Below are 56,777 nucleotides of genomic sequence, written 5' to 3'. Positions count from 1 at the left end.
AGCGGATCGGAAGAACCGCGATCGCAGAACGGCGATCGAACGGATCGCACAGCGCGCAACCGGGCAGCGGAAAGGGTCACCGCGAACCGGTCCCGTGGGCGGCACCGAGCATCGGTGCCGCCCACGGGCGTGTCCGGGCGTGTCCGGGCGCGTCCGGGCGTGTCGGGGCGTGTCCCGGCGTGTCGGGCTGTACCGCGGCTGTCCCGGCGTCCCCGGGGGCGTCCACGAGCGGGCCGGTGCAGGGCCCGCGCCCTGAGTCGTCACCGTGCGGCGGTACGGTTGCGCTCCGACAGTGCACCCCCGAGCCCGGCGCCCCCCGGCGGCCCTTCCGGCGAGGGGTTGCGGCGGCGGCAACCGGAAGGAAGGGCGCGATGGCAGCCGAGGACGAGGACCTGAGCGGCCCGGGCGGGACCACGCCCGCACCCGGTCCCGGGTCGGGCCCGGAGCCGCGCCCGGAATCGCGGTCCGAGCCCCGCTCCGTGCCGGAGCTGATGCTGGGCCGTCCGCCGATGGCCCGCCCGCTGCCGGGTTTCGACACCGGGGCGGCCCCGGCCGAGCCCGGCCCGCTCTTCGTCGACTGGCTCGCCACCGCCCTCGACGCCGGGGTGCTGGACCCGCAGGTGTTCACCCTCTCCACGGTCGACTCCGACGGCCTGCCGGACGCCCGCGTCCTGGTGCTGCGCGACGTGGACGCGGCCGGCACCGGCTGGGTCTTCTCCGCCGCCGCCGACAGCCCCAAGGGCCGCCAGCTCGCCGACCACCCGGCCGCCGCGCTCACGGTCTACTGGCCCCGGCTCGGCCGCCAGGTGCGGGTCCGCGGCACCGTCGAACGGGCCGCCGACCTGGTCGCGGCGGCCGAGTTCGCCACCCGCTCCCCGGACGCCCGGATCGGCGCGCTGGTCGGGCGGCAGAGCGAACCGCTGGCCTCGCCGGCCGAGTACGAGGAGGCGGTGGCGGTGGCCCGTCGCCGGCTGGAGGCCACCCCGGACGCGGTCGCCGCCGGGCATGCCGTCTACACGCTCTGGGCGCACGAGGTCGAGTTCTGGCAGGGCGAGGCCGAGCGCCACCATGTCCGCCTCCGCTACACCAGAACCGGACCGGTGCTCACCCCGGAGTGGTCGCGCACCCTGCTCTGGCCGTGACGCGCCCGAAGCACTTGAAGTACCCGAAGCCCCCGGAGTACCCGGAGTACCCGAAGCCCCCGGAGTACCTGACGGCCCGGCGCACCTGAAGCACCACGGCGGACGGCCCAGGGCGCGCATCCGTCGATGCGCGCCCTGGGCCGTCCGTCCGCCCGTCCGTCTCAGCGCCGCCCGGTCAGGGTGGCCCCGACGCTCGCCGCCACCACACAGCCGATCCCCGCCAGCTGGGCGGCGCCCAGCAGCTGCCCGAGCACCACCAGCCCGACCAGCGCGCTGACTGCGGGCTCCAGGCTCACCAGCACGCTGAACACCCGCTGGGGCATCCGCCGCAGCGCGGTCATCTCCAGCGCATAGGGGATCACCGGCAGCAGCAGGGACACCCCGGCGACCGCGAGCAGCAGCATCAGCGGCGAGGCGTCCGGCGCGGAGAGCCCGTCCCACACCTCGCCGAACCCGAACGGTGCCACCGCCAGCGCGCCGACCGTCATCGACACGGCCAGCCCCTGGAAGCCCTGGAACGCCGCCCCGACCTTGTCCGTGAACAGGATGTACGCGGCGTAGCAGGCCGCCGCCCCGAAGGCGTAGAGCAGGCCGACCGGGTCGAGTCCGGCGCCGCCCTCCCCGCCCTCGCCGAGCAGCGTCAGCAGTGTCACCCCGCCGGCCGCGAGCAGCGCCCACAGCAGGTGGCTGGCACGGCGGGCGAAGTACAGCGCCACCGCGAGCGGGCCGAGGAACTCGATGGTGGCCGCGGTGCCCATCGGCAGCCGGTCGATCGCCCCGGCGAACAGCAGGGTCATCCCGGCCGAGGCCATGCCGAGCAGGCCCGCGGCGGCCAGGTCGCGCGGCCGGCGCCCGCTCAGCCGGGGCCGGGTGACGGCGAGCAGGATGACCGCCGCGAAGCCCAGCCGGAGGAAGGTGGTGCCGCTGACCCCGAGCGGACCGAACAGCGGCTTGGAGAACGCGATCCCGGTCTGCACCAGGAACATCGCCGTCAGACAGAGCAGCGGCGCCGGGATCCTCTCCGGGCGCCGCAGGAGCTTCGGGAACCGTCGGCCGGACGGCCGGCCGGGTCGCGGCTCCGGTGGCAGCCCCTCGGTGGGTGCCCCGCCTCGTCGCCGGCCGACCCGCTCGCCGACCCGCTCGCCGGCGGGCTCGCCCTTGGGGGCGGGCGGCATGACGAGCGCCTCGGCGACGGCGGCGGCCGTCGTCGGGGCGGAGGTTTCGCTGAGGTGGGGCGTGGGCATAGAGGCGAGTTTGCCGTAAGGAGCCACTGGGCAGCAAGCTCGTTACCAAAATCCGGACGGATGCGGACGGGTGCGTCCGAAAGGGTGGGCTTTCCCGGCCTGCACGGCGTGGTTGCCACGGTTGTCCGACGTCCCGTCAGTATCAAGGCGACGTGCGCTATCTCCGCCCCACGGCACTCGCCGCCGCCTCCTTCGTCCTGCTGCTGGCCGCCGGCGGTCCGGGCGCGAGCGCCGACGAGACCGCACCGGTGGTCGCCGCCGTCCCCCGGATCCGGGCCACCGTCCTCCCCGACCGGGTCGGCCCGCCCGCCGCCCGGGTCCGGGACCTCTTCACCGGCGCGGCCTTCGACGCCTGCACCGCGCCACCGCTGGAGACCATGCGGGCCTGGCGCGACTCCTCGCCGTACGGGGCGGTCGGCATCTACACCAGCGGGAGCCAGCGCGGCTGCGCCCAGCCGAGGCTCGGTGCCGACTGGGTGCGGGAGGCCAGGGCGATGGGGTGGCGCTTCCTCCCCGTCCACGTCGGCCTCCAGGCCCCGTGCAGCGAGCTGAGCCGCAAGCCGAAGCGGATCGACCCCGCGCGGGCCGTCCAGCAGGGCCGCGAGGAGGCGGCCGAGGCGGTCCGCGGCCTCAAGGCGCTGGGGCTCGGCAAGGGCAGCCCGGTCTTCCTGGACATCGAGGCCTACCCGTCGCGCGACCCGGGCTGCGGGCAGGCCGTGGTCGACTTCACCCTCGCCTGGACCCAGGCCCTGCACCTGGCGGGCTACGGTTCCGGCTTCTACTCCAGCCTCGATTCCGGCATCGCCGACCTCGCCGCGGCAGCCCGGGCCGGCAGCGCGCCGCTGCCCGACACCCTCTGGTACGCCCGCTGGGACGACCGGGCCGACACGGCGGGCGGCGGGGCGCTCGGCCCGGACCTCTGGGCCCGGCGCCAGCGCGTCCACCAGTACCGCGGCAACGTCGAGGAGACCTACGGCGGGGCGACGCTCACCGTCGACCGGAACCAGGTCGATGCCCCGCTGGCCGGCTGAGGCGGCGTCACTCCCGCAGGGCGAGCCCCAGGAAGCCCAGGCCCCCGCAGTGGTGGCAGGTCTGCGGGATGAGCCCGGTGCCGGTCCGGCCCGCGTGCAGGCCCATCCGCGCTTCCGTCCGCACGCCCTCCTCGCAGCACGGGCACGGCATCCGGAGCCCGGTCGGCGGTGGACCCGCCCGTCGTTCGTTACGCCCGTCACCCATGCCCCCAGTATCCCGCCCGTCCCGGCGGCCGTGACCGGGGCAACTGCGCCGGAATGCTGACAGCGGGGGTGCGGCGCGGCACAATCGGGCTCTACTGCCCCGTATTACCGCCCAGTAGCCGGTCTCCGGTCGGGCCGGGGGCAGCACCGCCGCAGTGCAGCCCAGGTCGAGGAGGACCCGTGTTCAGCACGATGCAGGACGTACCGCTCACCGTCGCCCGAATCCTCGAGCACGGGTCGACCGTCCACGCCCGCTCGACCGTCACCACCTGGGACGGCACCGGACCCGTGGTCCGGACGTACGCGGAGGTCGGGGCGCGGGCCGCGCGGCTGGCCTGGGCCCTGCGGGACGAGCTCGGCGTCACGGCGGACGACCGGGTCGCCACACTGATGTGGAACAACGCCGAACACCTCGAGGCCTACCTCGCCGTTCCGGCGATGGGCGCGGTGCTGCACACGCTCAACCTGCGGCTCCCCGCGAACCAGCTGTCCTTCATCGTCGACCACGCCGCCGATCGCGTGATCATCGTCAACGGCACCGTGCTCCCCCTGCTGGCCGCCGTCCTGCCGCGGCTCGCCCCGACGCTCAGGCACATCGTGGTCAGCGGCCCCGGCGACCGCTCGCTGCTGGCCGGCTTCGCGGGCGGCGTGCACGACTACGAGGAGCTGATCGCCGACCGGCCGGCCGAGTACCCCTGGCTCACCGACATCGACGAGCGCCGGGCCGCCGTGCTCTGCTACACCTCCGGCACCACCGGCGACCCGAAGGGCGTCCTCTACAGCCACCGCTCGGTCTACCTGCACTGCCTTCAGGTCAACACCGGCGACAACTTCGCCTTCACCCCGCGCGACACCGCGCTGCCGGTGGTGCCGATGTTCCACGTCAACGCCTGGGGCATCCCGCACGCCGCGTTCATGTCCGGCGCCAACCTGCTGATGCCGGACCGCTTCCTCCAGCCCCGGCCGATGGCCGAGATGATCGCCGCCGTGAAGCCCACCGTCAGCGCGGCCGTGCCGACGATCTGGAGCGGGCTGCTGGACGAGCTGGACGCCGGTGACTACGACACCTCCAGCCTGCGGATGGTCGTCATCGGCGGCTCGGCCTGTCCGCCCTCGCTGATGAAGGGGTACGAGGAGCGCCACGGCATCCGGGTCATCCACGCCTGGGGCATGACCGAGACCTCGCCGCTCGGCTCCTTCGCCCAGCCGCCCGGCGGCCTCACCCCGGAGGAGGAGTGGCCCTACCGGGTCAGCCAGGGCATCTTCCCGGCCTCCGTCGAGGCCAGGCTGATCGGCCCGGGCGGAGAGCGGATGCCCCACGACGGGGTGTCGGCGGGCGAGCTGGAGGTGCGCGGCCCGTGGATCGCGGGGGCGTACTACGGCGGCGCCGGACAGGACCCGGAGCGCCCGGACGACAAGTTCTCCGAGGACGGCTGGCTGCGCACCGGCGATGTCGGCACCATCACCGCCGACGGCTATCTGACCCTCACCGACCGGGCCAAGGACGTGATCAAGTCCGGCGGCGAGTGGATCTCCTCGGTGGACCTGGAGAACCACCTGATGGCGCACCCGGAGGTGGCCGAGGCCGCCGTGGTGGCGGTGCCGGACGAGAAGTGGGGCGAGCGTCCGCTGGCGACCGTCGTACTGCGGCCCGGCGCCACCGTCGGGCTGCCGGAACTGCGGGCCTTCCTGGCCGGGCGGATCGCGTCCTGGCAGCTGCCCGAGCGCTGGGCGATCGTCGAGGCGGTGCCGAAGACCTCGGTCGGGAAGTTCGACAAGAAGGTGATCCGCGCCGACTACGCGGACCGGAAGCTGGACGTCACCCTGCTCGGCAAGGAGTGACGACGGGCGGGGCGCTCCCGCCGGAACCACCAGGGCCGGCCGCCCCCGCGGAGGGGGTGGCCGGCCCTGGACGTTCCGTGCCGCGAGCTCAGCCGGCGGCGGCGACGCCCGCCTCGCCCATGGCGCCGATCCGTCCGAGCAGGTCGACGATCCGGGACTGGACGTCCTCGCTGGTCGAGCGCTCGGCGAGGAAGAGGACCGTCTCGCCGGTGCGCAGCCGGGGCAGCTCGCGCGGGTCGAGGTCCACCGAGGTGTAGACGACGAGCGGGGTGCGGTGCAGCCGGTCGTTGGCGCGCAGCCAGTCCAGCAGGCCGACCCGGCGGCGGCGGATCTGGAGCAGGTCCATCACCACCAGGTTGGGCTGCACGCTGCTGGCCCGGGCGACGGCGTCGTTCTCGTCCACCGCGTGCTCGACGTGCATGCCGCGCCGCTCCAGGCTGCCGATCATCGCGACGGCGATGTCCGGATCGCTCTCGACCAGCAGGACGCGCGGGGCGTGGTTCTCGCCGTCGCGCGGGGCGAGGGCGCGCAGCAGCACGGCCGGGTCGGCGCCGTACGCGGCGTCCCGGGTGGCCTGGCCGAGACCGGCGGTGACCACCACCGGGACCCGGCTGTTCAGTGCGGCGGTGCGCAGCGACTGCAGGGCGGTGCGGGTGATCGGGCCGGTCAGCGGGTCGACGAAGAGCGCGGCGGGGAATCCGGAGACCTGCGCGTCCACCTCCTCGCGGGAGCGGACGATCACCGGGTGGTAGCCGCGGTCCTGGAGGGCCCGGCTGGTGGCCGGGTCGGGCTCGGGCCAGACCAGCAGCCGACGCGGTCCGCCGTCGGGGGCGGGCGCGGGCACCGGGCGCTCGCCGGGCTCCGCTCCGCCGCCGTTCGGGGAGATCTGCAGGGCCGCCGGGAGCGCCGGCGTGGGCGCGGCGGGCAGCTCGGCCATCGGTCTCGGCGCGGGCCGGACCTCGGCGGGTGCCGGCGCGGGCACGGTCAGGGCGCCGGCGGCCGGGCCCACCTGGGCCCCCGGCCCGGAACCGCCGGGCACACCGGGCAGGCCGGTGCCGCCGAGCGGCCGCGGCGGGGCCAGCTCGCCCAGGCCGGTGCCGACCGGCTGCGGTCCGCCCTCGCGGCGGTCGCCGCCGGGGTGGTTGCCGGGGCCGGCGCCGTCCGGCACCGCCGGGGCCGCCGACGGCAGCGCGGGCAGTGCGGCGGGGGCACCCGCTCCGGCGCCGTCGGGCGCGGCCGGGCCGCCGCTCTCGCCACCGGGGCCGGGCGGGACGGCCAGCCGGCGGCGGCGGCCGGTCGGCGTGGGACCGGCGGGCTCGGCCGGGGCCGGAACCGGGGCCGGACCGGTCGGCAGGGCGTGTTCCAGCCCGGGGTAGACCGGGGTCTCGGGAACGCCGGGCAGGGCGAAGCCGCCGGAGGAGTCCTCGTTGCCGGGCAGCGCGCGGCGGCGCCGGGACGGCCGGGGTTCGGTGCCGGACTCGTCCGGACCGCCCGCCGCGTCCTGCCCGCCAGGACCGGCCGCCGGGTCCTCCGGGGAGGGGCCGGGGCCGAGCGCGATCGGCGTGCGCGGACCGGCCGCGCCATCGGCGGCCGGGCGCTCGCCGTCCGCGCCGGCGGTCCCGTCGCCGGGGCCCGGAGCGGGACGCCCGGCGTCGACCGGGACGGCGTAGGCGGTGCCGGAGCGGCCGTCGTCCTTGCCCCAGGGGTCGCTCTGCGGGTCGTTCGGGCCGCCGAAGCCCTGCCGCCCGTACGCGGGGTCGTTGCCGGTGCCGTTCCACTGCTCGGGGACGGCCCGTTCGATCCGGGCCGGGGCGTTCGGCCACTGGTCGGCCGGGATGTCCGGGTGGCCGCCGGGGCCGGGGGCGTCCTGGGCGGCGCCGCCGTCGGCGGTCGGGGGTTGTTCGACGGCGGGGCGCCCGCGCCGGCCCCGACGCTGCTCGACGACCGGCGCCGGGGCCGGATCGGTGCCGGGATCGGCGGCCTGGTCGGCCGGCGGAGTGTCGGGGGTGTCGTTCGCGGAGTCACCGCGCCCACGCTCCCGGGCGGTGCCCTCCGCCGGGGTGCCGGAGGAGCCGTGGTCGGCGGCGGTCGCCGTACCGGGACCGGTGGGCGAGGAGCCCTCGGCCGCCGGCTCCTCGGCGCGCGCGGTGGGCAGCTGCGGGATGCCCGGCAGGTCGGGCAGGACGGCGCTGTCGCTCTCCTTGGGCCGGTCCGAGCGGCCCTCGGCGCCCGCGCGCTCGGCGGCGGCCTTCGCGGCGACCGGGTCCAGCGGCAGTTCGACGACATAGGTGGTGCCGGCGCGACCCGGCAGCTCGTGCGGCTGGAGCACCCCGCCGTGGCGCTCGACCACCGCGCGGGCTATCGGCAGGTGGACGGGGCTGCCGCCGCGCCCGGGGCCACGGATCTCCACCCTGGCGACCTCGCCGCGCTGGGCGGCGGCGAGCACCACGGCCGGGGTGTCGCCACCGCCCGGCGGCAGGGCCGGGGTGCCGGGGGCGGCGAGCCCGGGGGAGGGCAGTTCGGGCTCGGCGTCCAGCGACAGGCCGACGCCGCTGACGTCCGCGACCAGGTGGGCCAGCGCCTGGGCGAGCCGCTGCTCGTCGGCGATCACCTCGACGGCGGCCGCGTGCACGGAGAACCGCACCCGCCCGGCGCCGACCAGCTCGCCCGCGTGCTCGACGGCCCGGCGGACCACCTTGTCCAGGGCGACGGGGACCCGCTCGGCGGGCTTCGGTCCGCCCTTGCCGTCCGCGTCCGCGGCGGCGCTCTCGCCGGCCTCGGAGCGCTGGTGGGCCAGCACACCGTCGATCAGCTTGCCGAACCGGCGGCACTCGTCGGCGAGCCGGCGCAGCGTCCAGTTGGCCTCCGGCCAGAGCTGTCCGGCGGGGTCGGCGGCGAGCGTGTCGATCCGCCGGTGCAGCGCGGTCAGCGCGCCGCCGAGCTCGCTCTCCAGGACGGCGGTGAGGTGCTCGTTGCGGGCGACCAGCGCGAGTTCGCGGCTGCGGTCGGTGAAGGTCATGACCGCGCCGACCAGCTGGTCGCCGTCCCGGACCGGGGCGGTGGTGAGGTCGACGGTGACCGGCCGGCCGTCCTTGCGCCACAGCACGGTGCCGCGCACCCGGTGCTTGCGGCCGGAGGTCAGGGTGTCCAGCAGCGCGGACTCCTCCAGCGACAGCGGGGTGCCGTCGGCCCGGGAGTGCTGGATCAGCGGGTGCAGCTCACGGCCGCCCAGCTCGCTGGCCCGGTACTCCAGGATGTGCGCGGCGGCCGGGTTGACCAGCACGCAGCGGCCTTCGAGGTCGACGCCGAGCACGCCCTCGGCGGCGGCCCGCAGGATCATCTCGGTCTGCTTGTGCTGGCGGCGCAGCTCGGCCTCGACGCCGAGCCGGCCGGTCAGGTCGCGGACCAGCAGCAGGAGCAGGTCGGAGGAGCGGGAGCCCTCGCGGTACGGGTCGTAGGGGACCAGCGAGGAGACCGCGTAGCCCCGGCCCTCGCCCGCGCCGGAGCCGTCGTCGTCGAAGTCGTTGCCGGAGACCTCGACCGGGAAGGTGCTGCCGTCGGTGCGCCGGGCCGTCATCCGGACCGGGCGGTCGAGCGCCTCGTCCTCGCGGGTGGCCGGCCGCATCGAACCGGGGATCCGGCTGGGGTCGAACTCCGGTAGGAGGTCGAGCACCCCCATGCCGACCAGCGAGGTGCCGGGCGCCTGGAGCGCCTGTACGGCCGCGGTGTTGGCATCGACGACCGTGCCGTTGCTGTTGACCAGCAACAACGCATCGGGCAGGGCGTCGAGTATGGCGGCGAGGCGAGCAGCGCCTCGGATCGGCCTGCTGCTCACGTCGACAGGTCTCCTCGGCTTCAGGGCAGCTCTCTCCGGAGAGGGCAGTATCTCATTCTTCTTTGCGGCGGGGACGACCCGCCTAGTAACGTTGTCGGCGGTTGGTGCCGGGCCCCCGGGTTGTGGCATCATCACAGGCACAGGGAACGGGTCCGCGCACGCGGGCTTGGGCCATGTGGAGGAGGCTTCGCCTAGTCCGGTCTATGGCGCCGCACTGCTAATGCGGTTTCGGGGTTATTCCTGATCGAGGGTTCAAATCCCTCAGCCTCCGCAGCCGGGAGCCCCGTCGACGATCTTGTCGGCGGGGCTCTTCGTATGTCCGGGACCCGCCCGCCGGCGCGGGGCCGCCCGAGGTGCCCGGATCAATCGATTTCGTCCCGCGCCGCAGGTCATGTAATGTTGTCCCCGCACCGCCCCGCTGGCAACGTTCACCAGGGCGAGCGCTCATAGCTCAACGGATAGAGCACTTGACTACGGATCAAGAGGTTGCAGGTTCGAATCCTGCTGAGCGCACCAAACCCCGCAAGGCCGGATCCGTCCGGCACTTGCGCTCATAGCTCAACGGATAGAGCACTTGACTACGGATCAAGAGGTTGCAGGTTCGAATCCTGCTGAGCGCACCAGAAGAGAACCCCCGGCCCTGGCGGCCGGGGGTTCTTTCGTTTCCGGGGCCCCCCTGCCGCAGGCCGTCGGGCGCGGGCCGTCCGTCCCGCGCGGGGCCCGATGGGTGGAGTGCGTACCTTTCGGGTACATCCCGTCCTGCCGGGGGCCTGAGGCTGCCAATCGGGTGTCACACGGCCAATAGTGCAAGTGTCGCGGTATGACCGGACCAGAATCGTGATTCCGTTTTGTCACATCTTGTGTCCAGACTGCCCGGTCACCCAGGCCGCCCGGCAGCCGATGTGAAGGAGAGCCGGATGAACCGACAGTTCCCGGCTGCGGCCGGTGCCGCCGCGGTCCTGGCGGCCGGGCTGCTGATCGGCTGGAACCCGCCGCCCTCGGCCGCCCAGCAGTCCCCCGGGAGCTGGACCGCCGAACGCGGTGCGGTGCTGCCCTCCGGGCTCTCCGTCCAACTGGAGTTCTCCGCCGACCCCGGGATGACGGTCACCGCCGGTCCAGGGAAATTGGCGGACCGCGCCGGCGGCGGCCGTTCCCGCACGCTCTACGCCGACGGGCTCCGGCCCGGAGATCCCGCGCAGTCCTTCCGGATCTCCGACGACCGTCCGCAGACGGACGGTTCCTGGCGCACCGTCGGAACGCTTCGGCTGACATTCTCCCGGGCCGTCCGCAATCCCCGGCTGCACCTCAGCGGACTCGCCGGAATCACCACCGGGAAATCCGGTTCCACCGGCACCGCGACCAGGCTCACCCTGACCGGCGGCTCACCGGCCGCCCCCACCCTGGTCAACCGCACCGACTGGCCCGGCTGGACGGTCGACGGCAACACGCTCGCCCCCGCCCGGGCCGACGGCGGCGCCGACGGCGACCCCGGGTCCGCCGCCGAGGGCAGCCTGGAGCTGGCCGGCACCTTCCGCACGGCGGTCTTCCGGGTCGAGCGGCGCTCGACCGCCCGGGCCGGCTCCACGACCGCCCCGGCCCCGCTCACCCAGGCCTACACGGTCACCCTCGACGAGGGGGTCGGCACCGCGCCGCAGGGCTACGGCAACGCCTCCCACCTGCTCTCCGACCTCTACCTGGGCGGTGACGCCGCCACCCAGGGCGCCAAGGCCGACGGGCGGCCCGGCTGGCTGTTCCGGCGGCCCGACGCCGGTCGGGCGGACGGCGCGGTGGACGGTGGCACCGGCGGGGAGGGACCCACCGGCGGGGCGGGACCCACCGGCGGCGCGGAGGACGGCGGGGCCAATCCGCCACCGCCGAAGCTCCAGCCGGGCCGGGGCGAGTACCAGGGCGCCGACCCGGCCGTCGGTTACCCCGCCGAGGCGGCGATCGGCCACGCCTACCGGCTCACCCTCCCGGTCGCCGTCGGCGACTCGGCCGCGACCCTGGCCGGCTGGGTCGACTTCGACCGCAACGGCCGCTTCGACGCCACCGAGCGGGTGCAGACCGAGATCGCCCCCGGCGAGCACAGCGCCTCGCTGGAGTGGACCGTCCCCGCCGGCGCGGCCTCCGGCGAGACCTGGGCCCGGCTGCGGATCGGCCGCGACGCCGCCCAACTGGTGCCGCCCGGCGGCTTCGCCGACTCCGGGCAGGTCTCGGACCAGCGGATCCGGCTGACCGTCGGGGCCGCCCGCCCGGAGATCGCCGAACCGGTCGACGGCACCACCCTTGCCGAGGCCCGCCCCCGGATCTCCGGCGAGGGCGCGGTGGCCGGCGCCACGGTCGAGATCCGTGAGGGCGACACCGCGCTCTGCCGGACCCGGGTCGCCCGGGGCGGCGACTGGTCCTGCCGCCCGGACTCGGCGCTGGCCCCGGGCCGGCACAGCCTCACCCCGGTGGAGACCACCGGCGGTGGCGTGGTGCTGCGCGGCGAGCCGGTGCGGATCACCGTCAAGACCGCGCCCCCGGGCACGCCGGTGCTCACCCTGCCCGAGTTCACCAACGACCCGGGGCTGCAACTGGCCGGCACCGGCGAGCCGGGCAGCACCGTGACCGTGGTCGACCGGTCGGCCGGACCGCGAGAGGCGGCCGGCGGGGGCGGCGGCTCCAGCGGTCAGGGGACCGACCTGTGCAGCACGGGTGTCCGGCCCGACGGCGGCTGGTCCTGTCTGCCGGTGGAGAACCTGGCGGACGGTCGGCACCGGCTCACGCCCACCGCCGCCGACCTCGCCGGGAACCGGACTCCGGGTCAGGCGGTCGAGCTGGTCGTCGACACCGTGCCACCGGACCGGCCGGTGCTCACCGCGCCGACCGCCGGGGAGACCCTCCGGGGCGCCCGGCCCCGGCTCGCCGGAAGGGCCGAACCCGGGGCCCAGGTACTCGTCACCGCGCGGCCTGAGCGTGCCGCCGAGACCGCGCGGATCGTCGCGTGCGGGACGACGGCGGCCGTCGACGGCGGCTGGGCGTGCACGGCGAACCGTGATCTGCCGGAGGGGGAGCAGTGGCTGGTCGTCACCGCGACCGATCCGGCGGGGAACGGGACGGCGGCGGAGGCCGTGGCGGTCACTGTCGCCACGGCGGGCGGGGCGGTCACGCCGACGCCGACGGCGGGGGCGGGGGCGACGCCGGACGTCGCTCCCACGGTGGCTCCTTCGGTGACTCCCACGGTGACTCCTTCGGCGACTCCGGCTCCGACGGTGAGCGCTGCACCGACGCCGGTTCCGACGCCCACGGTGGTGCCCACAGGGGCGCCCACGGCGGGGACGGTCGTGCCGTCGTCCTCGTCCTCGCCCTCGGCCGAGCCGACGACATCCGCGCGCCCCACGCCCGCGCTCTCCCCGTCCCCGACGGCCTCGCCCTCGGTACCGGCACCGCCGACCCCGCCGGTGCCGTCCACCCCGTCCCCGTCCGTCCCGTCGACGCCGTCCACCCCGTCGACCCCGTCCAGTCCGTCGGTCCCGTCCCCGACCGTCGTCGAGCCGGTCCTCGATCCCGTCCCGTCGGGGCTGCTGCCGATCGTCGTCCCGCCGGTGGCGGCGGTCCTGCCGTCGCCGACCGCAGCTCCGACGACGGGGGCTCCGGTCACCGGCGGTCCGTCCCCGGCTGTGTCCTCGACCGCTGCCGCCCCGGTTTCGCCCACCCCGGCCCCGACGTCCCCGAGCCCTGCCCACACCATCACATCCGCGCCCATGCCCACTTCCACGCCTGCTTCCACGCCCACTTCCACCGCCACCCCGAGCCCGACTGCGACGGCCGCCGCCGCCCCGACCGAGGCGGATCCGGATCCGGCGGACGTCTCCGCCCCGGACCGCGACCGGTCGGACCGGGGTCGGGGCCCGGCTGCCCCGCCCGAGCGCGGACAGCAGCGGGCGGCCGACCCGGTGGACCTCTCGTCGCCGGTGGCCGCCGACCGGCAGCGGTCGGACGCCTGGCGCGGCGCGATCGCCGGGATCCTGCTGGTGCTCACCGGGGTCGGGCTGATCACCCGTCGGGTGCTTGCCCGGGGACCCGGGGCCCGGCGCCGCTGAACCGCTCCCACCATCCGCTCATGTGCCTGCGCGTCAGCTTCGGCTACGGATGATTCGTCAGTAAATGTCGACACACATAAGCTCAAATGTCGCATTTGATGATGTATGAACTTAGCCTGACTCTGGCACTGCCCGTCAGATCCGGGCCGCCCGTTGCGCGACACACTGAACCTGAGGATCCGTGCATGGACGTCACCCGCGATTCTTCGCAGCGACCCGACCACCTGCCCAAAGCACTTCCCCCCGCACTGCCGGAACGTTCCGCCTCCGGCTCCAGCCCGCTCGCCAAGGTGTTGCGGACGTCCGGGACCGCTGCCGGACCGGCCGACAGCGGTCCGCCGACCACTCCGCTCACGGTCCTCCCCGGGCGCGCCGGCTCCTCCGCCGATCCGCGGGATCCGTTGGAGGCGGGGGAGACGGCCGCCCGGACGGTTCGGGTGGCGCCGCTGCCCCCGTTCCCGGTCGCGGACCCGTTCCCGGTCACGGACCCGGAGGCGGTCCCGGCCGGGATGCCGGCCGCCGCCACCTCGCGCCGGCCGCCGCGCGCCGACCAGGCGCTCCGCGAGCGGAACGCGGCCGGGCTGCCCGGCTGGGTCGCGCTGCTGGCGCTGCTGCTCGGCACTGCCGCCGTCCTGCTGGTGCTGCTGCGCGACGGAGTCGTCCCGCACTGGGACGCGCTGCCCGATCTGCGTGCGGACGCCGCCCGCGCCAGTGGCCGGGCCGAGGTGACCGCCCGTTCGGTGGCCGCCGTGGCCGCCGCCGGGCTGCTCGTCGTGCTCGCGCTCGCCGGACTGCTGGCCAACGCCGGTGGCGAGACCCGGGTGCTCACCCGCTGGGGCCGCTACCGGGGCACCGTCCGCCGCACCGGCCTGGTCTGGGTGAACCCGCTGCTGCGCCGTCGCCGGGTGGACGTCCGGCTGCGGCACTGGCGCAGCGAGCCGGCCAAGGTGGTCGACCGCACCGGCACGCCGATCGTGGTCCGGCTGCTGATCGTGTGGCGGGTCAAGGACACCGCCCGCGCGGTGCTGGCGATCGAGGACCACGAGGGCTATCTGCGGGAGCAGGTCCAGGCGGTGCTCACCCGGACCGCCTCCGTCCTGCCCTGCGACAGCAACGCGGCCCCCGGGCCGGCACTGCGCGACGGCCAGTGGTTCGCCGACGAGCTGACCCGGGCGCTGGCCGCCGAGGTCGCCCCGGCCGGACTGGAGGTCTACTCGGCGCAGCCGCTGGCGCTGGACTACGCGCCGGAGGTGGCCGAGTCGATGCGCCGGCGCCGGATGGCCGATCTGGACGCGGGCCTGCGCACGGTGCTGGTGGACGACGCGGTGGAGGCGGCGGCGCTCGCCGTGCGCCGACTGGAGCGCGCCACCGCGCACGAGCTGGACGAGGCCGCCCGGAGCGCGCTGATGGAGCACCTGCTGGTCGCCTTCGTCGCCCCGGCCGGAGTGGCCGCCTCGGTACCGCCCCCGGCCGCCCGGGTCGGGCGGAAGGAAGGACGACCGGCATGAGGATAGCCAGCGGCACGGACGTCGGCCTCGCGTTCGTTGACGGGACCGCCGACGGACTCGACACGTTCGACACGTTCGACGAGTTCGCCGAGTTCGACGCGCGCCAGGGCTTCGCGGGCCTCGACGCCCCCGACGGTTTCGAGGAACGCCTCGGCGGTGGTCCCGCGGTCGCGGGCTGCGGTTGCCCGCACTGCGCGGCCCGGCCGCGCACCGCCCGCCCGGCGCGGCCGTCCGGGGGCGGCCGAATACACCGGGCGGTGCGCACCGCCTGTCTGGCCACCACCGTGCTGGCCGGCGCCGGGGTGGTCGGGCTGACCACCGGTGCCGGAGCCGCGCAGGCGGCGCCGGGCAAGCAGGGCTGGGACGGGTCCAAGTACTGGTTCAAGAACGCCCGGGGCGAGTGGCGCTGGACCGGCCACTACAGCGTGTACGCGAAGGCCGTGGGCGGCTCCGGCGCCTCCTCCACAACCGGTTCCTCGCCCACAACCGGTGTCCCGCCCACAACCGGCTCCACCGCTTCGACCGTCTCCACCGGCTCCACCGCCTCCACCACGCGGCCGGCCGCTTCCGAAGCAGCAGTCCGGTCCGTCGGACCACGCCAGGGCTGGGACGGTTCCAGGTACTGGTTCAAGAACGCCCGGGGCGAGTGGCGCTGGACCAGCCACTACGACATCTACCTCGACCGCACCGGCCGACCGGACGGCGGGACGCCGGCCCCGGACCGGGGGCCCTCCTCCGACCGGGCGGAGTCGGTGATCGGCTACGCGCTGGCCCAGCTCGGCAAGCCCTATGTGTGGGGCGGCGACGGCCCCTCCGGCTACGACTGCTCGGGGTTGGTGCAGCAGGCCTTCCGGCGGGCGGGCGTCGAGCTGCCGCGGGTGGCCGACGACCAGTACGCGGCGACCACTCCGATCACCCAGGACCGGCTGCGTCGGGGCGACCTGCTGTTCTGGTCGGACAGCGGCCGGGCCTCGGGGATCCACCATGTGGGGATCTACCTGGGTGGCGGGACGTTCGTCGAGGCTCCCCGGCCGGGGAAGACCGTCCGGGTGTCGACGATCAGCAGCGGCTTCCGGCCGACCCACTTCGGCCGGCCGTGCCGGGTGATGCGTCGGGTGACGGGCCGGGGGTCAGGCGGAGGCGTCGTCCAGCAGCGCGGTCTGCGCCGGGGTGAGCTCCAGCGCGGCGGCGGCCAGCAGCGGCGGGAGCTGGTCGACGGTGCGGGCGCTGGCGATCGGGGCGGCGACGGTCGGCCGGGCGGCGAGCCAGGCCAGGGCGACGGTGGCGAGTTCCACCTCCTGCTCGGCGGCCACGGTGTCGAGCGCCTCCAGGACCTTGGGGCCGCGCGGGCCGTCCAGGTAGCGGCCGGCCCCCTCGGCGCGGGCGCTGGTCACCGAGGTGCCGCCCGGGCGGTACTTGCCGGTGAGGAAACCGGAGGCCAGCGCGTAGTAGGGGACGGTGGCGAGGCCGTGCGCGGCGACCACCTCGGCCAGCGGTCCCTCGAAGGTGCCGCGGGAGACCAGGTTGTAGTGCGGCTGGACGGCCACGTACTTGGCCAGGCCCTCGCGCTCGGCGAAGGCCAGGGCCTCGGCGAGCCGGTCGGCGCCGATGTTGGAGGCGGCGACGGCGCGCACCTTGCCCTCGCGCACCAACTCGTCCAGGGCGGTGACGAACTCCTCCACCGGGGTGTCGTCGTCCTGGTGGGTGTAGTAGAGGTCGATGTGGTCGACGCCGAGGCGGCGCAGCGAGCCCTCGGCGGAGGACTTGATGGTGGCCGCGCCCAGCCCGCGCGCCTCGGGATGCAGCCCGACCTTCGTGGCGACCACGACGGAGTCGCGGTTGCCGCGGCTGCGCAGCCACTTCCCGATGATCCTCTCGGACTCGCCGCCGGTATTGCCCGGGACCCAGGAGGAGTAGGTGTCGGCGGTGTCCACGAAGTTGCCGCCGGCCGCCGTGTAGGCGTCGAGGACGGCGAAGGACTCGGCCTCGTCGGCCGTCCAGCCGAAGACGTTGCCGCCAAGGGAGAGCGGGAACACCGAGAGCTCGGAGTCGCCGAGCTGCGCGTAACGGGGGGCGTCGCTGCGGGAATCGGTCATGGTCCGAGTCAACCCGATCGGTGGGGCGGGCATTCCGGGGTCGTCGCGGTCTTCACATGCTTGTCGCACAGTCGCACAGTCGCACAGTCGTAGTGCGGAGACCGGGTGTCGGGGCGGTCCGCGGATTCGTTAGAGTCCCTGCCATGGCTGACAACGACTACGACCCCGCCGGCAGCACCCAGATGTTCCGGGCCTTCGTCGAGGAGACCCCGGCACCCCAGGCGCCGGGCTCCGTCAACACCTACGGCACCGGCGGCAGCCGCACGGGCATGATCGCGGCGATCGCCGTGGCCGTGCTCGTGGCGGTGGGCGCCGTCGTCTGGCTGGCGGTCAAGTAACCCTCCTGGGTGGACGCCTGGCGGGCCGGTGGCCCCGCGGCCCCCGTCCCCGCGTCAGCAGGGCTTCCGCCAGGCGTCCAGTTCGAGCTTCTTCTGCATCGAGCTGAAGCCCAGGGCCTTGGTCTTGGCGCAGAACCGGTCCGTGCCGAGCTTGTACTCGACATGGAACACCGCCTTGCCCGCCTGGACGAAGGGCGAGAGCCGGCCGCACTCGTCGAACTGCGCGCACTCCTCGTTCACCGCGAAGTCGAAGTCGCCCAGCAGGGCGGGGACCTGCTCCAGGTCGTTCTTCAGGCCGATCGCCAGGCCGCGTTCGTGGGCGAGCGTGGCGAGCATGCGGTTGTAGCGGAGCTGGTCGTCCGCGGTCAGCGGGAAGCCGCTCTGCTGGTTGTAGGCCTCGATGGTGTCGGGTTCGACGGCGTCGAAGCCCTTCTGCCGGCACATGTCGAAGCGGGCCGCCATCAGCGGTTTCAGCTGGTCGAGCTTGCGGATGTCGAACCACTTCTCGCCCTTCCAGCCGTTGCCCGCGCCCTGGAGGGCCTGGGTGAAGGCGGCGGCGTCGGGGCGGAAGTCCTCCCAGGAACCGGCGTTGATGTAGCAGATCACCTTGCGGCCCTTGGCGTGCAGCGCGGCGACCACCGAGGCGTCCGTCTCGAAGCCGTCGATGTCGTAGACCGGGACGTCGACGGACTGGTCCACGCCGCCGCCGAGTTGCCACTGCCAGGCGAGGCCGGGGGCGGGTTGCCAACGGGCTCCGGCGGGGCCGGCGGGCGTACCGGGAGTGCCCGGGGTGCCCGGGGTGCCGGGTCCGGTCGGGGTGCCGGGCGTGACCGGGCGGCCCGAAGTGCCGGGCGTGCCAGGCGTACCAGGAGCACTGGGAGTACCGGGGGTTCCCGGGACGGAAGGCGTGCCCGGGGTGCCGGGCGGGACCGAGGGCGTGCCGGGGGCCGGGGCCGTCGGCGAGCCCGCGTCGGCGGGGGAGGACGGGGCGTCCGGGGTGCCGGGAGTGCCCGGGACGGGGGCGGCGGTGGCCGCCGGGGGCTGCGCGCCGGTGGCGTCGTCCGAGGGGTCGTCCTCGTCCTCCGAACCCGAGCTGCTGCACGAGGTCGCCAGCAGGGCGACGGCGGTGGCGAGGGCGAGGGCGGCGGCCAGGGGCCGGGTGCGGCGGGTCACGGTGCTCGAACTCCGGTGGGGTCAGGTGGGTTCGGTGACGGGCCGACCGACGGTCAGCTCGTGCGGCAGGGTGCGCCAGGGGTTGTCCCCGGTGCCCGGAACGGCGCAGCCGACGCCGGCCCGGCGGGCGGCGATCAGCGCGGTCGCCTCCCCGGAGCGTTCGACGGGTACGTCGTAGACCAGGTGGCAGAACCGGGCGGCGGCGTGCCGGCCGGTCCACAGCGGCAGGGCCAGCCCCTGGTACGCCGTCCAGTCGCCCTCGAAGGTGACCAGCAGGTCGGCCAGGCCGACCTCGGCGTACCCGGGGTCCGGGTGGTCCCCGTGGCCGAACACGACCGTGGCGCAGCCGGCGGCGCGGGCCGCGGTGGCGAGGCGCCGGTAGTGCGGCAGCGCGCCGGGCGCGGTCGACACCTGGTCGAGGTAGACGCCGGTGATGCCGTGCCGCTGGCGGTAGGTCAGGACATCCTGCACCACGGCGGCGTGCGGCCGTCGGCCGTAGTCGGTGTCGGCGTAGCCGAGCAGTGGCAGGCCGGCCCTGCGGAGCTCCTCCGCGGCCTCGGCGAACACGTGGTCGGGGTCGCCCGGCCCGTCGGCGAGGTTGAGCACGACGGCGGCGATCCGCCCGGGGTCGGCGGCGGCGACCGCCTGCCAGGCCGCCGGGTCCACCGCGGGGTGGACGTACAGCGGCACCAGCAGGCGGCCGTCGTGGTGGCTCCCGCCCGTCATGCGGTGGCCGGCGGTTCGGTGGCCGACGGGTCGGCGGCCTGCGGTTCGGTGGAGAGCCAGAGGTCGCGCAGGGTCTCGTCGAGCCCGGTCTCCGGGTGCCAGCCGAGTGCCCGGGCGGCGGCCGACACGTCGGCCTGCTGCCAGGAGACGGCGGCGGAGCGCTCGGAGCCGGCGCCGCTCTCGTCGATCCGGCCGGTGAAGCCGGCCGCCGTGACCAGGCCGTCGGCGATCGCCCGGACCGGCCGGGCCTGCCCGGAGGCCAGGTTGAGCAGCCGCGGCAGCGGACCCTCGGCGGCCACCGCGAGGGCGACCGCGCGGGCGATGTCCCGGGCGTCGACGAAGTCGCGGTGGGCCGAGAGGTCCCCGACCCGCACCACCCCGCCGGTGCCCTCCGGGGCGGCCCGGCGCAGCTCGGCGGCGAGCCGGCCGGGCAGCGAACCGGCGGGGGCGCCGGGGCCGACCGGGTTGAACACCCGGAGCACCACGGCGTCCAGCGGCGAGCCGGCCACCGCGAGGGAGCCGGCCAGCTTGGTGGCGCCGTAGACGCCGACCGGGCGGGCGTCGGCGTCCTCGGCGAGCGAGCTGCCGGGGGCGCAGACGCCGTACTCGCCGGCCGAGCCGATGTGCACCAGCCGGGCCTTCGGGGCGCCCCGTTCGAGCGCCTCGCAGAGCACGGCCGGGCCGCGGGCGTTGACCTCGGCGAGCTTGACGGCGCTGCCGGCCACCGCACCCGCGAAGTTGACCACCGCGTCCGGTGCGTGCGCGGCCAGCTCCTCGCCGAGCGGTCCGGCCTGGGCGGTGGCCAGGTCGAGCCGCAGGTCGTGGTCGGGCCGCCGCCCGGCGGTCAGCACGGTGGCACCCGGCAGGGACCGCAGGGCGGTGGCGGCGTGGCGGCCGAGGAAGCCGTCGGCGCCGAGCAGCAGGATCCTCACGCGGCCCGCCCGTCGTTCTCGGGGCCGGTCGGCACCACCGCGGCCGGCTGCCCGTCGGCGGCGTCGGTGGCGGTGCGGGCGGCGGGGACGGGCCGGTCCTGGTCGTTCGGCACCGCGTACAGGCCCTCGCCCGCGGCGGGGCCGGGGACGACCGGCCCGTCCGGCAGCAGCAGCGAGCGGTTGAGCGAGAACTCGGCGTTGGCCCGGTCGTAGTCGTCCGGGCGGCCGATGTCGAGCCAGTAGCCGTCGAACTCGTAGGCGGACGGCGGGGTCCTGGCGGCCAGCAGGTCCAGCACCAGCTCGTCGAAGCCCAGCGGCAGACCCGGGGTGTACTTGGCGAGCGCGGCACGGGAGACGCCGTACACGCCCATCGAGACCCGGTAGTCGATGCTCGGCTTCTCCTGGAAGCCGGTGATGGAACCGCCCTCGGAGGTCAGCACGCCGAAGTCGATCTTCACCTGGCGGGCGTAGGTGGCGATGGTGAGCGGGGCCCCGGACGACTCGTGGTGCTTGAGCACCCCGGCGAAGTCCAGGTCGGTGAGGACGTCGCCGTTCATCACCAGGAAGTTGTCCGGCAGCCGGTCCTGCATGGTGAGCAGCGGACCGAGGGTGCCGAGCGGGCTGTCCTCGACCGCGTAGCCGACCCGCAGCCCCCACTGGGAGCCGTTGCCGACGTAGGCGCGGATGATGTGGCCGAGGTGGCCGATGGCCAGGGTGACGGTCTGGAAGCCCGCGGCGGCGAGCTGGCGCATCACGATCTCCAGGATCGCGTGCTGGTCGCCGATCGGGACGAGCGGCTTGGGAAGCGCGGTGGTGTAGGGGCGGAGTCGAACGCCCTTACCGCCGGCCAGGATCACTGCGTGCATGGTGGTTCCCCCACGGAAGTCGATGCGACAATGCGACAAGGGGCCTTCGGCGTTGGAGCGGCCGGAAGGCGGGGCCGGGTCAGACGTTGTAGATGTCGGTCTTGTAGCGGGCCAGGTTCGACGGGTCGCGGAAGAACTCGATGGTCTGCTCCAGGCCCTCCTCCAGGGAGTACTGCGGGGTCCAGCCGGTGGCGGTGCGCAGCCGGGTGGCGTCGGCGACCAGGCGCATGACCTCGGAGTTGGTCGGGCGGATGCGCTGCTCGTCCTCCTTGACCGTGACGTCGACGCCCATCAGCTTGCCGACCAGCGTGACCAGGTCGCCGACCGAGATCTCGCCGCCGGTGCCGGCGTTGAAGGTCCGGCCGACGACGGACTCGGCGGGGGCGGTGCCGACGGTGCGGAAGGCCAGCGCGGTGTCCTTGACGAACATGAAGTCACGGGTCGGGCGCAGGTCGCCGAGGGTGATCTCGGTCTCGCCGGCCGCGAGCTGGGCGATCACGGTCGGGATGACGGCGCGCATCGACTGGCGCGGGCCGAAGGTGTTGAACGGGCGCAGGGTGACGACCGGGGTCTCGAAGCTGGCGTGGTAGCTGTCGGCCAGCCGGTCGCCGCCGGCCTTGGAGGCGGCGTACGGGGACTGGGTGTTGATCGGGTGGTCCTCGGAGATCGGCACGGTCTGGGCGGTGCCGTAGGTCTCGCTGGTCGAGGTGTGCACCAGGCGGGGGATGTCGAGGTGGCGCACGGCCTCCAGGACGTTCAGGGTGCCGGTGACGTTGGTCTCGATGTACGAGTGCGGGGCCTGGTAGGAGTACGGGATCGCGATCAGGGCGGCCAGGTGGTAGACCGCCTCGGTGCCCTTCACCAGGCCGTTCACGGAGCCGGGGTCGCGGACGTCGCCGAGGACGATCTCGACGGAGTCCAGCACCTCCTTGGAGAGGGTCTCCAGCCAGCCGAAGGACGAGAACGAGTTGTACTGGACCATCGCGCGGACATGGTGCCCGTCGGCGACCAGTGCCTCGACGAGGTGGGAGCCGATGAAGCCCTCGGCTCCGGTGACGGCGACGCTGCTCATGGTGATTCGCTTCCTGTGTCTTCGGGGACGTGTACTGCACGGACCGGCCGGGTGCGGTGACGGTGTGGTGACCCGGCCGGAGGTGGTTCGGACGGTGCTGGTTCGGTGAGTGCTGGTGCTGGCGGTGCTGGTTCGGTGAGTGCTGGTGCTGGCGGTGCTGGTTCGGTGAGTGCTGGTGCTGGTGTTGGTGCTGGTGCGGGCGGTGCTGGTTCCGTGGTGCGCTGTTCAGCTGTGCAGCGGTGCCGGTTCAGCGGTGCTTGGTGGTGCGGCCGAGCACGGGCCCGGCGGTGGCGGTGAGGACGGCCGCCGCGGCCCCGCAGCCGATCAGCTGCAGGACGGTCGGGTCCGCACCGGTCAGCAGTCCGGCGCACTCGGCGCCCGCGGCTGCCAGACAGATGAGGGCGGTGCTCCAGCTGAGCCCGAAGGCGTTCAGCAGCAGCGCCAGCCAGAGCGAGCCGCCCAGCAGCAGCAGCGCGCCGAGCTCCGGGACGCCCAGCGCCGGGGCGCCGGGCCAGAGCACGGTGGCGGCGGCGTCGAGGGCGGCCACGGTGGTGAGGTAGATGAAGAGGCAGCCGAGCAGCACACCGCCGGTGCGGCGGGCGAACTCGACCGGGGTGTGACTGGTGCGCAGCGCGGCCACGGCCATCGCCCGGTAGCGGAAGAGCAGCCACTCGGCGAGCCCGAGGCTCAGCGTCAGGGCGATCATGGCCGGCCCCGTCGGGCTGGTCGAGACGCCCTCGGCGCTGCCGGTGCGCACCGCCTGGTGGACGGTGACACCGAGTCCGGCGATCAGGGTCAGGGTGCCGACGGCGAGGCCGAACAGCAGGTGCGGGACCTCCTTGGACAGCGGCAGCCGCAGCGGCACCGGCTCGGCCTCGCCGCGTCGGCAGCGCAGCAGCTCCCGGGTGGCGAGCCAGACCGCCAGCCCGAGCGAGGCCAGCAGCACCGCGGTGCGGACGATCTGCGGCACGTCGACGGCGAGTACCACCCCCGCTCCGACGGCCGACGGTGCCAGCGCCAGCAGCAGGAACTTCTCCCGGCCGAGCACCAGCAGCACGGTGGCCGCCGCGAGGTAGCCGGACTGCCCGGCGGCGAAGCACAGTGAGCCCAGCGGGCCGCCGACCACGTAGCCGGCGACGGCCGCGGTCAGCGCGCCGAGCGGCGCCCCGATCGCCAGACAGGTCGCGGCCGAACGCCGCCGCCCCCGGCCGAGCCAGGCGTAGGAGCGGTGGGCCAGGGCCTGGTTCCAGGACCAGCTGACCAGGGTCGCGACGGACAGCGCGAGCATGCCCGAGGGCAGCCCGAAGCGCATCCGGTCGGCGGCGAAGAGGTTGGCGCCGAGCAGGTAGCCGAGGCCGGGCAGGGCGAACACCAGGCCGCGCACGACGCACCGCCAGGGGTCGGCCCGCCAGGGGTTGGCGAACTCGGCACTCGGTCCGGGGTAGCGGCGCTCGACCCGTTCGAACAGCTCCTCGGCGAGGGTGAACGAATCGGGGCGGCCGTACAGCAGGGCCGCCTGCTCGTCGGAGAGGCCGTCGGACTCGAGGATGGCCGCGATCTCGTAGGGGTGGACCGCGTCCGCGCAGATCTCGCGCAACCGGTCGGCCAGTTCGTCCAGCGGGTCGGCGGAGAGGTCGAGCTGCTCCGGCACCGGCGGGCGCTGGGCCGGCAGGGTCGGGCGGCGCCGCTTGAGCGGCAGTACCCGCAGCTGGACGGTCTCGTCGACCGCCTCGTCGGGAACGAGCCGCAGGGGGCCGCTCATGCGGTCACCTCGCGGTATGCGCGCCCGCCGATGATGATCTCGCCGCGCTCGCTCATGCGGTCACCTCGCTGCGCTCCTGCTCGGCCGCCTGCTCCCAGTCCGGGTCCGGGGCGCCGTCGGTGACGGCGACCACGCCCTCGGGGAGCCAGCGGGCGGTGCCCAGCAGCTCGGTGTAGATGCCGCGGAAGCCGTCGATGTTCTGGCGGAGCGTGAACTGGTCGATCACCCGCAGCCGGGCCTGCTCGCCGAGCCGGGCCCGGCGCTCCGCGTCGCGCAGCAGCTCGATCGCGGCCGCGGCCATCGGCTCGGGCTCGCGCGGGGGGACGACCAGGCCGGTGTCGCCGACCGCCTCGCGCACACCGCCGACATCGGTCGAGACGGTGGCGCGGCCGCAGGACATCGCTTCGATCAGGGTGAACGGGAAGCCCTCGCTGATCGAGGAGAGCATCACCACGTTCCCGGCCGCGTACGCGTCGGTGATGTCCGCGACCCGGCCCTCGAAGACCACGGAGTCCCCGGTGCCGAGTTCGGCGGCCAGCGCCTCGCACTTCTCGCGGTACGCCTCGCCGCCCTTGGGCGTGCCACCGAACAGCCGCAGCCGGGCGTCGGGTATCTCGCGCCGCACGATCGCGAACGCGCGTATCAGCGTCTCGAGGTCCTTGATCGGGTCGACCCGGCCGGCCCAGCTGAGCGTCGGGGTCTCCGGCTCGGGCCCGGCGGGCGGGAAGGCCGCCGGGTCGACGCCGTTGTACACGGTGCGGATGTGCGTGGAGGGCGTGCCGCCGCGCTCCTCCCAGCGCCGGTTGTACCGGTTGCCGGGGGTGACCAGCGCGGCCCGCCGGTAGCTCTCCTCGGCGAGCATCCGGTAGAAGCCGAGCAGCAGCGCCTTGACCGGCCAGCGGTACGGGCCGGTGCGGTAGCCGAGGTAGCGCTCGCGCAGGTAGATGCCGTGCTCGGTCAGCAGAAACGGTACGCCGTACTGCTGCGAGGCGATCAGGCCCGGCAGGGTGGCGAGGCCGCCGCTGGCGGCGTGCGCCACACCGTCGCGCGGCGGCTCGACCGAGAGCGGCCGCAGGGCGTGCTCCAGCAGGTCGGTGGCGTTCAGCGCGTCGTGCATGGTGGGCCGGGAGGCCGCGGTGGAGAGGTAGTCGCGGGTCCACACGTGCTGCAGGGTGCGCAGCGCGCGCTCGCTGCGCAGCGCCGGGCTGAGCAGCCCGCGCCGGGCGAGGTCGGCGAAGCCGTACAGCTCGGTGCCGAAGTGAGTGGTGTAGACCGGGTCCAGGATGGAGTGCAGAAAGCGCTCGTACGCGTTCAGGAAGCGGCGCATCTCCTTGCCGCGCGGTGCCTTGGCCTCCGAGGCCGGGCCCCACAGCGGGGCCATGGTGACCGACCGCACGTTGGCGGGCAGCTCCCAGGCCAGTGGTTCGTGACCGGTACCGGTGACGGCGATGATGTCGAACTCGACGTCCGGCATGCCCTGTACGAGTTGGTCGCACCAGACACTCACGCCGCCGTGCTGGTGCGGGTACGTCCCCTCGGTGAGCAGGGTGACGCGCATCTCTGTCCCCCCTCCTGTTCTGCCTCAAGCGCCCGGCCGAGTCGGCCGGTGGGTGGTGCCGGTGGCGGGCCGGGGGAGCCGACCCGCCACCGGGTTCACCTGTCTAGCGGGTGCCGGACGTACCGGCGGTCTTCTTGACGGGTTCGGCCTTCCCCCCGGAGGCCTTGCCGTGCTGTGCGGTGTCGCCCTTGCCGGCGGCCTTCCCGGTGGTACCGGTCGCCTTACCAGCAGTGGTACCAGCAGCGGCGTTCTTGCCCGCCACCGGGGCCCCACTACCGGGGACGAGGGTCGGCGCGTCGGTGCGGTCGGTGTCGCCCGGACCGGCCGGGACGGCGTCCGCGGTGCCCTGCGGGACGACCTTGGTGTCGGCCGGCGCCGGGGCCGCGACGGACTTGGCCGCGACCGACGGGCTGATGCCGGCCGGGGCGGCCGGGACGGCCGCCGCGGGCAGCTGGAGCTGGACCGCGCTCTGCAGCTGGCCGGGCTTGACCCAGCCGGACAGCGAGCCCGCGTAGGCGGTGCCGAACGCGGCGGTGCCGATGGCGAGCTGCTGGACCGTGCCGGTCGGCATGGTGGCCTGGACCTGGACGCCGGACGGGGCGCTGACCCGGACCGCGTTGCCGACGCGGTAGGCGGTGACCTGGCCGGCGGTGACGGCGCTGTTCCAGGCCGCGCGGCGCTGGAACTCCAGGCCGAGGTCCTTCTGCGCCAGGTTCACGACCGGCGTGTTGTCGGCGTGCAGCGAGCGGTAGGTCGAGAGGACCTTCTCCAGCACCGGGTAGACGATCCGGTCCTCGGACAGGTTCGACTGGTGGATGAAGTGCGGCCGCGGGTCGTTGTTCAGCACGTGGCCGAGGTCGATCCGGGCCTCCAGCGGCACGATGTACGACTGGTAGCCGGTGTTCACGTCGAGCGGGGCCGGCAGGCAGGTGGAGTTGGCGTTGTTCTCGCAGACGCCGCTGCCACCGTTGGCCACGCTGGTGTAGATCCAGTTGTACTCGTCCGTCTCCTCCTTCGCCGTGGCGGCGTTGTAGAAGACGTTCATCGGGTAGCGCGGGACGGTCAGCGCCGCGCCGACGGCCCGCTGGGCGGGCTCGCGGGAGGCGTCGCTGGCGGTCCACTTGACCCCGTTGGCGGCCAGCGACGGCGCCAGGTACGGGTTGTCGCTGGTCTCCTGCGGCGCGGTCAGCAGACCGGAGTGCTCGCCGGTGACGAGCTCGGCCTTGTCCAGGGCCAGACCCCGGGCGGCCGCCCAGTCGAGGTTGTTCTTGATCTGGGAGGTGATGGTGGCCTGGTCGACCCAGACGGTGCTGCCCGCGGCGTTCTTGGTGCACTTCCACGGGACCACCGTGACGTCCTGGAGGCAGCCCAGGTACGGGTGGGTGTAGGTGTGGTTGACCCACCGGTAGCTGCTCTGGTCGGCGACCATCCGGTCGACCACCGGGTCGGTGGTCGTCTCGTGGTCGGCCTTCCAGTCCTCGCTGCCGCCGCCGTTGAACACCATGTCCATGGTGAAGTTGTTGGCGGTCTGCCACTGCTTGGCGAACTCCGCGTCGGCGACCGTCATCCGGATCGGGTTGGCGGTCTCCGGGGTGCCGGGCGGGCAGGTGACGTCACCGGGGGTGCACTTCAGCACGGTGTCCCAGCGGTCGTCGGCCAGGAAGACGTCGTCGACGTGGGCCGCGAAGTAGTTGCGGTCGTAGCCGAGGTGGACGCCCTGGGTGATCCAGTCCACGATGCCGCGGGCCAGCAGCCGGTACTGCTGCTGGTACTGGTTGTAGACGAAGGTGACGACCAGTTCCTTGCGGCCGTCGTGGGCGTACTCGCCGACCAGCGAGCCCTTGGCGGTGCTGCCCGGTATCGGCAGCTCGACCAGCGGGGTGAAGCTGGAGCCGGCGGGCAGGTCGGTCCGCGGGGTGGCCAGGTAGCCGTAGCTCTCGGAGATGGCCGGGTCGTTGTCCTCGAAGGGTATGGTGCCCTTGAGGTACCCGAACGATCCGCCCAGGCCGGAGGCGGTGACCTGGCCCTGGAAGCCGTCCAGGGTACCCATGTAACCCGGGTCGACCGCCCAGTTCAGGCCGACGTCGGGACGGGCGTAGGTGTAGGCGTCGACCTGACGGACACCGAACGCCGCCTCGTACGCGGCGATCGCGGCCATCTCGGCGGAGCCGGCCGTGAACGGGTTGTCGTTGGGCAGGACGATGCCCTGGTACTTGCCGCGCGGCTGGCCGTTCAGCGTGTCGCTGAGGAAGGCCGTGTCGATCACCGGGCGGCCGGCGTCGTTGAGATCGACGAGCTTGTATGGGGTGCCCTGGCTTTTGAGCTCGGCCGCGATCGCGGCCGTGGCCGGACCGCCGTCGCTGATCAGGAGGACGGTGAGGTCGATCCGGGGCGTGGTGGTGGCGGCGTGCGCGAGGGACGACTGCAGGCCACCGGCCAGCAGAACGGCTGCCGCGCAGGCGGCAACTCTTCGGGTCGCTCGACCCATGTTGACTTTCCTCCCCTGGGCAGGGCGCTCCGCTGCTCGCGTTCACCTGCCCTGTAGCTGTTCGAGGGCAGCAGGCTGCCCGCGCCCATCCTGGAGGAACTTGCGTTCCTGGCGGGACCGAATGGGCAGGAGTGCAGCGAATCTGTTACCAACGTTCATGGTCGGGCCATGAGCGCGCTGATTGTGGCCGAAACGGCACCCGCTGCGCAAATAATCAATTAAAAATTAAAATCCGGAACCTAGCGTTACCGCTGCTCACCGATCGTGCGACCCGATGATGAGCCGGACCCTACACTGGCCGCGACGCCCCTGACACTGTTGCACATACTGTCGTTTCAGTGGGCAGGTTCATGCAATATCGCTTCGGTTGTGCCATGTCACAGTACGAATATCCAATGGGGGGCGCAGGGTGACCGATCAGCCGACCGAGGTCGCCGATTTCCCGGCCGCCCGCAGCCTGGGCCTGTTCGGCGCCGTCAACGCCCGCGATCTCGGCGGCTACCGCACGGCCGAGGGGCTGGTGCTCCGGGCCGGTGTCGCGCTGCGCGGTGACGGCCTCAACCGCCTGACCGACGAGGACCTCGGGCGGCTGTCCGGGCTGGGTCTGCGCCGGATCGTCGACCTGCGCAGTCCGGACGAGGTCCACGAGGCCGGTCCGGACCGGACGGCCGACGGCATGACCCTGCATCATCTCCCGGTGTTCGCCGTGGATTTCGACATCCACGCGACGCTGCGCGCGGCGCTGGCCGAACGGGATCCGGCCGGGCAGCACGCCCTGCTCGGGGACGGCCGGGCCGGGGCGATGATGACCGGCCTCTACCGGTGGTTCGTCACCGATTCCATTGCCCGCGAACAATTCGCCCGGGTGCTGAGGCTCTTGGCCGAACCGGGTGCCTCGCCGCTGCTGTTCCACTGCTCGGCCGGAAAGGACCGGACGGGGTGGACGGCGGCGGTGCTGCTGACCGCGCTGGGCGTGGACCGGGAAACGGTGTTCACGGATTACCTGCTCACCAACGAGCGTTCCGCCGCCATGGTCGGGACCGTGCTGGAGACCCTGCGGGACCGCGGTCTGATGAGCGAGCCGGAGCTGCTGCTCCCGGTCCTCCGGGCCGAGCGGCACTACCTGGAGGCGGCCTTCGATGAGGTCGGGGCCGGCTGGCCGGACTTCGGCGCCTTCTGGGCGGACGGCCTCGGCCTGGACGAGGGCGTGCTGGCGGGCCTGCGGGCCAATCTGCTGGAGCCCGGGGGCCCGTCGGACCTCGCGGCTCCGGGGAGCGCGAGCGCCCTGCGGACGGCCGCGGAGCCGCCGCTGGGCGCCGGGTCGCCGGGGGTCTGAGCCGCCCGGCCCACTGCCCGGCCCGCCGTCCGGCGCACTGCCCGGCTCACCCCTCGGCGGTCAGGCCCGCGCGCAGCTGGGTGAGGGTCTTGGTGAGCAGCCGGGAGACGTGCATCTGCGAGATGCCGATCTCCTCGCCGATCTGGGACTGGGTCAGATTGCCGAAGAACCGCAGCATGATGATCCGGCGCTCGCGCGGCGGCAGCTTGGCCAGCAGCGGTTTCAGCGACTCCCGGTACTCCACGCCCTCCAGTGCGAGGTCCTCGTACCCGAGCCGGTCGGCCAGCGGGCCCTCGCCGTCCTCGTCGCTCGGGCTGGAGTCCAGCGAGCTGGCCGTGTAGGCGTTCCCGACCGCCAGGCCCTCCACCACGTCCTCCTCGCTGACGCCGAGGCAGGCGGCCAGCTCGGCGACGGTCGGGGAGCGGTCGAGTCGCTGGGCCAGCTCGTCGCCGGCCTTGGTGAGCGCCAGCCGCAGCTCCTGGAGCCGCCGGGGCACCCGCACCGACCAGCTGGTGTCGCGGAAGAAGCGCTTGATCTCGCCGACCACCGTCGGCATCGCGAAGGTCGGGAACTCGACCCCGCGCTCCGGGTCGAAGCGGTCGATCGCCTTGATCAGGCCGATCGTGCCGACCTGGACGATGTCCTCCATCGGCTCGTTGCGGCTGCGGAACCGCGCCGAGGCGTAGCGGACCAGCGGCAGGTTGAGCTCGATGAGGGTGTCACGGACGTAGGTGTGCTCGGTGCTGCCCGGCTCGAGGGCGCCCAGCCGCAGGAACAGCGAGCGGGAGAGCGTCCGGGTGTCGAGCCCCGAGCCCGGTGCGGCCGCGGCGTCCGGCGCGGCTCCGGGCGCTGTCCCGACGTCCGGCGCTGTCCCGGGGTCCGGCGCGGCCCCGGCCCGCTGGAGCGGGATCTGCGCGGCGGAGGCCGCTTCAGCGTGGATCTCCGCAGTGCCCAGGTCTCCGGACATGCACCCACCCCCTCGTGACTGACGGTCCAACGGGTGCCGCCGGGGGAACGTTCCCGTGCTCCCGGCCGGCCCTCTTGCCCCCTCCATACCGGCTCACGATCCCCGGCAAACCCGAACGTCGCAAGATGTCACACGGTGGTGACGCCGCGTCGTCGGGCCGTGACGCGGCGGCCCGGTCAGTCGTCCCAGGAGTTGCCGGTCCTGAGCCTGGTCAGGATCCGGGACAGCAGCCGCGAGACGTGCATCTGGGACATCCCCAGCTCGGTGCTGATCTGCGACTGCGTCAGGTTGGCGAAGAAGCGCAGCATGACGATCCGTCGCTCCCGTTCGGGCAGCTGCACCAGCAGGTGGCGGACCATGTCCCGGTGCTCGACGTCGGCCAGTGCGGAGTCCTCGTAGCCGAGCCGGTCGAGCAGCGCCAGGCCGCCCTCGTGCTCCTGGGCGGCCTCCAGGGAGGCCGCGTTGTAGGCCCGGCCGGCGTCCAGGCAGGCCCGGACGTCCTCCTCGGGGATGCGCAGGCTGGCGGCGATCTCCGGCACCTTGGGAGTCCGGCCGTGGACCACGGTGAGCTCCTCCATCGCCCCGCTGACCTGCACCCACAGCTCCTGGAGCCGGCGCGGGACGTGCATGGTGCGGACGTTGTCGCGGAAGTAGCGCTTGATCTCGCCGAGGATGGTCGGCAGCGCGTAGGTCGGGAACTGCACGCCGCGGCCGGGGTCGAAGCGGTCGATGGCGTTGATCAGCCCGATGGTGCCGACCTGGACGACGTCCTCCATCGGCTCGCTCCGGCTGCGGAAGCGGGTGGCGGCGTACCGGACCAGCGGGATGTTGACCTCGATCAGCGCGGCCCGGACCCGTTCCCGCTCGGGGGCGTCGGGAGGCAGCTCGGCCAGCCGCTCGAAGAGCACCCGGGTGAGGGTCCGGACGTCGACGGTGGGACGTCCGCCGGGGCCGCGCAGGCCGTCCGGGCGGAGCTCTCCGGCCGGACTGATCACGGTGGCCAGCACCTCGTCGTCCGGTGCGCTCCCTGGTGTCCGCACGGACACGTCACCCCTCCCAATGTTGACAACGGTGGGACCTGCGGACCGGGTGCCCTGTCTTGTTCATCACCTCAGCATGTCCGGCAAAACCGGTCATAGCATCACAAGGCGGGCGCATGTCGGGCAAGTACCGCGTGGAGGTGTGTTGGTGCGGCGCCCGGTGCGGGGCGGTCCCGCCGGAGGGCGGGCCGGAGGGCGGGCCGGAGATCGTTCCGGGACAGAGCAAGGCGCCCCGCCCGGGTTCCGGGCGGGGCGCCGCGGGCCGTCCGGGGGAACCGCCGGCCGGGGCCGGGGCGTCCGGAGGAGGGTCCGCCGGGGTCAGACCTCGATGTCGGCGATCACCCAGGTGGCGAACTCGCGCCACTGGGAGGCCGCGGCCTGATGGGCCGGGTGGGTGAGGTACGCCTGGAGGGCCTCGCGGTCCTCGACCAGGCTGTTGATGGCGTAGTCGTGGGCGATGTCGCGGTCGGTGGTGTTCCAGCCGCACTCCCACTCGCGCAGCTCGGGGACGACCGGGCCGAGCTCGGCGAAGGCCCTGGCGCCGGCGAGCGCGCGCTCGTCGTCCTTGCTGACGCCTTCGTTGAGCTTGAACAGGACCAGGTGGCGGATCACGGTGCCGCTCCTCGCGGACGGGGTCGGATGTCGGGCCCACCGTAGCCGGTGGGTCCCGGACTACTTCACCAGGCCGGTCATGAACGTGCCGACCGCCTTGGCGGCGTTGGAGATGCCTTCGAAGCCCAACTGCACCAGCTCGGCCGCGCGGGCCGGCGAGGTGATGATCGTGTAGAGCACGAAGATGAGCAGGAGGACCATTCCGATCTTCCTCGCCTGCGCCATCCGGTGACCTTCCTCCCAGCTGTGGACCGCCGCCGTTCGGTCCCCGAGCGGCCCGTGCAACGGGCAGCTTATCCACCCGGACGGTCCATCAAGTGTGTGACGCGTTCACCCGGCGGGACGAAGGTCCCCGCGACAGGGGTCTTTCTCCGGGTGCCGGGGTCCGGCGCGGAAGGCAGGATGGTTGATGTACCGAGGATCTGGCAGGACTCACCGGTACATGGATCCGGAGCCCCCGCTGTGGGACCGGGCGCCGCGACTTCCCCCCGACGCGGCTCCCGGTTGTGGGACTCCGCCCGGGGGAGCGGTCAGTCCCCCCGAGCCGCTCCCCCCTTCCAGGCTCCGTACTCGACAGGCGTTGGTGGTCATCGGCCGACGGGTACGGAGCCCTTTTTCATGCCCGGGCGCGGGCCCGGGTTCGCGGCCGGGCGCTCCGGCCCGTCTCCGGTGCGCGGGAACGCCGAGAGCCCGTCCGGATCTCCGGACGGGCTCTCGGTCTGGCTGGCGGTAGCGGTGGGATTCGAACCCACGGTGAAGTTGCCCCCACACACGCTTTCGAGGCGTGCTCCTTTGGCCGCTCGGACACGCTACCGAGGGGAACTCTACCGGACGGGCGGCGCGGGGACGAAATCCGTATCGGGGGCGGTCGCGGGGCGGGTCAGCGCTGGGTGTCGAAGAAGGCGCGGAGCTGCTCGCCGCATTCGTCGGCGAGGACGCCCGGGATCACCTCGGGGCGGTGGTTGAGCCGCCGGTCGCGCATCACGTCGAAGAGCGAGCCGGCCGCGCCGGCCTTCTCGTCGAGGGCGCCGTAGACCACGCGGTCGATCCGGGAGAGCACGATCGCGCCCGCGCACATGGTGCAGGGCTCCAGGGTGACGACGAGGGTGCAGCCGCTCAGCCGCCATTCGCCGACCCTGCGCGCGGCCTCGCGGACCGCGACCACCTCGGCGTGGCCGGTCGGGTCGCCGACGGCCTCGCGCTCGTTGTGGCCCCGGCCGATGATGCCGCCGTCAGGGCCGAGGACGAGCGCCCCGACCGGGACGTCCCCGGTGGCCGGCGCCAGCGCGGCCTCGGCGATGGCGAGGCGCATCGGCGCCGCCCAGCGGTCGCGGACCGGATCGGGGCGGACGGGAGCGGGCAGGGGTGGGATCGGGTGGGCGGACTGCATGGCATCCAGTGTCGGGTACGGCGGGGGCCCGGCGGTCCGGGCGGCGGCCACGGCGCGTTACCGGACGGCCTCCAGGACCTCGCCGCAGCCGAGCGCCTCGGCGATCTCCTGCAGGGCGTCACCGGGCACCGCGCCCTCGCCGCTGAGGGAGAGCAGGGCGTCCGTGGCGAGTCCGAACTCGGTCAGCAGGTGGGCGTCGCCGAGCGGGCCGACCGGGACCCCGTTGTGGCCCTCGCCCGCCTCGTCCTGCTCCTCGGCCTCGGCCTCCTCCTCCAGCTCGGCTACCAGGTTGTCGAGGTCGCCGAACTCGCTCTCGCCGGCCTGGTCCACCAGTTCGTCGGTGAGTACCGAGCCGTAGGAGCTGCGGGCGGCGGCGGCGCCGTCCGACACGAAGATGCGCGGGTCCTCCTCGCCGTCCACCCGGACGATGGCGAACCAGGCGTCCTCCTGTTCGATGAAGACCAGGACGCTGTCGTCGTCCTGGGCCGCCCCGCGGGCCAGGTCGGTCAGGTCGGCGAGGGTCTCGACGGAGTCGAGCTCCGTCTCGCTCACATCCCACCCGTCCTCGGAGCGAGCAAGCACTGCAGCGAAGTACGCCACCAGGGACACTCCCAAGATCTCGTCTCGGCTGTCGGCGCGCTCGGGCGACGCGGAACCGGCCGCCCCGCCGCGCCAGAGGCGGCCCGCTGTTCGGACCGTCCCATCGGAATCGTGACAGAAAGCCAGGCTCTGCGGGGCGTGTTCTGCAGCGCGTCTTCGCAGGTCGTGTCGGAAGGGTTGGCCGCCGGACGGTGTAGGGCGACCGGGTGGCAGCGGGACTGTGGAGAACCCGTAAAGAGCCCGTCAGATCCGGAAGGTTCGCATCCGCATCGCCTCGCGCATCCGGCGCTCCTTGGTGCGGCGGGGCTGGACCCGCTCGCGCAGTTCGCGGGCCTCGGTGAGTTCGCGCAGGAACACAGCGCGGCGCCTGCGGCGCTCCGCCTCGGTCTCCGGGCGGTCCGGGGGCGGGCCCGTGAGGCCGCCCGACGAGGTCGCGGCCTCGTCCGCCGAGCCGTTCCCGTGGTTCGGGTTGCTCGTCATAGGACCTGACTTTCCCAGATCGGCCGGGTTGATACCACACGAGACCGTTCCGTCCGGACATTCGCGGTGCGTCACCGCGCGTCACGGCAGAGTGAGCGGCGGCCCGGGCGCCGCGCGGCGCGGCCTGGCACGGCGTGTCGTACGGGCGTCCGGGCGCGGGCTAACCTCGACGCATGCGGATCCACGTCGTCGACCACCCCCTGGTCGCCCACAAGCTCTCCACCCTGCGCGACGAGCGCACCGACTCGCCGACCTTCCGTCGTCTGACCGACGAGCTGGTGACCCTCCTCGCGTACGAGGCCACCCGGGACGTCCGCACCGAGGAGGTGGAGGTCACCACCCCGGTGGCCGTCACCACCGGCACCCGGCTGTCCTACCCGCGCCCGCTGGTGGTGCCGATCCTGCGCGCCGGCCTCGGCATGCTGGACGGCATGACCCGGCTGCTGCCGACCGCCGAGGTCGGCTTCCTGGGCATGGTGCGCAACGAGGAGACCCTCGAGGCCTCCACCTACGCCACCCGGATGCCGGACGACCTGTCCGGCCGCCAGGTGTACGTGCTCGACCCGATGCTGGCCACCGGCGGCACGCTGGTCGCGGCGATCCGGATGCTGATCGAGCGCGGCGCCACCGATGTCACCGCCGTGGTGCTGCTGGCCGCCCCGGAGGGCGTCGCGGTGATGGAGCGCGAGCTGTCCGGCCTGCCGGTCACCGTGGTCACCGCGGCCGTCGACGAGCGGCTGAACGAGAACGGCTACATCGTCCCGGGCCTCGGCGACGCGGGCGACCGGCTGTACGGCACGGCCGGCTGACCCGTCCGGACGCGGTCACGACGGAGCCCCCCGGTGGTGAGCCGGGGGGCTCCGTCGCGTTCCGGTCCGGGGCTCGCGCCCCGGGCGGGTCAGCAGCTGCCGGTGCTGCTCGGGGCGGGGACCGGCCGGGTGGCCAGGGCCAGTGCGGCGGCGGCCTGGGTGTCGTCGAGCAGCGTGTTGTAGCTGTCGCCGATGACGAAGTCCACGGTGCCGTCGGTCCGGGCGTCGGCGGTGCTGGTGGCACCGGCGATCACCGAGCCGACCAGGGTGGACGCCCCGGCGCCGGCCGGGCCGGCGACCACCTGGGCGGTGCCGGGCACCTTCTTGTCCAGCTCCGCCGGGGCGTTGCCGACCTTGCCGATGGTGAAGCCGCGCTTCTTGAGCTCCTCGGCGGTGCGGGCGGCCAGGCCCGCCTTGGCGGTGGCGTTGTAGACGTTCACGGTGACGGCCGCGGGCTGCGGGACCGCCGCGGGGTCGATCGGGGCGGCGGCCGAGCCGGGTACGGTCGGCGCCTCCGGGGTCGGGGCGGCCAGCGGTTTGCCGGAGGGACCGGCGCAGGCCTGGGCGGAGGCGTTCTTGCCCTTGCCGCTGAAGATGTCCCAGAGCTGGACGCCGCCGAGGCCGATCAGCGCCAGCGCCAGCAGCGCGCCGAGCAGCGCGAACACCTTGCGGCTCTTCTTCGGTGGTCGGCCCAGCCGCGGATAGGCGTTGCCGGTGATCCGGTACTGCTTCCCCTTCAGACCTTGGGGAGTCAACATGCTCACGGTTTGTCTCCCCCTCGTACCAGGGCGGGGATCGGGTGAAGGTGGGGCGCGGCGTCGCGGAAAGGCGATTGCGGCCGTAGTCAGCAGATTAGTGCCGTACAGCCGCGAAGGTACTAAACGATCATCATCCGGAGTACTCCGGGACCCGAATGGCGGCACCCGGGGACGAGCGGACCGCCCCCCGGTACTGACCGGAGGGCGGTCCGACACGTACGGCCGGGTGAACCGGCCCGGTGGTCATTCCATTTCGAGGACACGGGCGTGCAGCACCTGGCGCTGCTGGAGCGCGGCGCGGACCGCGCGGTGCAGTCCGTCCTCCAGGTACAGGTCCCCGTGCCACTTCACGACGTGCGCGAAGAGGTCCCCGTAGAAGGTGGAGTCCTCCGCCAGGAGGGTCTCCAGATCCAGTTGTCCCTTGGTGGTCACCAGCTGGTCGAGTCGCACCGGGCGCGGGGCGACGTCCGCCCACTGGCGGGTGCTGGTACGGCCGTGATCCGGGTACGGCCGACCATTGCCGATGCGCTTGAAGATCACACGGAAAGCCTACCGTTTGGGCGGCGGATGGCCCAGCAGCCATGGCGCCGCCACGCGCACCGGTGCGAGCTGCGGGTGGAGGATTGCGGCTGTTTCATGGGAAATGTCGTGTAGATCCCTCGGGATCGATGCCCGTTACTCCGGCCCGCGGGGCCGCCGCACCGCCCGGGAGGGTGCCCGATGTCCGCTCTCGTTCCGACCGCCGTCCGGGAGATCGCCGAGGGGTACGCCTTCACCGGGCCCGCGCTGGACCTCGGCGCGGTGCTGCTGGACGGCACCGCGTACGCCGAGGCCCCGGTGCGGGTGCCGCTCGCGGTGCTCAACCGGCACGGGCTGGTGGCGGGAGCCACCGGCACCGGCAAGACCAAGACCCTCCAGCTGATCGCCGAGCAGCTGTCCGCCCAGGGCGTGCCGGTGTTCCTCGCCGACATCAAGGGCGACGTCTCCGGGGTGGCCGCGCCCGGCGAGCCGGGGGAGCGGACCGCCGCCCGGGCCGCCGAGGTGGGCCAGGACTGGCGGCCGCGCGGCTGCCCGGCCGAGTTCTACGCGCTCGGCGGCCTGGGCAGCGGGATCCCCCTCCGGGCGACCGTGACCAGCTTCGGCCCGCTGCTGCTGGCCAAGGTGCTGGACCTGAACGAGACCCAGGAGTCCTCGCTCGGCCTGGTCTTCCACTACGCCGACCGCAACGGTCTGGAGCTGTACGACCTCAAGGACCTCACGGCGGTCATCACCTTCCTCGACTCGCCCGAGGGCAAGGAGGAGCTGAAGGGCATCGGCGGGATCTCCGCCGCCACCGCCGGGGTGATCCTGCGCTCGCTCACCCTGCTGGAGAACGAGGGGGCGGGGGCGTTCTTCGGCGAGCCGGAGTTCGACACCGCCGAGCTGCTGCGGACGGCCGAGGGGGGTGCGGGCGTGGTCTCGGTGCTGGAGCTGCCGGCGGTGCAGGACCGGCCGCGGCTGTTCTCGACCTTCCTGATGTGGCTGCTCGCCGACCTCTACCAGGAGCTGCCGGAGGTCGGGGACCTCGACCGGCCGAAGCTGGTCTTCTTCTTCGACGAGGCGCACCTGCTGTTCAGGGGCGCCTCCAAGGCCTTCCTGGAGGCGATCACCCAGACCGTCCGGCTGATCCGTTCCAAGGGGGTCGGGATCTTCTTCGTCACCCAGACGCCGAAGGACGTGCCGGCGGACGTGCTGGCGCAGCTGGGCAACCGGGTGCAGCACGCGCTGCGGGCGTTCACCCCGGACGACGCCAAGGCGCTGAAGGCGACCGTCTCGACCTTCCCGAAGTCGCCCGCCTACGACCTGGGGGAGGTGCTGACCTCGCTCGGGACCGGCGAGGCGGTGGTCACGGTGCTGTCCGAGAAGGGCGCGCCGACGCCGGTGGCGGCGACCAGGCTGCGGGCGCCGCAGTCGCTGATGGGGCCGATCGGGCCCGCGGCGCTGCAGGCCGCGGTGGACGGGTCGGCGCTGGCCGGGAAGTACCGGGACGCGATCGACCGGGAGTCGGCGTACGAGAAGCTGGCGGCGCGGGCGGCCCGGCCGGAGGCGGAGCCGGTGCCGGCCCCGGTGCCCGCGGGTGGCGCGGAACCGGCGCGGGGCCGGGAGCGGGCGCCGGAGCGGACCTCGGAGCGGACCTCGGAGCCGGCGCAGGAGCGGGCGCAGGAGGGCGGCGGGCTGCTGGGGTCGCTGATGAGCAACCCGGCGCTCAAGTCCTTCGCCCGGTCCGCCGGGACGCAGCTCGGGCGGGAGATCTCCCGGAGCCTGTTCGGGACCTCCCGGCGGCGCCGGTGAAGGGCCGTCCGGGGCCTCAGCCCAGGGCGGCGCCGATCCGGTCCAGCGAGGACAGCCGCATCAGGCCGTAGTGGTAGAACTCGACCTCCGGCACCCCGAGGTCGCGCAGCACGGCGATCTTGGCGGCGAGGTCGGCCGCGCCGTCGCAGTCCGAGGCCATCGGACGCAGGATCACCGCCATGTCCTGCGGGCGGACCCCGTACAGGGCGAAGGCGGCGACCTTCTCGCGGACCGCCTCGGGCGTGCGGGCGTAGCCGAGGGTCTCGATCTGGTGGGCGGCCTTCGCCAGCCCCGGCAGGTCGATCCCGGACAGCCGGCCGGTGCCGGGGCCGCCGCCGTCCATGAAGCTCAGCCGCATGCCGTGGCGGGCCGCCTCCTCGGCCAGCTCGGCGGCCAGCGAGGTCACCGTCGCGGCCGAGGCGTCCACGTACGCGGCGACCGCGCCGTCCGCCAGCTCGTCCAGCGCGGCCGGCTCGGCCGCCGCCGCCTCGTCGGCCAGCCGGCGGCGGACCTCGGCGCGGACCGCCGCGGCCGCCTCCTCGGCGGGGACGCCCGCCCGGACGGCGGCGGCCCGGCAGTGCGCGCAGAAGCAGAGCCCGAGCAGCGCCTCGGCAGCCGGGCCCAGTTCCTCGAAGTAGCGCTCGTGGTGGTAGCCGTGGCGCAGGCCGTGGAAGTGCAGCGACTCCGCCCGGACCGCGTCCACGCCGTACCTGGCCAGCTCGGTGACCAGGGTGCGGGCGTACTCGCGGACCTCCGGGTGGGCCGGGCACAGCTCGGTGAGGTGGCGGTCGCCGAAGGCGTTGGCGGGGGCGCAGTCCGGGTGTTCGAAGCCGAGCCGGTCGTTGTGGCAGAAGACCGTCCAGGCGTGCAGTTTCAGGCCGCGCCGGCGGGCCTCCGCGGCGGCCTCGGCGAAGGGGTCGCGGTCGCCGATCGCGGTGGACGGCGCGGGCCGCAGCCGGCGGCCGGACCAGCGGGCCGGGTCGGGGCGGAAGTACGCCGCGCCCGGCTCCAGGTAGCGGATCACCCGGCGGGGGTTGTGCGGGAAGACGTCGCGGGCCGCGTGGTAGACCGAGGCGAGGGTGACACCGCCGACCCCGGCCCGGTCGGTGAGGTTGCCGAAGAACGTGTCGGCGCCCTCGTCGAGGAGGTCGGTGGCGAAGGCGAGGACGGACGACTCCACGGTGCGGCTCCGGAGCAGGGGGCGGGTGCCCGCCCACGCTAACCGGCGGGGTGCGCAATGGTCTATACCTGGCTGCCGTGGCGCGCCGGGGCGGGATGCCGGTCGCGGGGGCTCAGATGCCCAGGTCGTCGAGTTCCTTGAGCAGGACGGAGGCCGGGCTGCCGGGCGTGGTCCCGGGGCTGCCGGGGGCCGTGCCCGGGCCGGCCGCGGCGGGGGTGCCGGGTGCCGGCCGGGGCCGGCGGTCCCGCAGCAGCCAGGCGCCGAGGAGCCCGCCGGCCAGTCCGCCCAGGTGGCCCAGCCAGCTGACCCCCTGGGCGCTCGGCAGCACGCCCAGCAGGAGGTAGGAGTAGAGCGCGGCGACGACCACGCCGATCACCGTGTCCAGCGGGTTGCGGTCGAGGATCCCGCGCAGCACCACGTAGCCGAAGTACCCGTAGACCACACCGCTGGCGCCCGCCGTGACGGCCTCGGGGCGCTCGAACCACCAGACCGTCAGACCGCTGGACACCACGATCAGCGCGGTCGCGAGCAGGAAGCGCCGCATGCCCCGGTACGCGGCCAGGAAGCCGAACGCGAACAGCGGCCAGGAGTTGGCCTCGAGGTGGTCCCAACCGAAGTGCAGGAACGGCATGGTGAGCAGGTCGGGCAGTTCGTCGAGCCGGCCGGAGTTCATCCCGTACTCGTAGGAGAGCCGGTAGTCGTCCAGCCAGTTCGCCACCTGGACCGCCCAGATGACGGCAAGCACGCCGAGCATCGTGAAGAGCGCGGCACGGGAGTCACGGAGCAGTCGGGCGAATCGCGGAGCCATGTCCCGACTGTAGGGCCGGGCCGGGTGGTTGGTCATCCCACTAAGGTGAATCCTGTCCGACGGCCCGCGTCCGGGCCCGGGCCTCCCCTTTTTCCCGCCGTGCCGAGAGGTGACCCTCCATGAGTGTGCGTCCGCCGCTGCCGTACGAATTCCTGCCGCAGGTGCCGTCCTTCGAGCTGACCAGCGAGGACATCACCGAAGGCGGCACGCTGGCCCAGGAGTTCGTCCACGCCGGCGGCAACCTGTCGCCGCAGCTGGCCTGGTCGGGCCTGCCGGAGGGCACCCGCTCGATCGCCGTCACCTGCTACGACCCGGACGCGCCGACCGGCTCCGGCTGGTGGCACTGGCTGGCCCTCGGTCTGCCCGCCGACACCACCGGCCTGGCGCGCGGCGCCGGGGCCTCCGACGGCGACCTGCCGGGCGAGCGCTCCTTCCACGGGCGCAACGACTCCCCGGGCAACCGGTACGACGGGGCGGCCCCGCCGCCCGGGCCCGCGCACCGCTACGCCTTCGCCGTGCACGCCCTCGACGTGGACGCGCTGGACGTGACGGCCGACACCCCGGCGGCCCAGATCGGCTTCCACATCACCTTCCACACCCTGGCGCGGGCCGTGCTCACCGCCGAGTACGGGGTCTGAGGACCGGTACCACCACGCCGCCGCCCGTGCGACCTGCGGGCGGCGGCGTCGTCGTCGTCCGGGCCGGGCAGGGCCGGGCAGGGATTGGACCCCGTCTCAGGCCGGGCCGGCGGCGCGGCCGGCGCGATCGGCGAGGCCGCGCAGGAGGGGGAGCAGCTCGGGCGGCGAGTGCACCTCGAAGTCGCAGCCGACCATCAGCAGGCGCATCGCCAGCCATTCCAGGGAGTCGGTGCGCGAGCGCAGCCGGCAGGTGTGCGCGTCGACCGGTTCCACCTCGGTGTCGCCGTAGCCGCCCAGGCGGTGCCGGGCGTCCTCGGCGGAGAGGTGCAGAGTGGCGTCCAGGGTGTGGGCGGAGGAGTACCGGCGGAGCTTGCTCGCGACGTACGCGGCGGCGTCCTCGGCGGGGAGCCGGCGCGGGGTGAAGCGGGCGCCGGTGGCGAAGGGGTCGCTGACCCGGTCCACCCGGAACAGCCGCCAGTCGTCCCGGTCGAGGTCGAAACCGACCAGGTACCAGCGGCGGCCGGCCGAGACCAGGCGTTCCGGCTCGACCTGGCGGCGGGTCTCGGCGCCGTTGCCGGCCCGGTAGCCGAAGCGCAGGCGCTCGTGGTTGGCGACGGCGTTGGCCATCACGGTGAGGTCCTCGGGGTTCACGGTCGGGCCGTCGCCGGCGAGCAGCGGGAGGGTGGCCCGGTCGAGGGTGGAGACCCGGTGGCGCAGCCGGGAGGGCAGCACTTGGAGCAGCTTGCCGAGGGCGCGCACCGAAGCCTCCTCGATACCGACCACGGCGTGTCCGGCGGCGGCGCGCAGGCCGACCGCGATCGCCACCGCCTCCTCGTCGTCCAGCAGCAGCGGCGGCATCGCGGTGCCCGCGACCAGCCGGTAGCCGCCGACCGGGCCCATCGCGGCCTCGACCGGGTAGCCGAGCTCGCGGAGCCGGTCGATGTCGCGGCGGATGGTGCGAGGACTGACCCGGAGCCGTTCGGCGAGCTCGCTGCCGGGCCACTCGCGCGGGGTCTGGAGCAGGGAGAGCAGGCTGAGGAGTCGTGCCGGGGTATCGGTCATGAGGTCCAGCGTGCCGGAAGTCGAGGTCAGGATCTGACCTAGATGCTTCCTAATGTGATCCACGTGCTGATGACGGACGGCGACGAGGAGCATGTGGTGCAGAAGGATTCGGGTTCCGGTTCGGGTGCGGGGGCCGGACCGGTGACGGTGCCGGACCGGCGGAGGTGGATCGCGCTGGCGATCGTGATGACCGCCTCCTTCATGGACCTGGTGGACGTCACGATCGTGAACATCGCGATCCCGAGCATCCAGGAGTCCACGGGGGCGTCGTTCTCCGCCGTGCAGTGGGTGACCGGCGGGTACGCGCTGGCCTTCGCGATCGGACTGATCACCGGTGGCCGGCTGGGCGACATCCACGGCCGGAAGCGGCTCTTCCTGGTCGGCATGGCCGGCTTCACCCTCGCCTCCGCGCTCTGCGGTCTCGCGAGCGGTCCCGAGGTCCTGGTCGCGATGCGCATCCTCCAGGGCGGGACGGCGGCGCTGATGGTGCCGCAGGTGCTGTCCATCGTCCACGCGACCTTCCCGGCGGAGGAGCGCGGCAAGGTGTTCGGCCTGTTCGGTGCGGTGATCGGGCTGGGCGCGGTCAGCGGACCGCTGATCGGCGCGCTGCTGACGCAGTGGGACGTGCTCGGGCTCGGCTGGCGGCCGATCTTCCTGATCAACCTGCCGGTCGGGATCGCCGGTCTGGTGCTCGGCCGGATCTACATCGGTGAGTCGAAGGCGGAGCGGGCGCTCCGGCTGGACCTGCCGGGCGTGCTGCTGGCCAGCACCGGACTGCTGATGCTGATCTATCCGCTGACCCACGGCCGGGAGGCCGGCTGGCCGCTCTGGGGCCACCTGGTGATGGCCGGGAGCCTGCCGGTGTTCGCGCTGTTCGTCGGGTACGAGCGGCTCAAGACCCGGCGGGACGGTTCGCCGCTGGTGGAGCTGTCGCTGTTCCGGGTGAAGTCCTTCGCCGCGGGCATCGGCGTCCAGCTGACCTTCGGTGTCGTGTCCGGCATCTTCTTCCTGGTCTGGACCCTCTACATGCAGCTCGGCCTGGGCTGGAGCCCGCTGAAGGCCGGTGCGACCGGTATCCCGTTCTCGCTCGCGGTGTCGACGGCGGCCGGGATGTCGGTGCAGCAGCTGGTGCCCCGGTTCGGGCGGAAGGTGCTCCAGGCGGGGGCCCTGGTGATGGCCGTCGGCGTGCTCGTCTACATCGCGGAGGCGCACCGGTACGGCACCGGCATCGCGCCCTGGCAGATGGCGCTGCCGCTGGTGGTGATGGGTGCCGGTATGGGCCTGATCGTCGCGCCGATCACCAACTCGGTCCTGGCGGAGGTCCCGCAGGAGCACGCCGGTTCGGCCTCCGGGCTGATCAACACGGTGAACCAGGTGGGCCTGGCGCTCGGCCTGGGGCTGGTGTCGGTGGCCTTCTTCGACGCGGTGCCGGCCGGGGCGGCCGGCGGCCCGGCGTTCGTGGACGCGTTCCAGCACGCGATGTGGTGGGTGCTCGGGGTGCTCGCGGTGGTGTTCCTGCTGATGTTCGCGCTGCCCGGGCAGCAGAAGACGGCGGCCGCTCCGGCCGCCGTCGAGGAGGCCGAGCGGGAACCCGCCCTGGTGTAGCCCTCCGGTCTGCCGGGCCCCGGTCGCGCGACGCGCGCGACCGGGGCCCGCGTGTGCACACTGGGAGGGCCATGGACCGCGTCCCGGTGGACTCCTCGGCGCTGCGCTCGGTCGGGTACGACGCGGCGCGGCGCGTGCTGGAGCTGGAGTTCGTCCGCGGCGGCCGTTACGCCTACCTGGCCGTGCCGCGGCGGGTGCACCGCGAGCTGATGGCGGCGGAGAGCCACGGGCGCTACTTCCTCCGGAAAATCCGCGACCGCTACGACGTCCGGCGGCTGGGGTGAGGCGTGCGCGATGCCGCGCCGGGCGTCGCCCGCGGCTCAGGCGCGGACCTTGGTCCTCGCCCGGGCGTCCTTGGCCGCCTTCTCCTCCTTGGCGGCGAGCTTCAGTTCCTGCTTGGTGGCGCGCACCCGCTCCAGCGACTCGGGGCCGGTGATGTCCGCGACCGAGCGGAACGCCCCGTCCTCGCCGTAAGCCCCGGCCGCCTCGCGCCATCCCTCCGGCCGCACGCCGTACTGCTTGCCGAGCAGCGCGAGGAAGATCTGCGACTTCTGCTTCCCGAACCCCGGAAGGGCGTTGAGCCGGCTGAGGAGTTCCCGCCCGGTCGCCACGTCCTTCCAGAGCGCGGCGGCGTCCCCGTCGTACTGCGCCACCAGGAACTGGCAGAGCTGCTGCACCCGTTTGGCCATCGCCGCCGGGTACCGGTGCACCGCCGGCTTCTCGCAGAGCAGGGCGACGAACTCCTCCGGGTTGTAGGTGGCGATCTCGTGGGCGTCCAGGTCCTTGTGCCCCAGCCGCCCGGCGATCGTGAGCGGGCCGGTGAACGCCCATTCCATGGGCACCTGCTGGTCCAGCAGCATCCCGACGAGCGCGGCGAGCGGGCTCCGCCCGAGCAGTTCGTCGGCCTCGGGCTGCTGCGCGAGCCGCACGGTGACGTTCATGGGCTGACCTCCTCGAAGCGTGGATTCGGGTCGCGCCCAGTCTGCTGGACGGGCGCCGAGGGGGCCGCGTCAACACGCCATGACCAGCCGATTCCTTGGAACGGCCGGTTGGTTCGTCGGCGGACTTCCGGGCCGACGGCGTCGTCGCCCCGGACCAGGGGTCGGACGGGGTCTCCGGGGCGGACCCGGATGCCGGATGCCGGAGGCCGAATCCTCCGGTGCGGGCGGCGTGGTGAGGTGCTCGGCCGGCGCGGTCCGGGCGTAGTGGGCCGGCGGGCGCCGGAAGGGTGGGGTGGAGCCGATCAGTCGCACGGGTGATCCATTCAAGTGGGCCTGAGTGGTCAGGTGTTCGACTGAGCTGGACCGAACTGGGCTATCTCATATGACTGTTCCGGTTCTCCGGCCGAGAACGGCGGCGCCGGGTCATGCTGTGTCGGCCTTGTCGACGCGTCCAGAAAGGCTCGCCCGGTGTCCCAGCCGTTCGAACTGCCCTCCTTCTACGTGCCGCACCCGGCGCGGCTCAATCCGCATCTCGACGAGGCCCGGTCCCATTCCTCGGTGTGGGCCCGGCAGATGGGCATGCTGGAGGGGTCGGGCATCTGGACCACGGCGGACCTGGACGCCCACGACTACGGGCTGCTCTGCGCCTACACCCACCCCGACGCGTCGGCCGAGGTGCTGTCGCTGGTCACCGACTGGTACGTGTGGGTGTTCTTCTTCGACGACCACTTCCTGGACGTCTTCAAGCGGACCAACGACCGGGTGGGCGGCAAGGCGTACCTGGACCGGCTGCCGCTGTTCATGCCGGCCGACCCGGCCGCGGCGGTGCCCGAGCCCACCAACCCGGTCGAGGCCGGGCTGGCGGACCTCTGGCGGCGGACCGTGCCGGCGATGGGCGAGGACTGGCGGGTGCGGTTCGCCGAGAGCACCCGGAACCTGCTCAACGAGTCGCTCTGGGAGCTCGCGAACATCAACGCGGGCCGGGTCGCCAACCCCGTCGAGTACATCGAGATGCGCCGCAAGGTGGGCGGCGCGCCCTGGTCCGCCGGGCTGATCGAGTACGCGGCCGGGGCGGAGGTGCCGGCCGAGGTGTCGGGGGCGCGGCCGCTGCGGGTGCTGATGGACGCCTTCTCGGACGGCGTCCACCTGCGCAACGACCTGTTCTCCTACCAGCGCGAGGTCGAGGACGAGGGCGAGCTCAGCAATGGCGTGCTGGTCCTGGAGAAGTTCCTGGAGTGCACGACGCAGGAGGCGGCGGACGCCGTCAACGGCCTGCTCACCTCGCGCCTCCAGCAGTTCGAGAACACCGTGGCCACCGAACTGCCGCAGCTGTTCGCCGACACCGGGCTCGACCCGGCGGGCTGCGCCAGGGTGCTGGCCTACGTCAAGGGGCTGCAGGACTGGCAGTCCGGCGGGCACGAGTGGCACATGCGGTCCAGCCGGTACATGAACGGCGGCGGCGCGGCCGCGGACGCGGCCACCTGGTGGGACCCGTTCGCGATCGGCGGGGTCGGGACGTCGGCGCTGGACGTCCTGCGGTCCGGCGGGGCGCTGGGTGGTCTGGCCGACGAGCTGGGCTCGTTGAGCCGGACCGGGCCGGTGACGCGGGACTGGGCGCCGACGGTCGGGGAGTCGCCGGTGGCGGCCCTGCTCGGCGCGCTGCGGGGGACCGGCGCCGCACTGGAGTCGCCCGGGACCGGGCTGATCGGCGGCTCGCGCGGGGACGTCGACCCGGGAGTGCGGCGGGCGCGGACGCACGCCCATGTGCCGTTCCAGGCCGTCGGGCCGTCCCGGCTGCCGGAGTTCAGGCTGCCGTTCACGGTCGAGCTGAACCCCTGCCTGGAGGCCTCGCGGCTGCACACGATCGAGTGGGCGGCCCGGATGGGCCTGCTGGAGGCCCGGCCGGGAGACTCGACCGCAGGCGTCTGGAGCGCGGCGGACGCGGCCGACTACGACCTCGCGCTCTGCGCGGCGGGCATCCACCCCGACGCCAGCGCCGACCAACTCGACCTCACCACGGACTGGTTGCTGTGGGGGACCTACGCCGACGACTGGTTCCCCCGGGCGTTCGGCCGGACCGGCGACCTGGCCGGGGCCAAGGCCGCGCGCGAGCGCTACCTGCTGCTCATGCCGGTCGACGGCGAGCCGGGCGCGGAACCGCTGAACGCGCTGGAGCGCGCGCTGGCCGACCTCTGGCGGCGGACCGCCGGTCCGATGGCGGCCGAGGCGCGGGGGAAGTTCCGCGCCGCCGTCGAGACGATGGTGGAGAGCTGGATCTGGGAGCTCAACAACCAGGTCCAGAACCGGATCCCGGACCCGGTCGACTACCTGGAGATGCGCCGCGCCACCTTCGGCTCCGACCTCACCATGGCCCTGTCCCGGCTGGCGCACGGCAAGGTCGTGCCGGACGGCGTCTACGCGAGCGGCCCGATGCGGTCGCTGGAGAACGCGTCCGCCGACTACGCGGCGCTGATGAACGACCTCCACTCGTACCAGAAGGAGGTGGAGTTCGAGGGCGAGGTGCACAACGCCGTCCTGGTGGTGCAGAACTTCTTCGACTGCGACTACCCGGCGGCGGTGCGGATCGTCGACGACCTCATGCACTCGCGGCTCGACCAGTTCCGGCACGTGGCGGTCGAGGAGTTCCCGGTGATGTTCGAGGACTTCGGGCTGGACGGGCCGGCCCGGGCGACGCTCACCGGGTACGTGAAGGAACTGGAGAACTGGCTCGCCGGGATCCTGATCTGGCACCGGGACTGCCGCCGGTACCGGGAGGAGGACCTGCTGCGGCACTTCGGGCAGGAGGCGGTCGGGGCGCCGGTTGCCGCGGCCGGGGCGGTGGCGGAGCCAGTCGGTGCGGTGGCGGAGCCGGTCGGTGCTGCGGCCGGTGGCGCGGTGGGCGCGCTGCCGACGGGGCCGACCGGGCTCGGGACCTCGGCGGCCTCGGTGGCGGGCGGCTTCGGCCGGGTCGCGGTCGGGTCCTGAGGGGCCCGAGGGCCGGTCGTGGTGCGAGCGGACGGCGCTCGGACGTCCGTGGCGGCCCGTCGGGGGTTCGGTTCCCCCGGCGGGCCGCCGGCTCCTGGCGCGCGAGCCGGCAGGGTACTGGCTAGGGTGGCGAATCGGGACAGAACGCCACACGAGAGGCTTTGCCATGCCCGTGCTACCCGAGGGAACGCCCTGCTGGGCCGATGCGATGTTCACCGACCTGGAGGGCGCGAAAGCCTTCTACGGCGACGTACTCGGCTGGACCTTCGGTGAGTCCTCCTCCGAGTACGGCAACTACACCCAGGCCTACTCCGACGGCAAGGCGGTCGCGGCGATCGTCCCGCCGATGCCCGGCCAGGACGGGACTGCGGTGTCCGCCTGGTGCCTCTACCTCGCCTCGCCGGACGCCGCCACCACCGCCGAGAAGATCCGCGGCGCGGGTGGCGAGGTCCTGATGGGTCCGATGGCGGTCGGCGAGTTCGGCTCGATGGTGATCGCCAGGGACCCGGCCGGGGTCGTCTTCGGCGTCTGGCAGGCCGGTACCCACGAGGGCTTCGAGAAGCAGGGTGCCTCGGGCGCGTACACCTGGGCCGAGGTCATCACCCGCGACGAGACCGCCGCCGACCGCTTCTTCCCCGCCGTCTTCCCCTACACCGTGAAGCGGATGGACTCGGAGCAGGTGGACTACAAGATCTTCCACGTCCGGGAGCAGCCGGTGCTCGGCCGGATGCTGGCGGGACCGACCGACCTGCCGCCCGAGGCGCCGAACTACCTCAGCGTGTACTTCGCCGTGGACGACTGCGACGCCACCGTCGCGAAGGTCACCGGCCTGGGCGGGAAGCTGTACTTCGGCCCGATGGACAGCCCGTTCGGCCGGTTCGCGGCGGTCGGAGACCCGCAGGGCGCGGCGTTCGGCGTGATCGACCTCGGCCGGACGGCCGGCGACATGCCGGTCATGGTGGCGGAGTGAGCGCGCCGCAGCCGGCGGGAGCGGCGGGAGCGGCACGAGCGGCGGGAGCGACCGGGCTCGGCGGTGAGCGAGTGGACCTGCTGCAGACCCTCGACAAGCACCGGGGGTTCCTGCGCTTCACGGTCCGCGACCTCACCGACGAGCAGGCGGCCCGGCGCACCACGGCCAGCGAGCTGTGCCTGGGCGGGCTGATCAAGCACGTGGCCGCGACGGAGGCGGGCTGGATGCGGTTCGCGGTCGGCGGCGCGGACGCGATGGCGTCCGAACCGCTCGACTGGGAAGGGCAGTTCAGGATGGCCGAGGGGGAGACCCTGGCCGGACTGCTCGCCGGGTACGAGCAGGTGGCCGCCGCGACGGACGCGCTGGTGGCGAGCCTGCCGGATCTGGACCTGGCGCATCCGCTGCCCTCCGCGCCGTGGTTCGAGCCCGGTGCCGCCTGGTCGGTGCGGCGGGTGCTGCTGCACGTCATCGCCGAGACCGCGCAGCACGCCGGGCATGCCGACATCATCCGGGAGTCGCTGGACGGGGCGAGGACGATGGGCTGAGGGGCGCCGGCCGGGCAGAGGGCCTACCGGCTCAGCGGGGCCGGGTCAGGCGGGCAGGAGTTCCACGCCGAGCAGCTCGCGCAGGGCCCGCTCGCCGTCCGGCGTGACCCGCAGGGCGCGGCCGGAGCCGATCCGCTCCACCCAGCTCCGGTCCAGCGCCGTCCGGCAGAGCAGCGCGCCGAAGGCCCCGCCCAGGTGGTTGCGCCGCTCCGTCCAGTCCAGGCAGGTGCGGACCACCGGGCGGGCGCCGGCGCGTCCGGCCCGGGGTGGCAGCTCCGCGCCCAGGTCGGTCAGCCACGCCCGGCCGCGGGCGGTCAGGGCCGGGCCGTCCTCCTCCGTCACCAGGCCGCGGGCGAGGACGGCGTCGCCGACCGTCACGCCCAGCCGGCCGGCGAGGTGGTCGTAGCAGGTCCGGGCGCGGGCCTCGGCGCTCAGCCGGGTGCTCTCGCGCAGGGAGCGCGGGGCGGGGGAGCCGCCGCCCGGCGGTCCGGCCGGCGGTCCGCCCGGCGTTCCGGTCGGTGGCGTGAAGGAGGACAGGTCCTCGATCAGCGTGGCGACCTCCGGTCCGGCCAGCCGGACGTAGCGGTGCCGGCCCTGCCGCTCCTCGGCCAGCAGGCCGCCGTCGATCAGCCGGGAGAGGTGCTCGCTGGCGGTGGACGGTGCCACTCCCGCGTGGCGGGCGAGTTCGCCGGCGGTCCAGGCGCGGCCGTCGAGCAGGGCCGTGCAGAACCCGGCTCGGGTGGGATCGGCGAGCAGGGCGGCCAGTCGGGCGAGGGACATGGGTCCATGGTGCCCCGGGGACGGTTCGGCGGGCACCGAAACGTTCCGGTCCTAGCGTGGGGCGTGAGCCCGGGGCCACCGCTTCCGACGCCGAGCCGCTGCGGACCCGGTCCGACCCCCGTTCGTACGAGAGGACCCTCCGATGAGCACCGCCCCGTTCGACACCCCGCTCGACACCCCGTTCGCCGCCCTCCACCGCCGCCCGGGTGAGCCGCTGCTGCTCCCCAACGCCTGGGACCACGCCTCCGCCGCCGTCCTCGCGGAGCAGGGCTTCGCCGCGATCGGCACCACCAGCCTCGGCGTCGCGGCGGCGGCCGGGCTGCCCGACGGCGCCGCCGCCACCCGGGGCGAGACGCTCCGGCTGGCCCGGCGCCTCGGCCGGTCCGGGCGCTACCTGCTCTCCGTCGACGTGGAGAACGGGTTCAGCGACGACCCGTCCGAAGTCGCCGCTCTGGCCGTCGAGTTGGCCGAGGCGGGGGTGGCCGGCATCAACCTCGAGGACGGCCGCCCGGACGGCACGCTCACCCCCGTGACCGTGCACACCGCCAAGATCGCGGCGATCAAGGCCGCGGTGCCGGCGCTGTTCGTCAACGCCCGCACCGACACCCACTGGCTCGGCGTGCCGGATCCCGCCGGGGAGACCGACCGCCGGCTCGCCGCCTACGAACGGGCGGGCGCGGACGGCCTGTTCGTCCCCGGGCTGACCGACCCGGCCGCCGTCGCGCGGATCTGCGGCACCGTGACCGCCCCACTGAACGTCCTCTACTCGCCGACCGGCCCCGCGCTGGCCGAACTCGCGGCCCTCGGGGTCGCCCGGGTCAGTCTCGGCTCGCTGCTCTACCGGACCGCCCTCGCGGCGGCCGTCTCGACCGCCCTCGCCGTCCGCGACGGTGCCCGGGCCGCCGCCGACTCCGACTCCGGCGGCATCCCCGGGTACGCCGCCGTCCAGTCGCTGTACACCGACGGGCGGTGAGGGCGGGCCCCGGCCTGCGACGGGGCTCCGGGAGCGGGAGGCGGGGGCTGGTCGTCGTCAGTCGTTCGTGAGGTACCGGCGGCCGGGTATCTGCTCGAAGATCAGGTTGGTCCGGGTCTGCGCCACCGCCGGGTGGGTGGTGAGGTGGTCCACGACGAAGTCGCGCAGTTCCTCCGGCCCGGCCACGCCCACGTGCAGCAGGTAGTCGTCGGACCCGGCCATGTGGAACACCGCCAGGACACCGGGCAGTTCGGGCGCGGAGCCGCGGAAGCTCTCGTTCTGCTCGCGGGTGTGGGCCCGCAGCCGGACCGAGATCATCGCCTGCAGCGGCAGTCCGATCGCCGCCGGGTCGATCTCGGTCCGGAAGGCGCGGATGATGCCGCGTTCGCGCAGGGCGCGCACCCGGGCCAGGCAGGTCGAGGGGGCGATGCCCACAGCCTCGGCGAGCGCGTTGTTCGGCGTGCGGGCGTTCTCGGCGAGAACGCGCAGAATCGCGCGGTCGACGTCGTCGACGGGCGCCCGGTGGGCCTGCGGAAAATTCGGCACGTCGCCCAGGGTCGCCGACCCGGCCGCAGATTGGCAAGACAGAACCGGTCAATCTCGAATCTTGTTCGGAAGACTTTCGCCAGGGTGTGAAGAAGTTCCATCCTGACGGGTGAGCGGCTCCGGCCGACCCCCGCCCAGCGAACCCGGAGTGCCGCGTCCATGAGCCCCACGACCGCCCCCGCCCCCGGCCTACCGCTCCCGGCCCAGGCCCTCGCCGCCGCCGGGCCCGTGGACATGGTCATCAACACCGTGGACACCGTCGGCACCGCGGACATCGTCGACCTCGACGCGGAGCCGGAGCGCGGGGACTTCGCGATACCCGCCGAGGGGCTCACCGACGGCGAGCGGCTGCGCGCGCTCGACCGGATGGACGGCTACCTCACCCGGAAGCGCCGGCACCTGGTCGGCTACCAGGCCACCCAGGAGCTCGCGGGCAGCGCGCTCGACCTCGCCCGCTTCATGCTCAGCAACATCAACAACCTCGGCGACCCGTTCCAGAGCGGCGGCTACAAGCCGAACACCAAGGTCGTCGAACGCGCGGTGCTCGACTACTACGCGCGGCTCTGGCACGCCGGACCGTCGTACGACCCGGCCGACCCGGAGTCCTACTGGGGCTACATGCTGTCGATGGGCTCGACCGAGGGCAACATGTACGCGCTCTGGAACGCGCGCGACTACCTGACCCGGCCGGGCGCGCCCCGGCCGGTGGCCTTCTACTCCGAGGACACCCACTACTCCTTCGCCAAGGCCGTCCGGGTACTCGGCGTCGACACCTTCGCCGCCGTGGGCGCGGCGGACTACCCCGGTGAGTGCCCGCTCGGCGGGGACTGGCCCGCCGAGGTGCCCTCGATGCCGGGCCCGTCCGGCCACTCCTGGGACGGCTCCGGGGCCGTCGACGCCGACGCGCTCGCCGTCCTGGTGGAGTTCTTCGCGGCGAAGGGGCACCCGGTCTTCGTCAACTTCAACCTCGGCAGCACCTTCAAGGGCGCCCACGACGACGTCCGGGGCGCGTGCGAGCGGCTGCTGCCGGTCTTCGAGCGGCACGGGCTGCTGCCCCGCGCCGGGGACGACGCCCGCCGGGGCTTCTGGATCCACGTGGACGGCGCGCTCGGCGCCGGCTACGCGCCGTTCCTGCGGATGGCCGCGGCGGACCCGGCGTTCGGCTGGACGCCGGAGGCCGAGCTGCCGGAGTTCGACTTCGGCCTCACCCTGCCCACCCGGCAGGCCGGGGAGGCGGACGAGACGGGCGAGTCGGGGGAGGCCAGGGAGGTCGACATGGTCGCGTCGATCGCGATGAGCGGGCACAAGTGGGCCGGTGTGCCGTGGCCGTGCGGCGTCTTCATGACGAAGACCAAGTACCAGCTCGAACCGCCGACCCAGCCCGAGTACATCGGCGCCCCGGACAGCACCTTCGCCGGCTCCCGCAACGGATTCTCGCCGCTGGTGCTGTGGGACCACCTGTCCCGGCTCTCCTACCGCGACCAGGTCGACCGGATCCGCCGCTCCCAGGAGCTGGCCGGGTACCTGGAACGCCGGCTCCGCGAACTCGAGCAGGAGACCGGCGCCGAACTCTGGCCCGCCCGCACCCCGGGCGCGATCACCGTGCGCTTCCGCAAGCCCAGCCCCGCGCTGGTGGCCAAGTGGTCGCTCTCCTCCGAGAACGTCTCGACCACCCCCGGCGACCCGGCCGGCCTGCGCGGCTATGTGCACGTCTTCCTGATGCCCTCGGTCGACCGCTCCAAGCTGGACGCCCTCCTCGCCGACCTCGCCCGGGACCCGGTGATCCTCGGCGGGGCGACGCGGGGCCGGGCGCTCGGCGTCGAGTGACCGACGGGTCCTAGAGGCTCGCCCCGGCCTGGTCGCCGCCCCCCGTGCGGGCGGTGATCAGGCCGGATTCGTAGGCGGCGATGACCGCCTGGGCGCGGTCGCGGACGTCCAGCTTGCCGAAGATGCTGGTGATGTGGTTCTTCACCGTGGAGTGGCTGATGTCCATGGACCGGGCGATCCCGGTGTTGTCGAGACCGGTGGCCATCAGCCGCCAGACCTCCACCTCGCGCGGGGTGAGCTCGCCCGTCACGGCGGCGGCGGGCGGCGGCGGCGTGTCGAGGGGCGCCCGGACGTAGGTGGAGATCAGCCGGGAGAGCAGGCGCGGCGCGACCACCGCCTCACCGGCGTGGACGGTGCGGATCGCCGCGCCGAGGTCCTCCGGCGAGACGTCCTTGGGGAGGAAGCCGTGGGCGCCGGCCCGCAGCGCGGCCACCACGTACTCGTCCATGTCGAAGGTGCTGAGCGCGAGGACCTTGCAGTCGGGCAGGGTGCGGGACAGTTCCTCGGTGGCGCCGACGCCGTCCAGGACGGGCATCCGGATGTCCATCACCACGACATCGGGGCGCAGCCGGTGGGCGAGCGCGACGGCCCGTTCGCCGTCCTCGGCCTCGCCCACCACCTCGACGGACGGGTCCGGCGAGAGGATCAGTGACAGGCCGCGCCGCACCAGCGGCTGGTCGTCCACGAGGAGGACCCGGATCGGGGGCGTCGTGGTGGTCATCAGGTCACCTTTCCGTGCTGGACGGCCGCCTCTGCGGTCTCGTCGGGGGCCAGCGGCAGTTCGGCCAGGACGGCGAAGCCGCCCTCCGGCCGGGGACCGGTCCGCAGCGTGCCGCCGTGCAGGGCGACCCGTTCGCGCATGCCGATCAGGCCGTACCCGCCCCGCTCCCCGGCGGCCGGCCCGGTGTCCGGTGACGCGAAGCCCGCGCCGTCGTCCCGCACCTCGACGGTGATCCCGTCCGGGCGGTAGCCGAGCCGGACGCAGGCGCGGGCCGGTCCGGCGTACTTGCGGGCGTTGGTGAGGCCCTCCTGGACGATCCGGAACACCGTCAGGCCGACGGTCGGCGGCAGCGGCTGCGGGGCGCCGTGGATGCTGAGCTCGGTGGGCAGTCCGGCCCGGCGGGACTCCTCGACCAGCCGGTCGAGGTCCTCCGTCCCGGGCTGGGGCGAGGGCGGGGCGGCGTCCGGTTCGTCGCCGGCCCGCAGGACGTTCAGCAGCTGGCGCATCTCGCGCAGGGCGAGCCGGCCGGAGGACTCCAGGGTGACCAGGGCCTCCCGGACCACCTCCGGGTGGGCGAGGTTGGCCCGGGCGCCGCCCGCCATCAGCTGCATGGTGGTGATGTGGTGGGCCACGATGTCGTGCAACTCCCGGGCGATGCGGCGGCGTTCCTCGGCCACCGCGCGATCGGCCAGCAGTTGGCGGTTGGCCGCGACCTCGCGCTGCCAGCGCGAGATCGCGAGGCCGCCGGCGGCCACCAGCGCGGTGGAGGCGGTGGCGGCGATGGCCTCCCCCCAGGAGGGGGCGCCGATGCCGCTCTGGCTCAGCATCGTCGCCGCCGCCGTCGCCACGCCGGCGGCGGCCGTGACACGGCCGCTGCAGTGCCGGGCGACCGAGTACACGGTCACCGTGAGGACGGCGCCGAAGTGGCTGCCCATCGGCGCGAGCACGTTGGCCAGGGTCTCCAGCACCAGGACGGCGGCGAGCGCCCGCACCGGGTGGTGGCGCCGGACGAGCAGGGGCAGCCCCGACAGCAGGAGGACGAGGAAGGCCGGCACGCTGATGGTGCGGGTGCCCTCGACCTGGCTGAAGAGCAGGTAGGCCACCAGGTCGAGCAGGCCGGCGCCGACGGCCACCAGCGCGTCGGTGTGGCTCCACGGGGTGCCGTCCGCCCGGCCGCCCGCGAGCCGGAGCCGGGTTCCGGTCCGCGGCCCGGGGGGATCCGCGGGCCTGGGGGGATCCGCGGGGCCGGGCGGGGCTACGGGGGCGGCCGGGCCCGCTCCGGGGCGCTGACGCCCGTCCATCTCGGTCCTCCTGGGCTGGTCAGCCATGACGCCCCCATTCTGGCACCGGCCCGCCGGGCCGGACGTGGTCCCCGCGGCCGAGAGCCGGAGGCCGGGCCCAGGACCACGGTCCCGGGTCCGGACGGGCCGGGGGAGCAGGACCCCCGGCCCGGATCGTCCGTCGCCCCGACGCCGGACACCCCCTCGGCCTGATGGTCTGGGAACAGGCCGGGAACCCCCGGTTCCGAAGCCGACGTTCAGCCACCGGAGGGCAGCGTGATCCGCGCACTGACCCGTTTCTCGACCAGGAACGCGTGGAAGGTCATCGCCCTGTGGGCGGTGCTGGGCATGGGGCTGGCAATGCTGAGCCCGATGCTGATCTCCCGCGTCACCCAGTCGCAGAGCGGCGACTTCCTGCCCGCGAGCTACGACTCGGCGGCGGCCCTGCGGATCGCCGAGAAGAACTTCGGGATCGACCCGGACGCCACCACGGTGACCGTGCTGGTGGCCCGGACCGACGGCAAGGCCCTCACCCCCGCCGACGAGAAGCGGATCGAGGCCGAGGCGGCGAAGCTCGCCCAGCGCCGGGTGGAGATGCCCAGGGAGAAGGACCAGCCGGCCTTCCTGGTGCCCGACCGCTCCCAGACCCCCAAGGTCGCCCCGGCGGTGGTCGCCCCCGACCGGAGCTTCGAGCTGCTGGCCGCCGAACTGACCGGCAACGCCTCGGACGACGGGGTCCAGAAGGTCTTCCGGGCCTTCCGGGACGCGACCCGCGCGCAGTTCACCGAGGCCGGGATGCGTACCGGCTTCACCGGCGGCCTGGCGGAGGCCGCCGACTCGGCCGACGACAACCGGACCGCCACCACGATCGGCGGCGCCCTGGTGATGGGCCTGATCGTGCTGCTCAATGTGCTGGTGTTCCGCAGTGTGCTGGCCGCCCTGCTGCCGCTGCTCGCCGTCGCCGTGATCAGCGGTGCGGCCGGCGGGGCCGTGGCCGGCGCCGCGTCGCTGACCGGGCTCAAGCTGGACGCCTCCACCCCGGGCCTGATCTCCGTGGTGCTGCTGGGCATCGGGATCGACTACCTGCTGTTCCTGCTCTTCCGGTTCCGCGAGCACCTGCGGGCCCGGCCCGAGCAGCCCGCCCGGGAGGCCGCCGCCGAGGTGGCCGGCCGGGTCGGTACGGCGATCACCTCCGCCGCGCTGACCATCGTGGCCGCCTTCGCGACCCTGGGCGTCGCCAGCTTCGGCCAGTTCCGCTCGCTCGGCCCGGCCATCGCGGTCGCCGTCCTGGTGATGCTGCTGGGCAGCCTCACCCTGATGCCGGCCCTGCTCGCCGCCTGCGGCCGCCGGATGTTCTGGCCGTCCCGCAGCCTGCGCCGGCAGCCCCGCGAGGGCGTCGCGGCCCGCTTCGGCGCGCTCGTCGCCCGCCGGCCGGCCGCGATGCTGTTCGCCTCCGTGGCGCTGCTCGGCGCCCTGGCCGCCGGGACGGTCGGGATCCGGATGGACTACGGCCAGGGTGGAAGCTCCGGGACGGCGGCCGCGGCCACCGCCACCGAGATCTCCCGCGCGCTGCCGGCCGGAGTGTCCGACCCGACCGGCGTCTACGTCACCGCCGCCGACGGCGGCGCCGTGGCCCCGGGCAAGCTGGACGGCCTCTCCCGCGCCCTCGGCCGGGTCGAGGGGGTCGGCCA

Annotated in this window: 45 protein-coding genes, 4 tRNA genes and 2 pseudogenes (1 of these 51 cut by a window edge); 22 read left to right on the top strand and 29 right to left on the bottom strand. The window is 74.0% G+C overall.

Features of this window, described 5'->3' with window-relative positions; translation table 11 throughout:
• The first annotated feature begins 371 nt into the window (after nt 1-371).
• The gene (locus SM793_RS09910) at nt 372-1,142 is read left to right on the top strand and encodes a pyridoxal 5'-phosphate synthase (RefSeq protein WP_320437704.1); all 771 of its coding nucleotides are present in this window, start codon (nt 372-374) and stop codon (nt 1,140-1,142) included.
• A 161-nt stretch (nt 1,143-1,303) separates the two neighbouring features.
• Here SM793_RS09910 and SM793_RS09905 read toward each other — a convergent pair whose 3' ends face one another.
• Entirely contained in the window at nt 1,304-2,386 is a 1,083-nt protein-coding gene (locus tag SM793_RS09905; protein WP_320437703.1) for an EamA family transporter, read from the bottom strand.
• Nucleotides 2,387-2,538: 152 nt separating this feature from the next.
• Between SM793_RS09905 and SM793_RS09900 the strand changes: the two genes are divergently transcribed.
• Nucleotides 2,539-3,417, top strand: a complete 879-nt coding sequence (locus tag SM793_RS09900; protein WP_320437702.1) for a DUF1906 domain-containing protein — start codon at nt 2,539-2,541, stop codon at nt 3,415-3,417.
• A gap of 384 nt (nt 3,418-3,801) precedes the next feature.
• Nucleotides 3,802-5,463, top strand: a complete 1,662-nt coding sequence (locus SM793_RS09895) for a long-chain fatty acid--CoA ligase (RefSeq protein WP_320437701.1) — start codon at nt 3,802-3,804, stop codon at nt 5,461-5,463.
• 88 nt (nt 5,464-5,551) lie between these two features.
• On the opposite strand, the gene SM793_RS09890 is transcribed toward SM793_RS09895, so the two are convergent.
• The gene (locus SM793_RS09890; RefSeq protein WP_320437700.1) at nt 5,552-9,298 is read right to left on the bottom strand and encodes a PAS domain-containing protein; all 3,747 of its coding nucleotides are present in this window, start codon (nt 9,296-9,298) and stop codon (nt 5,552-5,554) included.
• A gap of 180 nt (nt 9,299-9,478) precedes the next feature.
• On the opposite strand from SM793_RS09890, the gene SM793_RS09885 reads away from it, so the two are divergent.
• The 6 genes and pseudogenes from SM793_RS09885 to SM793_RS36365 form a co-directional block, all read left to right on the top strand.
• Nucleotides 9,479-9,569, top strand: a tRNA-Ser gene (locus SM793_RS09885).
• A 169-nt stretch (nt 9,570-9,738) separates the two neighbouring features.
• A tRNA-Arg gene (locus SM793_RS09880) sits at nt 9,739-9,814 on the top strand.
• 31 nt (nt 9,815-9,845) lie between these two features.
• A tRNA-Arg gene (locus SM793_RS09875) sits at nt 9,846-9,921 on the top strand.
• Nucleotides 9,922-10,215: 294 nt separating this feature from the next.
• Nucleotides 10,216-13,383, top strand: coding sequence for an Ig-like domain-containing protein (locus SM793_RS09870; protein ID WP_320437699.1), 3,168 nt, complete (start codon nt 10,216-10,218; stop codon nt 13,381-13,383).
• Between the two features lie 185 nt (nt 13,384-13,568).
• A complete protein-coding gene (locus tag SM793_RS09865) occupies nt 13,569-14,891 on the top strand; it encodes an SPFH domain-containing protein (protein ID WP_320437698.1) in 1,323 nt (440 codons plus the stop codon).
• A pseudogene (locus tag SM793_RS36365) lies at nt 14,888-15,952 on the top strand (C40 family peptidase); the annotation flags it as partial. The gene SM793_RS09865 and the pseudogene SM793_RS36365, both read left to right, overlap by 4 nt.
• A 69-nt stretch (nt 15,953-16,021) precedes the next feature.
• Here the strand turns inward: SM793_RS36365 and SM793_RS09860 are convergent.
• The gene (locus tag SM793_RS09860; RefSeq protein WP_320437697.1) at nt 16,022-16,987 is read right to left on the bottom strand and encodes an aldo/keto reductase; all 966 of its coding nucleotides are present in this window, start codon (nt 16,985-16,987) and stop codon (nt 16,022-16,024) included.
• A 143-nt stretch (nt 16,988-17,130) separates the two neighbouring features.
• On the opposite strand from SM793_RS09860, the gene SM793_RS09855 reads away from it, so the two are divergent.
• Nucleotides 17,131-17,325 (top strand): hypothetical protein, encoded by a 195-nt coding sequence (locus SM793_RS09855; RefSeq protein WP_320437696.1) that lies wholly within the window; start codon nt 17,131-17,133, stop codon nt 17,323-17,325.
• Nucleotides 17,326-17,379: 54 nt separating this feature from the next.
• Here SM793_RS09855 and SM793_RS09850 read toward each other — a convergent pair whose 3' ends face one another.
• The 8 genes and pseudogenes from SM793_RS09850 to SM793_RS09815 all read right to left on the bottom strand — a co-directional run bounded on the left by SM793_RS09850 (nt 17,380) and on the right by SM793_RS09815 (nt 27,902).
• Nucleotides 17,380-18,498: an endo alpha-1,4 polygalactosaminidase gene (locus tag SM793_RS09850; protein WP_320437695.1), complete on the bottom strand. Its 1,119-nt coding sequence runs from the start codon at nt 18,496-18,498 to the stop codon at nt 17,380-17,382.
• A gap of 21 nt (nt 18,499-18,519) precedes the next feature.
• Complete coding sequence (locus tag SM793_RS09845; protein WP_320437694.1) at nt 18,520-19,224, bottom strand: spherulation-specific family 4 protein; 705 nt, start codon at nt 19,222-19,224, stop codon at nt 18,520-18,522.
• The gene (locus SM793_RS09840) at nt 19,221-20,156 is read right to left on the bottom strand and encodes an NAD(P)-dependent oxidoreductase (protein ID WP_320437693.1); all 936 of its coding nucleotides are present in this window, start codon (nt 20,154-20,156) and stop codon (nt 19,221-19,223) included. Before SM793_RS09840 ends, SM793_RS09845 begins: the two co-directional genes overlap by 4 nt.
• Before the next feature lie 164 nt (nt 20,157-20,320).
• Nucleotides 20,321-21,022, bottom strand: a pseudogene (locus SM793_RS09835) (nucleotidyltransferase family protein); the annotation flags it as partial.
• A 79-nt stretch (nt 21,023-21,101) separates the two neighbouring features.
• Nucleotides 21,102-22,094 (bottom strand): SDR family NAD(P)-dependent oxidoreductase, encoded by a 993-nt coding sequence (locus SM793_RS09830; RefSeq protein ID WP_320437692.1) that lies wholly within the window; start codon nt 22,092-22,094, stop codon nt 21,102-21,104.
• Between the two features lie 247 nt (nt 22,095-22,341).
• Nucleotides 22,342-23,856 (bottom strand): hypothetical protein, encoded by a 1,515-nt coding sequence (locus SM793_RS09825; protein ID WP_320437691.1) that lies wholly within the window; start codon nt 23,854-23,856, stop codon nt 22,342-22,344.
• Between the two features lie 52 nt (nt 23,857-23,908).
• Entirely contained in the window at nt 23,909-25,414 is a 1,506-nt protein-coding gene (gene pelF, locus SM793_RS09820; RefSeq protein WP_320437690.1) for a GT4 family glycosyltransferase PelF, read from the bottom strand.
• Between the two features lie 103 nt (nt 25,415-25,517).
• A complete protein-coding gene (locus SM793_RS09815) occupies nt 25,518-27,902 on the bottom strand; it encodes a hypothetical protein (RefSeq protein WP_320437689.1) in 2,385 nt (794 codons plus the stop codon).
• A gap of 409 nt (nt 27,903-28,311) precedes the next feature.
• Here SM793_RS09815 and SM793_RS09810 point away from each other — a divergent pair, with 409 nt between their 5' ends.
• Nucleotides 28,312-29,238: a tyrosine-protein phosphatase gene (locus SM793_RS09810; RefSeq protein ID WP_320437688.1), complete on the top strand. Its 927-nt coding sequence runs from the start codon at nt 28,312-28,314 to the stop codon at nt 29,236-29,238.
• Nucleotides 29,239-29,284: 46 nt separating this feature from the next.
• Here SM793_RS09810 and SM793_RS09805 read toward each other — a convergent pair whose 3' ends face one another.
• From SM793_RS09805 to SM793_RS09770, 8 genes are all read right to left on the bottom strand, one after another.
• Nucleotides 29,285-30,205: an RNA polymerase sigma factor SigF gene (locus SM793_RS09805; RefSeq protein WP_320437687.1), complete on the bottom strand. Its 921-nt coding sequence runs from the start codon at nt 30,203-30,205 to the stop codon at nt 29,285-29,287.
• Nucleotides 30,206-30,381: 176 nt separating this feature from the next.
• Entirely contained in the window at nt 30,382-31,251 is an 870-nt protein-coding gene (locus tag SM793_RS09800; protein WP_413815908.1) for an RNA polymerase sigma factor SigF, read from the bottom strand.
• Nucleotides 31,252-31,563: 312 nt separating this feature from the next.
• Nucleotides 31,564-31,857, bottom strand: a complete 294-nt coding sequence (locus SM793_RS09795) for a Dabb family protein (RefSeq protein WP_320437686.1) — start codon at nt 31,855-31,857, stop codon at nt 31,564-31,566.
• Between the two features lie 60 nt (nt 31,858-31,917).
• The gene (locus SM793_RS09790; RefSeq protein WP_320437731.1) at nt 31,918-32,058 is read right to left on the bottom strand and encodes a hypothetical protein; all 141 of its coding nucleotides are present in this window, start codon (nt 32,056-32,058) and stop codon (nt 31,918-31,920) included.
• A gap of 523 nt (nt 32,059-32,581) precedes the next feature.
• Nucleotides 32,582-32,671 (bottom strand) — tRNA-Ser (locus SM793_RS09785).
• Nucleotides 32,672-32,737: 66 nt separating this feature from the next.
• Nucleotides 32,738-33,247 carry a tRNA adenosine(34) deaminase TadA gene (tadA, locus tag SM793_RS09780; protein WP_320437685.1) on the bottom strand — a complete coding sequence of 170 codons (510 nt, stop codon included), beginning with the start codon at nt 33,245-33,247 and terminating at the stop codon, nt 32,738-32,740.
• Between the two features lie 57 nt (nt 33,248-33,304).
• Nucleotides 33,305-33,847: a tRNA adenosine deaminase-associated protein gene (locus tag SM793_RS09775; protein ID WP_320437684.1), complete on the bottom strand. Its 543-nt coding sequence runs from the start codon at nt 33,845-33,847 to the stop codon at nt 33,305-33,307.
• Between the two features lie 243 nt (nt 33,848-34,090).
• Nucleotides 34,091-34,327, bottom strand: a complete 237-nt coding sequence (locus SM793_RS09770) for a hypothetical protein (RefSeq protein ID WP_320437683.1) — start codon at nt 34,325-34,327, stop codon at nt 34,091-34,093.
• 173 nt (nt 34,328-34,500) lie between these two features.
• Between SM793_RS09770 and upp the strand changes: the two genes are divergently transcribed.
• Nucleotides 34,501-35,136 carry a uracil phosphoribosyltransferase gene (upp, locus tag SM793_RS09765; RefSeq protein WP_320437682.1) on the top strand — a complete coding sequence of 212 codons (636 nt, stop codon included), beginning with the start codon at nt 34,501-34,503 and terminating at the stop codon, nt 35,134-35,136.
• An 89-nt stretch (nt 35,137-35,225) separates the two neighbouring features.
• Here upp and SM793_RS09760 read toward each other — a convergent pair whose 3' ends face one another.
• Nucleotides 35,226-35,894 carry a LytR C-terminal domain-containing protein gene (locus SM793_RS09760; RefSeq protein ID WP_320437728.1) on the bottom strand — a complete coding sequence of 223 codons (669 nt, stop codon included), beginning with the start codon at nt 35,892-35,894 and terminating at the stop codon, nt 35,226-35,228.
• 243 nt (nt 35,895-36,137) lie between these two features.
• Entirely contained in the window at nt 36,138-36,434 is a 297-nt protein-coding gene (locus SM793_RS09755) for a type II toxin-antitoxin system VapB family antitoxin (RefSeq protein ID WP_030061387.1), read from the bottom strand.
• Nucleotides 36,435-36,614: 180 nt separating this feature from the next.
• Between SM793_RS09755 and SM793_RS09750 the strand changes: the two genes are divergently transcribed.
• A complete protein-coding gene (locus SM793_RS09750; RefSeq protein ID WP_320437681.1) occupies nt 36,615-38,225 on the top strand; it encodes a helicase HerA-like domain-containing protein in 1,611 nt (536 codons plus the stop codon).
• 16 nt (nt 38,226-38,241) lie between these two features.
• On the opposite strand, the gene SM793_RS09745 is transcribed toward SM793_RS09750, so the two are convergent.
• Complete coding sequence (locus SM793_RS09745; protein WP_320437680.1) at nt 38,242-39,405, bottom strand: hypothetical protein; 1,164 nt, start codon at nt 39,403-39,405, stop codon at nt 38,242-38,244.
• Between the two features lie 112 nt (nt 39,406-39,517).
• On the bottom strand, nt 39,518-40,213 hold the full coding sequence (locus SM793_RS09740; RefSeq protein ID WP_320437679.1) for a rhomboid family intramembrane serine protease: 696 nt from the start codon (nt 40,211-40,213) through the stop codon (nt 39,518-39,520).
• A 119-nt stretch (nt 40,214-40,332) separates the two neighbouring features.
• On the opposite strand from SM793_RS09740, the gene SM793_RS09735 reads away from it, so the two are divergent.
• Nucleotides 40,333-40,851 (top strand): YbhB/YbcL family Raf kinase inhibitor-like protein, encoded by a 519-nt coding sequence (locus tag SM793_RS09735; protein ID WP_320437678.1) that lies wholly within the window; start codon nt 40,333-40,335, stop codon nt 40,849-40,851.
• Nucleotides 40,852-40,947: 96 nt separating this feature from the next.
• Here SM793_RS09735 and SM793_RS09730 read toward each other — a convergent pair whose 3' ends face one another.
• Nucleotides 40,948-41,913 carry a YafY family protein gene (locus tag SM793_RS09730; protein ID WP_320437677.1) on the bottom strand — a complete coding sequence of 322 codons (966 nt, stop codon included), beginning with the start codon at nt 41,911-41,913 and terminating at the stop codon, nt 40,948-40,950.
• Nucleotides 41,914-42,099: 186 nt separating this feature from the next.
• Here SM793_RS09730 and SM793_RS09725 point away from each other — a divergent pair, with 186 nt between their 5' ends.
• Nucleotides 42,100-43,518, top strand: coding sequence for an MFS transporter (locus tag SM793_RS09725; RefSeq protein ID WP_320437727.1), 1,419 nt, complete (start codon nt 42,100-42,102; stop codon nt 43,516-43,518).
• A gap of 71 nt (nt 43,519-43,589) precedes the next feature.
• Entirely contained in the window at nt 43,590-43,802 is a 213-nt protein-coding gene (locus tag SM793_RS09720; RefSeq protein WP_320437676.1) for a KTSC domain-containing protein, read from the top strand.
• Nucleotides 43,803-43,838: 36 nt separating this feature from the next.
• Here SM793_RS09720 and SM793_RS09715 read toward each other — a convergent pair whose 3' ends face one another.
• Nucleotides 43,839-44,459, bottom strand: a complete 621-nt coding sequence (locus SM793_RS09715) for an HhH-GPD-type base excision DNA repair protein (RefSeq protein ID WP_320437675.1) — start codon at nt 44,457-44,459, stop codon at nt 43,839-43,841.
• Between the two features lie 468 nt (nt 44,460-44,927).
• Between SM793_RS09715 and SM793_RS09710 the strand changes: the two genes are divergently transcribed.
• From SM793_RS09710 to SM793_RS09700, 3 genes are all read left to right on the top strand, one after another.
• A complete protein-coding gene (locus SM793_RS09710) occupies nt 44,928-47,444 on the top strand; it encodes a terpene synthase family protein (protein WP_320437674.1) in 2,517 nt (838 codons plus the stop codon).
• Nucleotides 47,445-47,610: 166 nt separating this feature from the next.
• Nucleotides 47,611-48,414, top strand: coding sequence for a VOC family protein (locus SM793_RS09705; protein ID WP_320437673.1), 804 nt, complete (start codon nt 47,611-47,613; stop codon nt 48,412-48,414).
• On the top strand, nt 48,411-48,959 hold the full coding sequence (locus SM793_RS09700) for a DinB family protein (RefSeq protein WP_413815907.1): 549 nt from the start codon (nt 48,411-48,413) through the stop codon (nt 48,957-48,959). Before SM793_RS09705 ends, SM793_RS09700 begins: the two co-directional genes overlap by 4 nt.
• A 45-nt stretch (nt 48,960-49,004) precedes the next feature.
• On the opposite strand, the gene SM793_RS09695 is transcribed toward SM793_RS09700, so the two are convergent.
• Nucleotides 49,005-49,739: a winged helix-turn-helix domain-containing protein gene (locus SM793_RS09695; protein ID WP_320437672.1), complete on the bottom strand. Its 735-nt coding sequence runs from the start codon at nt 49,737-49,739 to the stop codon at nt 49,005-49,007.
• A 142-nt stretch (nt 49,740-49,881) separates the two neighbouring features.
• Here SM793_RS09695 and SM793_RS09690 point away from each other — a divergent pair, with 142 nt between their 5' ends.
• The gene (locus tag SM793_RS09690) at nt 49,882-50,712 is read left to right on the top strand and encodes an isocitrate lyase/phosphoenolpyruvate mutase family protein (protein WP_320437671.1); all 831 of its coding nucleotides are present in this window, start codon (nt 49,882-49,884) and stop codon (nt 50,710-50,712) included.
• Nucleotides 50,713-50,769: 57 nt separating this feature from the next.
• On the opposite strand, the gene SM793_RS09685 is transcribed toward SM793_RS09690, so the two are convergent.
• Entirely contained in the window at nt 50,770-51,258 is a 489-nt protein-coding gene (locus SM793_RS09685) for an Lrp/AsnC family transcriptional regulator (RefSeq protein ID WP_320437670.1), read from the bottom strand.
• 159 nt (nt 51,259-51,417) lie between these two features.
• Here SM793_RS09685 and SM793_RS09680 point away from each other — a divergent pair, with 159 nt between their 5' ends.
• Nucleotides 51,418-53,085 carry a histidine decarboxylase gene (locus SM793_RS09680; protein WP_320437669.1) on the top strand — a complete coding sequence of 556 codons (1,668 nt, stop codon included), beginning with the start codon at nt 51,418-51,420 and terminating at the stop codon, nt 53,083-53,085.
• A gap of 10 nt (nt 53,086-53,095) precedes the next feature.
• On the opposite strand, the gene SM793_RS09675 is transcribed toward SM793_RS09680, so the two are convergent.
• Together SM793_RS09675 and SM793_RS09670 are read right to left on the bottom strand one after the other, a co-directional pair.
• Nucleotides 53,096-53,806, bottom strand: coding sequence for a response regulator transcription factor (locus SM793_RS09675; protein ID WP_320437668.1), 711 nt, complete (start codon nt 53,804-53,806; stop codon nt 53,096-53,098).
• Nucleotides 53,806-55,107 carry a sensor histidine kinase gene (locus SM793_RS09670; protein WP_320437667.1) on the bottom strand — a complete coding sequence of 434 codons (1,302 nt, stop codon included), beginning with the start codon at nt 55,105-55,107 and terminating at the stop codon, nt 53,806-53,808. The genes SM793_RS09675 and SM793_RS09670 overlap by 1 nt, the downstream gene beginning before the upstream one ends.
• A gap of 255 nt (nt 55,108-55,362) precedes the next feature.
• On the opposite strand from SM793_RS09670, the gene SM793_RS09665 reads away from it, so the two are divergent.
• Nucleotides 55,363-56,777: the 5' portion of an MMPL family transporter gene (locus tag SM793_RS09665; protein ID WP_320437666.1), read on the top strand. The gene runs 793 nt beyond the window's last position; 1,415 of the gene's 2,208 nt are visible here — the first part of the coding sequence; its start codon is at nt 55,363-55,365; its stop codon lies off the right edge, out of view.

Source organism: Kitasatospora purpeofusca, from assembly GCF_034043715.1.
GTDB classification, from domain to species: domain Bacteria; phylum Actinomycetota; class Actinomycetes; order Streptomycetales; family Streptomycetaceae; genus Kitasatospora; species Kitasatospora purpeofusca_A.
Note: the sequence above shows the minus strand (reverse complement) of the source record. Positions and strands in the feature narration are given on the sequence as shown.

Coding starts and splice junctions, on each gene's coding strand:
- SM793_RS09910 (WP_320437704.1), top strand. CDS start 372: ATGGCAGCCGAGGACGAGGACCTGAGCGGCCCGGGCGGGACCACGCCC.
- SM793_RS09905 (WP_320437703.1), bottom strand. CDS start 2,386: ATGCCCACGCCCCACCTCAGCGAAACCTCCGCCCCGACGACGGCCGCC.
- SM793_RS09870 (WP_320437699.1), top strand. CDS start 10,216: ATGAACCGACAGTTCCCGGCTGCGGCCGGTGCCGCCGCGGTCCTGGCG.
- SM793_RS09865 (WP_320437698.1), top strand. CDS start 13,569: ATGGACGTCACCCGCGATTCTTCGCAGCGACCCGACCACCTGCCCAAA.
- SM793_RS09860 (WP_320437697.1), bottom strand. CDS start 16,987: ATGACCGATTCCCGCAGCGACGCCCCCCGTTACGCGCAGCTCGGCGAC.
- SM793_RS09855 (WP_320437696.1), top strand. CDS start 17,131: ATGGCTGACAACGACTACGACCCCGCCGGCAGCACCCAGATGTTCCGG.
- SM793_RS09845 (WP_320437694.1), bottom strand. CDS start 19,224: ATGACGGGCGGGAGCCACCACGACGGCCGCCTGCTGGTGCCGCTGTAC.
- SM793_RS09830 (WP_320437692.1), bottom strand. CDS start 22,094: ATGAGCAGCGTCGCCGTCACCGGAGCCGAGGGCTTCATCGGCTCCCAC.
- SM793_RS09825 (WP_320437691.1), bottom strand. CDS start 23,856: ATGAGCGGCCCCCTGCGGCTCGTTCCCGACGAGGCGGTCGACGAGACC.
- pelF (WP_320437690.1), bottom strand. CDS start 25,414: ATGCGCGTCACCCTGCTCACCGAGGGGACGTACCCGCACCAGCACGGC.
- SM793_RS09815 (WP_320437689.1), bottom strand. CDS start 27,902: ATGGGTCGAGCGACCCGAAGAGTTGCCGCCTGCGCGGCAGCCGTTCTG.
- SM793_RS09805 (WP_320437687.1), bottom strand. CDS start 30,205: ATGTCCGGAGACCTGGGCACTGCGGAGATCCACGCTGAAGCGGCCTCC.
- SM793_RS09790 (WP_320437731.1), bottom strand. CDS start 32,058: ATGGTCCTCCTGCTCATCTTCGTGCTCTACACGATCATCACCTCGCCG.
- tadA (WP_320437685.1), bottom strand. CDS start 33,247: ATGCAGTCCGCCCACCCGATCCCACCCCTGCCCGCTCCCGTCCGCCCC.
- SM793_RS09770 (WP_320437683.1), bottom strand. CDS start 34,327: ATGACGAGCAACCCGAACCACGGGAACGGCTCGGCGGACGAGGCCGCG.
- upp (WP_320437682.1), top strand. CDS start 34,501: ATGCGGATCCACGTCGTCGACCACCCCCTGGTCGCCCACAAGCTCTCC.
- SM793_RS09760 (WP_320437728.1), bottom strand. CDS start 35,894: ATGTTGACTCCCCAAGGTCTGAAGGGGAAGCAGTACCGGATCACCGGC.
- SM793_RS09750 (WP_320437681.1), top strand. CDS start 36,615: ATGTCCGCTCTCGTTCCGACCGCCGTCCGGGAGATCGCCGAGGGGTAC.
- SM793_RS09740 (WP_320437679.1), bottom strand. CDS start 40,213: ATGGCTCCGCGATTCGCCCGACTGCTCCGTGACTCCCGTGCCGCGCTC.
- SM793_RS09735 (WP_320437678.1), top strand. CDS start 40,333: ATGAGTGTGCGTCCGCCGCTGCCGTACGAATTCCTGCCGCAGGTGCCG.
- SM793_RS09730 (WP_320437677.1), bottom strand. CDS start 41,913: ATGACCGATACCCCGGCACGACTCCTCAGCCTGCTCTCCCTGCTCCAG.
- SM793_RS09725 (WP_320437727.1), top strand. CDS start 42,100: ATGACCGCCTCCTTCATGGACCTGGTGGACGTCACGATCGTGAACATC.
- SM793_RS09720 (WP_320437676.1), top strand. CDS start 43,590: ATGGACCGCGTCCCGGTGGACTCCTCGGCGCTGCGCTCGGTCGGGTAC.
- SM793_RS09715 (WP_320437675.1), bottom strand. CDS start 44,459: ATGAACGTCACCGTGCGGCTCGCGCAGCAGCCCGAGGCCGACGAACTG.
- SM793_RS09705 (WP_320437673.1), top strand. CDS start 47,611: ATGCCCGTGCTACCCGAGGGAACGCCCTGCTGGGCCGATGCGATGTTC.
- SM793_RS09695 (WP_320437672.1), bottom strand. CDS start 49,739: ATGTCCCTCGCCCGACTGGCCGCCCTGCTCGCCGATCCCACCCGAGCC.
- SM793_RS09690 (WP_320437671.1), top strand. CDS start 49,882: ATGAGCACCGCCCCGTTCGACACCCCGCTCGACACCCCGTTCGCCGCC.
- SM793_RS09680 (WP_320437669.1), top strand. CDS start 51,418: ATGAGCCCCACGACCGCCCCCGCCCCCGGCCTACCGCTCCCGGCCCAG.
- SM793_RS09675 (WP_320437668.1), bottom strand. CDS start 53,806: ATGACCACCACGACGCCCCCGATCCGGGTCCTCCTCGTGGACGACCAG.
- SM793_RS09670 (WP_320437667.1), bottom strand. CDS start 55,107: ATGGACGGGCGTCAGCGCCCCGGAGCGGGCCCGGCCGCCCCCGTAGCC.